General features: G+C 35.7%; 51 protein-coding genes and 2 pseudogenes (1 of these 53 only partly in view). 14 read left to right on the top strand and 39 right to left on the bottom strand.

Going from position 1 to position 57,671, the window contains the following annotated elements:
- Positions 1–42: 42 nt before the first annotated feature.
- The 3 genes from BAU23_RS28075 to BAU23_RS28065 form a co-directional block, all read right to left on the bottom strand.
- Positions 43–516, bottom strand: coding sequence for a DUF2178 domain-containing protein (locus BAU23_RS28075; RefSeq protein WP_001079698.1), 474 nt, complete (start codon positions 514–516; stop codon positions 43–45).
- Entirely contained in the window at positions 509–727 is a 219-nt protein-coding gene (locus BAU23_RS28070; protein ID WP_000020515.1) for a helix-turn-helix transcriptional regulator, read from the bottom strand. Before BAU23_RS28070 ends, BAU23_RS28075 begins: the two co-directional genes overlap by 8 nt.
- A gap of 112 nt (positions 728–839) precedes the next feature.
- Complete coding sequence (locus tag BAU23_RS28065; RefSeq protein WP_001105807.1) at positions 840–2,090, bottom strand: 3D domain-containing protein; 1,251 nt, start codon at positions 2,088–2,090, stop codon at positions 840–842.
- A gap of 647 nt (positions 2,091–2,737) precedes the next feature.
- Here BAU23_RS28065 and BAU23_RS31075 point away from each other — a divergent pair.
- The 4 genes and pseudogenes from BAU23_RS31075 to BAU23_RS28045 all read left to right on the top strand — a co-directional run.
- Positions 2,738–3,241 (top strand): annotated as a pseudogene (locus BAU23_RS31075) (methyl-accepting chemotaxis protein); the annotation flags it as partial.
- 146 nt (positions 3,242–3,387) lie between these two features.
- Complete coding sequence (locus BAU23_RS28055; protein ID WP_000434777.1) at positions 3,388–4,200, top strand: undecaprenyl-diphosphate phosphatase; 813 nt, start codon at positions 3,388–3,390, stop codon at positions 4,198–4,200.
- Positions 4,201–4,459: 259 nt separating this feature from the next.
- Complete coding sequence (locus BAU23_RS28050; RefSeq protein ID WP_000471233.1) at positions 4,460–4,747, top strand: antibiotic biosynthesis monooxygenase family protein; 288 nt, start codon at positions 4,460–4,462, stop codon at positions 4,745–4,747.
- Positions 4,748–5,106: 359 nt separating this feature from the next.
- Positions 5,107–6,258 (top strand): VanZ family protein, encoded by a 1,152-nt coding sequence (locus BAU23_RS28045; RefSeq protein ID WP_000128007.1) that lies wholly within the window; start codon positions 5,107–5,109, stop codon positions 6,256–6,258.
- 7 nt (positions 6,259–6,265) lie between these two features.
- Here BAU23_RS28045 and BAU23_RS28040 read toward each other — a convergent pair whose 3' ends face one another.
- From BAU23_RS28040 to bdhA, 6 genes are all read right to left on the bottom strand, one after another.
- Complete coding sequence (locus BAU23_RS28040; RefSeq protein ID WP_071735672.1) at positions 6,266–7,579, bottom strand: D-arabinono-1,4-lactone oxidase; 1,314 nt, start codon at positions 7,577–7,579, stop codon at positions 6,266–6,268.
- Positions 7,567–8,739 carry an amino acid deaminase/aldolase gene (locus BAU23_RS28035; protein WP_071735670.1) on the bottom strand — a complete coding sequence of 391 codons (1,173 nt, stop codon included), beginning with the start codon at positions 8,737–8,739 and terminating at the stop codon, positions 7,567–7,569. The genes BAU23_RS28040 and BAU23_RS28035 overlap by 13 nt, the downstream gene beginning before the upstream one ends.
- 108 nt (positions 8,740–8,847) lie before the next feature.
- Positions 8,848–9,849, bottom strand: a complete 1,002-nt coding sequence (gene sph / locus BAU23_RS28030) for a sphingomyelinase C (protein WP_071735665.1) — start codon at positions 9,847–9,849, stop codon at positions 8,848–8,850.
- A 76-nt stretch (positions 9,850–9,925) separates the two neighbouring features.
- Positions 9,926–10,777 (bottom strand): phospholipase CerA, encoded by an 852-nt coding sequence (cerA, locus tag BAU23_RS28025; RefSeq protein WP_000730988.1) that lies wholly within the window; start codon positions 10,775–10,777, stop codon positions 9,926–9,928.
- Positions 10,778–11,041: 264 nt separating this feature from the next.
- Entirely contained in the window at positions 11,042–11,386 is a 345-nt protein-coding gene (locus BAU23_RS28020; protein WP_000948237.1) for a potassium channel family protein, read from the bottom strand.
- A gap of 118 nt (positions 11,387–11,504) precedes the next feature.
- Positions 11,505–12,557, bottom strand: a complete 1,053-nt coding sequence (bdhA, locus tag BAU23_RS28015; RefSeq protein WP_000645832.1) for a (R,R)-butanediol dehydrogenase — start codon at positions 12,555–12,557, stop codon at positions 11,505–11,507.
- A gap of 226 nt (positions 12,558–12,783) precedes the next feature.
- Between bdhA and BAU23_RS28010 the strand changes: the two genes are divergently transcribed.
- Complete coding sequence (locus tag BAU23_RS28010) at positions 12,784–13,962, top strand: MFS transporter (protein WP_071735663.1); 1,179 nt, start codon at positions 12,784–12,786, stop codon at positions 13,960–13,962.
- A 21-nt stretch (positions 13,963–13,983) separates the two neighbouring features.
- Here BAU23_RS28010 and BAU23_RS28005 read toward each other — a convergent pair.
- The 12 genes and pseudogenes from BAU23_RS28005 to BAU23_RS27950 all read right to left on the bottom strand — a co-directional run.
- Positions 13,984–14,310 (bottom strand): annotated as a pseudogene (locus BAU23_RS28005) (hypothetical protein); the annotation flags it as partial.
- Between the two features lie 16 nt (positions 14,311–14,326).
- Positions 14,327–14,668, bottom strand: coding sequence for a hypothetical protein (locus tag BAU23_RS28000; RefSeq protein WP_000658670.1), 342 nt, complete (start codon positions 14,666–14,668; stop codon positions 14,327–14,329).
- A 318-nt stretch (positions 14,669–14,986) separates the two neighbouring features.
- Positions 14,987–17,380, bottom strand: coding sequence for a M6 family metalloprotease immune inhibitor InhA2 (gene inhA2 / locus BAU23_RS27995; RefSeq protein WP_071735659.1), 2,394 nt, complete (start codon positions 17,378–17,380; stop codon positions 14,987–14,989).
- Between the two features lie 299 nt (positions 17,381–17,679).
- A complete protein-coding gene (fsa, locus tag BAU23_RS27990; RefSeq protein WP_000667669.1) occupies positions 17,680–18,327 on the bottom strand; it encodes a fructose-6-phosphate aldolase in 648 nt (215 codons plus the stop codon).
- A 38-nt stretch (positions 18,328–18,365) separates the two neighbouring features.
- Positions 18,366–19,289, bottom strand: coding sequence for a ribose ABC transporter substrate-binding protein RbsB (gene rbsB / locus BAU23_RS27985; RefSeq protein WP_000758991.1), 924 nt, complete (start codon positions 19,287–19,289; stop codon positions 18,366–18,368).
- A gap of 14 nt (positions 19,290–19,303) precedes the next feature.
- Complete coding sequence (locus BAU23_RS27980; RefSeq protein WP_001074645.1) at positions 19,304–20,239, bottom strand: ABC transporter permease subunit; 936 nt, start codon at positions 20,237–20,239, stop codon at positions 19,304–19,306.
- 2 nt (positions 20,240–20,241) lie between these two features.
- Positions 20,242–21,726, bottom strand: a complete 1,485-nt coding sequence (rbsA, locus tag BAU23_RS27975; protein WP_071735658.1) for a ribose ABC transporter ATP-binding protein RbsA — start codon at positions 21,724–21,726, stop codon at positions 20,242–20,244.
- Positions 21,727–21,744: 18 nt separating this feature from the next.
- Complete coding sequence (gene rbsD / locus BAU23_RS27970) at positions 21,745–22,140, bottom strand: D-ribose pyranase (protein WP_000716142.1); 396 nt, start codon at positions 22,138–22,140, stop codon at positions 21,745–21,747.
- On the bottom strand, positions 22,137–23,033 hold the full coding sequence (gene rbsK, locus BAU23_RS27965; protein WP_001132837.1) for a ribokinase: 897 nt from the start codon (positions 23,031–23,033) through the stop codon (positions 22,137–22,139). The genes rbsD and rbsK overlap by 4 nt, the downstream gene beginning before the upstream one ends.
- 13 nt (positions 23,034–23,046) lie before the next feature.
- On the bottom strand, positions 23,047–24,018 hold the full coding sequence (rbsR, locus tag BAU23_RS27960) for a ribose operon transcriptional repressor RbsR (RefSeq protein ID WP_016128688.1): 972 nt from the start codon (positions 24,016–24,018) through the stop codon (positions 23,047–23,049).
- A 137-nt stretch (positions 24,019–24,155) separates the two neighbouring features.
- Positions 24,156–25,769: an MDR family MFS transporter gene (locus BAU23_RS27955; protein ID WP_000437651.1), complete on the bottom strand. Its 1,614-nt coding sequence runs from the start codon at positions 25,767–25,769 to the stop codon at positions 24,156–24,158.
- Between the two features lie 19 nt (positions 25,770–25,788).
- Complete coding sequence (locus tag BAU23_RS27950) at positions 25,789–26,247, bottom strand: MarR family winged helix-turn-helix transcriptional regulator (RefSeq protein WP_001132371.1); 459 nt, start codon at positions 26,245–26,247, stop codon at positions 25,789–25,791.
- Between the two features lie 272 nt (positions 26,248–26,519).
- Here BAU23_RS27950 and glpT point away from each other — a divergent pair, with 272 nt between their 5' ends.
- The 6 genes from glpT (at position 26,520) to opp4A (ending at position 33,779) form a co-directional block, all read left to right on the top strand.
- Positions 26,520–27,869 (top strand): glycerol-3-phosphate transporter, encoded by a 1,350-nt coding sequence (gene glpT, locus BAU23_RS27945; protein ID WP_000466394.1) that lies wholly within the window; start codon positions 26,520–26,522, stop codon positions 27,867–27,869.
- 274 nt (positions 27,870–28,143) lie between these two features.
- On the top strand, positions 28,144–29,163 hold the full coding sequence (locus BAU23_RS27940; RefSeq protein ID WP_000795386.1) for an ABC transporter ATP-binding protein: 1,020 nt from the start codon (positions 28,144–28,146) through the stop codon (positions 29,161–29,163).
- The gene (locus BAU23_RS27935) at positions 29,150–30,076 is read left to right on the top strand and encodes an ABC transporter ATP-binding protein (protein ID WP_001196379.1); all 927 of its coding nucleotides are present in this window, start codon (positions 29,150–29,152) and stop codon (positions 30,074–30,076) included. The genes BAU23_RS27940 and BAU23_RS27935 overlap by 14 nt, the downstream gene beginning before the upstream one ends.
- Before the next feature lie 14 nt (positions 30,077–30,090).
- On the top strand, positions 30,091–31,059 hold the full coding sequence (gene opp4B, locus BAU23_RS27930) for an oligopeptide ABC transporter permease (RefSeq protein WP_000265451.1): 969 nt from the start codon (positions 30,091–30,093) through the stop codon (positions 31,057–31,059).
- A gap of 18 nt (positions 31,060–31,077) precedes the next feature.
- Positions 31,078–31,983, top strand: a complete 906-nt coding sequence (locus BAU23_RS27925; RefSeq protein ID WP_000880731.1) for an ABC transporter permease — start codon at positions 31,078–31,080, stop codon at positions 31,981–31,983.
- A gap of 14 nt (positions 31,984–31,997) precedes the next feature.
- The gene (gene opp4A, locus BAU23_RS27920; protein WP_001039731.1) at positions 31,998–33,779 is read left to right on the top strand and encodes an oligopeptide ABC transporter substrate-binding protein; all 1,782 of its coding nucleotides are present in this window, start codon (positions 31,998–32,000) and stop codon (positions 33,777–33,779) included.
- Positions 33,780–33,883: 104 nt separating this feature from the next.
- Here opp4A and BAU23_RS27915 read toward each other — a convergent pair whose 3' ends face one another.
- The 4 genes from BAU23_RS27915 to BAU23_RS27900 form a co-directional block, all read right to left on the bottom strand.
- A complete protein-coding gene (locus BAU23_RS27915) occupies positions 33,884–34,009 on the bottom strand; it encodes a DUF4027 family protein (protein WP_000738296.1) in 126 nt (41 codons plus the stop codon).
- 262 nt (positions 34,010–34,271) lie between these two features.
- Entirely contained in the window at positions 34,272–34,694 is a 423-nt protein-coding gene (locus BAU23_RS27910) for a universal stress protein (protein ID WP_000278004.1), read from the bottom strand.
- Positions 34,695–34,759: 65 nt separating this feature from the next.
- Positions 34,760–36,211 (bottom strand): SulP family inorganic anion transporter, encoded by a 1,452-nt coding sequence (locus BAU23_RS27905; protein ID WP_071735656.1) that lies wholly within the window; start codon positions 36,209–36,211, stop codon positions 34,760–34,762.
- Positions 36,212–36,522: 311 nt separating this feature from the next.
- Complete coding sequence (locus BAU23_RS27900; RefSeq protein WP_000738889.1) at positions 36,523–37,770, bottom strand: cell wall-binding repeat-containing protein; 1,248 nt, start codon at positions 37,768–37,770, stop codon at positions 36,523–36,525.
- A 171-nt stretch (positions 37,771–37,941) separates the two neighbouring features.
- Here BAU23_RS27900 and BAU23_RS27895 point away from each other — a divergent pair, with 171 nt between their 5' ends.
- Positions 37,942–38,619, top strand: coding sequence for a response regulator transcription factor (locus BAU23_RS27895; RefSeq protein WP_000565488.1), 678 nt, complete (start codon positions 37,942–37,944; stop codon positions 38,617–38,619).
- A gap of 11 nt (positions 38,620–38,630) precedes the next feature.
- Positions 38,631–40,022 carry a sensor histidine kinase gene (locus tag BAU23_RS27890; protein WP_071735654.1) on the top strand — a complete coding sequence of 464 codons (1,392 nt, stop codon included), beginning with the start codon at positions 38,631–38,633 and terminating at the stop codon, positions 40,020–40,022.
- Between the two features lie 13 nt (positions 40,023–40,035).
- Here the strand turns inward: BAU23_RS27890 and BAU23_RS27885 are convergent, their stop codons facing one another.
- Positions 40,036–40,557, bottom strand: a complete 522-nt coding sequence (locus BAU23_RS27885; protein WP_000085844.1) for a dihydrofolate reductase family protein — start codon at positions 40,555–40,557, stop codon at positions 40,036–40,038.
- 107 nt (positions 40,558–40,664) lie between these two features.
- Between BAU23_RS27885 and BAU23_RS27880 the strand changes: the two genes are divergently transcribed.
- Positions 40,665–41,606, top strand: a complete 942-nt coding sequence (locus BAU23_RS27880; protein WP_071735652.1) for a helix-turn-helix transcriptional regulator — start codon at positions 40,665–40,667, stop codon at positions 41,604–41,606.
- 69 nt (positions 41,607–41,675) lie between these two features.
- Here BAU23_RS27880 and BAU23_RS27875 read toward each other — a convergent pair whose 3' ends face one another.
- The 13 genes from BAU23_RS27875 to BAU23_RS27815 all read right to left on the bottom strand — a co-directional run.
- A complete protein-coding gene (locus BAU23_RS27875) occupies positions 41,676–42,053 on the bottom strand; it encodes an OsmC family protein (RefSeq protein ID WP_000778856.1) in 378 nt (125 codons plus the stop codon).
- On the bottom strand, positions 42,028–43,455 hold the full coding sequence (locus BAU23_RS27870) for an amino acid permease (RefSeq protein WP_001188003.1): 1,428 nt from the start codon (positions 43,453–43,455) through the stop codon (positions 42,028–42,030). Before BAU23_RS27870 ends, BAU23_RS27875 begins: the two co-directional genes overlap by 26 nt.
- Before the next feature lie 202 nt (positions 43,456–43,657).
- Complete coding sequence (locus BAU23_RS27865) at positions 43,658–44,302, bottom strand: amino acid ABC transporter permease (RefSeq protein WP_000345966.1); 645 nt, start codon at positions 44,300–44,302, stop codon at positions 43,658–43,660.
- Positions 44,303–44,959: an amino acid ABC transporter permease gene (locus BAU23_RS27860; protein ID WP_001112678.1), complete on the bottom strand. Its 657-nt coding sequence runs from the start codon at positions 44,957–44,959 to the stop codon at positions 44,303–44,305. It lies immediately after the preceding gene.
- Between the two features lie 97 nt (positions 44,960–45,056).
- Positions 45,057–45,887: a glutamine ABC transporter substrate-binding protein GlnH gene (glnH, locus tag BAU23_RS27855; RefSeq protein WP_000916495.1), complete on the bottom strand. Its 831-nt coding sequence runs from the start codon at positions 45,885–45,887 to the stop codon at positions 45,057–45,059.
- A gap of 12 nt (positions 45,888–45,899) precedes the next feature.
- Positions 45,900–46,820, bottom strand: a complete 921-nt coding sequence (locus tag BAU23_RS27850; protein WP_033656517.1) for an amino acid ABC transporter ATP-binding protein — start codon at positions 46,818–46,820, stop codon at positions 45,900–45,902.
- Positions 46,765–48,225: an alanine/glycine:cation symporter family protein gene (locus BAU23_RS27845; RefSeq protein ID WP_000387488.1), complete on the bottom strand. Its 1,461-nt coding sequence runs from the start codon at positions 48,223–48,225 to the stop codon at positions 46,765–46,767. The genes BAU23_RS27850 and BAU23_RS27845 overlap by 56 nt, the downstream gene beginning before the upstream one ends.
- 159 nt (positions 48,226–48,384) lie before the next feature.
- The gene (locus BAU23_RS27840; protein WP_000401626.1) at positions 48,385–49,356 is read right to left on the bottom strand and encodes a phosphotransferase enzyme family protein; all 972 of its coding nucleotides are present in this window, start codon (positions 49,354–49,356) and stop codon (positions 48,385–48,387) included.
- Between the two features lie 23 nt (positions 49,357–49,379).
- Positions 49,380–50,066 (bottom strand): CPBP family intramembrane glutamic endopeptidase, encoded by a 687-nt coding sequence (locus BAU23_RS27835; RefSeq protein ID WP_071735650.1) that lies wholly within the window; start codon positions 50,064–50,066, stop codon positions 49,380–49,382.
- A 198-nt stretch (positions 50,067–50,264) separates the two neighbouring features.
- A complete protein-coding gene (locus BAU23_RS27830; RefSeq protein WP_000023369.1) occupies positions 50,265–50,864 on the bottom strand; it encodes a TasA family protein in 600 nt (199 codons plus the stop codon).
- A gap of 259 nt (positions 50,865–51,123) precedes the next feature.
- Entirely contained in the window at positions 51,124–55,365 is a 4,242-nt protein-coding gene (locus BAU23_RS27825) for a S8 family serine peptidase (protein ID WP_071735648.1), read from the bottom strand.
- A gap of 370 nt (positions 55,366–55,735) precedes the next feature.
- Positions 55,736–56,377, bottom strand: a complete 642-nt coding sequence (locus BAU23_RS27820; protein WP_000590684.1) for a response regulator — start codon at positions 56,375–56,377, stop codon at positions 55,736–55,738.
- Between the two features lies 1 nt (position 56,378).
- Positions 56,379–57,671, bottom strand: partial view of a GAF domain-containing sensor histidine kinase gene (locus tag BAU23_RS27815; protein WP_033670377.1) — the 3' portion only. Its footprint extends 540 nt past the window's final position; the window shows 1,293 of its 1,833 coding nt (coding positions 541–1,833); its start codon lies off the right edge, out of view; its stop codon occupies positions 56,379–56,381.

The following is a 57,671-nucleotide window of genomic DNA, read 5'->3' as shown; positions in this document are numbered from 1 at the left end:
CTGAAAAAGAACCCTTCTTGCTAATTGCAAGAAGGGTTCTTTTCAAGCCAATTTATTTCTATATAGGGATACGTGGAAGACTGTCATTTGAATAAAGAAAATGGAAAATATAATATACAGCGGGTATCCAGGAAGATATTCATTAATAATAGGCGAAAGAGTTAAAAATCCAACTGCACAAGGTAACACATACCATAACGAAACAAAAGTTGTTCGACAAGCTTTCTCCGTAATCGCTTTTTCACGTTCATCTTCTAGTGGAAATAATAATGGATACATCCAAAAGGATAAATTCTTGTATTTTTTCTTTTGAATTCTATAAAAAATTGTAATTATGATGCCACCAATGAATAATAGCACAATTGGTATACCATTAAACCATATTTCAAATGGCACCCTCTCATTTTTAATTATATCTGCTAGCTCTGTAGTAGCACTATAAAGTTCAACAAATGTCCAGCATGCTAACGCAGTATAAAGTACATTTACGATATAAGAAAAACCAATTCTATTCATTCTCTTCCCCCTCCTTATTTAAAACAAACACATCTTCCATCTTTAACTCGAATACATCACAAATCATCAATGCTAGTAACAATGAAGGAACGTAATCTCCTTTTTCAATTGCCGCGATTGTTTGCCTCGTCACTCCAACCTTTTCTGCTAGTACACTTTGCGAAAAATTAAAGCGAGCTCTTAATTCTTTTACCTTATTGCAAATGGACAAATTTACCACCTCTTACCATCATTGTATGCTAACCTTAACAAAATGTAAATCCAACTTAACATTATTTTGACAAAAAAATCCAACTTTACGTATTGTAAAGTTGGATTTCGTTTTAGTTTAAAATTGTAACTTTAACACTTCTTCTGCCCCAATTATTAGCTGTAGCTGAATCCGGCATTAATAAATCAATTATATGACCTTTAATGGCACTACCAGTATCTCCAGCAATCGCTGTTCCATAATTTTCTACATACACAGTAGAACCTAATGGAATCACAGCTGGATCTACAGCAATTAGTTTCATGTTTGGATTTGCAGTCAAATTATGTCCTAACTTAGATTTTACAGTTTCACCCGGTTTATAGCCATTTTCAGATGGATCAGCTGTATAAGCAGTTGCTGTTACATAAAATTCTTTTCCACCTTGAGCTGGTTTTGGATCCGGCTTAGCTGGTGCTGTATCTTTAGCTACAGGCTCTGCCGGCTTAGCTGCCTGTTCTTCTTTTTGCTTAGCTGCTGCTGCCTTCGCTTTTGCTAACTCTTCTTGCTCAGCCTTTGCAGCTGCTTCAGCTTTTGCGCGCTCTTCTGCTGCAATTCTTGCTGCTTCTTGTTCACGAGCAATTGTTTCTTGTACTGCTTTCATATTTGCTTCAACTTTTGCTTTTTCTTCTGCTGCCAAATTAATTTGGTTTGCAATCGCATTATATTTAGCTTGAACCGTTTGTAAGTTATCTTGACGTTTTTTCAAGTTATCTTGCAAATCAGCTTGTGCTTTTGCTAATTTTTGCTTATCTACTACTAAAGATGCTTCTTTTTCGTCAATCGCTTTTTTATCTTCTTCAATTTGACGAAGATCTTGTTCTTGTAGACGTAAAATTTCTTTATCTGCATCTAAAATTGTAGATACCGCGTTCATACGTTGTATGAAATCAGCAAAGTTTTTTGATTCTACAACAACTTCTACTACTAAACTCGTATTTGAGCTATTTTGAACAGAAACCATACGTTTTTTCATAATATCCTTACGAGCAAGGACTTTATCTTCTAAAACGATAATATCTGCTTTTTTTTGTTCAATCTGCTTATGTGTTTCATCGATTTTTCGTTGAATAGCAGCTTGATCCTCTTTATTTTTTGCAATTGTATTATTTAAATTATGTAGTTCGTTTTCGATACCTTTAATTTCTTTACTAACAGCTTGCTTCTCTTGCTCTTTCTTCTGCATTTCTGCATCGTTTTGTTGCAATTGCTGTTGCATGTTGTTAAGTTTCTCGTCGTTTGACTCTGCTTTTACAGCGACTGTACTAGAAAGACCGATAATTCCTGCTAATACTAGACTACTGATTCGCTTAAAATAGTTCATAATCCGACTCCCTTCTTATACAGTTATACATGATTTATTTTACAGTTTGTTTACAAAACCATTAAATACAGTTTATTTTTCATGACAAAAAAATGAGAATTATGAATAAAATGTAATAGATTCTTAAATATTTAAAAATTACTATATTTAAAAATTATAAAAAATGCTAAAATCCAAATATAGAAAAATTAAAAATCCTAAAGGCGGTTGAATTAGATAAAATGTTTACTCAAAAGAAATCACTCCAACATAAAATTGATCAACTAGAAACTCATATACATGAACTAGAAACAGAATTAAAACAAAAAGATGTGGAAAAACAAGAAATTATATCTTCTATCCATAATCGTGTAAAAAACGTTATGCAAGAGCATGAACTTGTAAATAGCCAACATCATACACTCCAAAACTTAATTCAACAATTGAACGCATGCTTTGAAAATGTTTCTATGCGTACTACACATTCCAACGAATTAAATGACGAAATGCTACAAAAAGAGCAAAACTTAATTCAATCTATTGAAGAAATTATCGATTGCTCTAACGAAGGAAAAGAATCCGTTCATCGCTTACTCATTGTAATTAATAAATTAGGCGAACAGTCTCAACGTACTTCTAATAGTATGAATCATTTAAGCGAACGCTCTAAAGAAATTGAACAAATTGTAGAAGTGATTCAAAACATTGCAGCACAAACAAATTTACTAGCGTTAAATGCAAGTATTGAAGCTGCACGTGCTGGAGAACACGGTAAAGGATTCGCTGTTGTTGCTAATGAAGTAAGAAAACTAGCAGAAAGCACAGCTGAAAGCACAAAAAATATCGGGAACTTAACGAAAAAAATTCAAGAAGAAATTGAAAAAGCATATGAAAATACAAAAGATAATTTACATTTAGTTGATGAAGGTGTAGAAATGAGCGCTGATACTAACGCTAGAATTGAAAATATTTTAATGATGATTCAAACATTACAAAGTGGCGCTACAAATGTTATTAAAGCTATCGAAAACCAAAAATCTTGTAACGATGATATATTACGCGAATTTGCAAACACACAACAAATGTTCCAAAATTTAAATACTACTATTATGAATCATATTAATGATGCTGAAAAAGTCGATGTCCAATTATCAAAAGTATTCAAGAAATAGTAGTTTCTCAGTGATGTGAAAAATCCCCTATGACATAATAGGGGATTTTTATTATATTTCGAATATTATTTTCTTCTCAATATTCGCTCTCTCTTTTGTTATAATAGAAAAGTTATTTCTTTCGACTAATACACAAGGAGGATGTTATGGAACAATTTTATTACATTTTGAAATATTTAATTCTTGGTCTATTCCAAGGACTAACAGAACCAATTCCGATTTCTTCAAGCGGTCACCTCGTTTTAGCACAGCATTTGCTAGGACTAAAAATAGAAGGGTTTAGCTTTGAGCTACTTGTTAATTCAGCTTCATTATTAGCTGTATTACTTATTTATAGAAAAGACTTAATTCGTCTAACAAAGAATGGTCTATCTTATATATTTACAAGAGCAGAAGATGCAAAATCAGATTTCTTCTTTATTATTTACCTTGTTATTGCAACGATTCCAGCAGGTGTAATTGGAGTTTTATTTAAAGATTATATCGACCAATATTTAAAAGGTGTTAAAATGGTTGGGATTTCCCTTCTTATTACTGCTATCGGTCTTTGGATTATTCGAAACTTGCGTGGACGTAAAAATGATGGCGATCTTTCTATGAAAGATGCAATCATTGTCGGTCTAGCACAAGCTTGCGCACTAATTCCTGGTATAAGCCGATCAGGTGCTACAATCGTAGCAGCAATGTTACTTGGTATGAAGCAAGAAACAGCTCTTCGCTTCTCATTCTTACTATACATTCCTGTTAGCTTAGGTGGTTTATTATTAAGTATTACAGACATTGCAAACGATCCAAATTTAGATACATTATTTGTACCTTATATTGTTGCTTTCATCGCAACATTCATCATGACATATATTTCATTAAAATGGTTTATGAACATTATGGCAAAAGGAAATTTAAAATATTTCTCTTTCTACTGTATTATCGTAGGTATACTAACTATCATTTTCTTATAAAGTGACCGTTAACATCTTTTAAAGTAAGCCATCCTATTCAAATAGGATGGCTTACTTTTTTACATTTCAATTTCGAATACGTTTTGTTATTTACTTTAAATTTTCTGAATAGTATAATATTAGTTATTCTCGTTACTTTTTCTTACTATAAAGAAAATAAAGTGAAACTTTATTTAGCCCTCACCAATCGAGATTTTACGGGACAAAACTTCTCTCTTCTATCCCATTTCTTTACTACTATCGAATAAGAGGTGTTCGTATGTTTATCGTTACTAAAATTATTCATATTAAATATGGCTATGAAAATGAACTATTTCATTCACTTAAACAGCATTCTCCATCATATGGAACACAAGGCTTTATTAACATAGAATTTTCACAGATGCATCGTATAAATAATAGAGCTGAATATATGGTTCGCATGCTATGGAAAACTCAACAAGATTATCACGAATGGCTTTCTCAAAGAAAGAATGATGAAACGTGGCAACACCAAATACAAAATTATATCCTTTCTTCAAAATCCAATGCTGTCTATATGCAATAAAAAACCTCTTACTGCCCTCGTACAGTAAGAGGTTTTTTATTGCATATACTTTCTTTTCCTGACAATACAAGCGAATAATAATAAAATTTCGTTTTGTATTATCATCATGAACAAAAATCTGTTCTCCCTCCTGAAAACGCCACGCGCTTTCAAAAGTTGTAATATGCCGAAAAAAGCTCATAATGTATACCATGTACCCTCCCTCAACTCATATCATCATAATATAAATATATTAAATTCAGCATAACTTAATATAAGTATAATTTGTATTTTTCCCCATTTAGAAACATTTTAACTTTGTTACAAAATCATTTTAGCGCTATAATGATAGACGTATTTTCACTGAAAGGAGCTTCATTTTGACTGCATATTTATTTCCAATAAAAACAGCATTTATTTTATTTCCTATTTTAGCAATGTTTCTATTAATCCCTTTTTTAATATTTAATTATCGGAAATACGGTTATTTAAATAAATGGCGTTCATTTATTTTATATTCATTATTACTTTACTTATTAAATGCCTATTTTCTTGTGATTTTGCCATTACCACAAACGTATGATACTTGTAGCCTACAACCGGCTAATACACAGCACATGCAACTCTCGCCATTTTATTTCATACAAGAGATTAGTAATCATACCTCGGCAATTTTAACGAAGCCAGCTACCTACTTCTATTTATTAAAGGAATCTGCGTTTTTACAAGTCGCTTTTAACGTTCTACTAACCGTTCCATTTGGTATGTACTTACGTTATTATTTCCGACGTAGCTTCTTACAAACAGTGTGCATTTCTTTTTGCCTTTCACTGTTCTTTGAATTAACACAAGTAACTGGATTATATGGTATTTATAATTGTGCATATCGCTTATTTGATATTGATGACCTATTTTTAAACACATTAGGAGGCGTCATTGGCTTTATTATTGCACCAATATTTACGTATTTCCTTCCGAAAACAAGTGAATTGGATAGTCATATTAATTTGGAAACAAAGCCAGTTGGTTTTGTACGTCGTTTGATTGCTATGCAAATTGATTGGATTTTCTTATCTATCGTTGTACCAGTCATTAAAAATAAAGGGAATTCTATATTTATTTCTAATATCCAATCTTACACAAATATATACGAACTCATTTTCATTACATGTTCGATCTTTATTTACTTTATTATCATTCCATACTTTACGAACGGAAAAACAATTGGGAAAGCATTACTTCGTATTTACGTTAAAGGGAAATCAGAGCGTATTACTATGAAGGAATTATTCATTCGTTACGGTATATTCTACTTTAGTTTAGGTGGAATCAATTATATTCTTTCTAGTAGTTCTATTTTAAATGATACAGAGCCTTTAGTATTACTAGTTATACTGTTATTCCAATTCGTAATTAACGGTCTATTTATCATTCATGTTTTATTACATGTATTTAGCCGTGATAAGTTACTATTTTACGAACACATTAGTCAAACAAGAAATGCGATCATACTAAAAAAAGCTGACAAGTAATACTTTGTCAGCTTTTTTTCATAATCGTAAATAATTTTTCAGTGTAAGGATTTGAAAACATTTCTGTTTCATCCAATGACTTCCTCACCTGTAGAAACGAATGCAATTCTGGATATATGTTTTGTAAATTTTCGTATGTTAATGTATGCATTTTCCCCCAATGTGGACGACCTTCATATTTCAGAAAAATTTTCTCCACTTCACCAAAATAAGCGGCATACTTCATACCTTTATACATATGAACGGCGATATATGCCGAGTCTCTTCCATACGCTGGACTGAGCCATATATCATCACCTCTCACATACCGGCATTCAATCGGGAAGTGCACCTTATACCTTTTCTTTTCAATAAGATTTGAAATTTCTTCTACAGCAGCCCTCATATACTTTGAAGGGACACTATACTCCATTTCATAAAATGGAACCGTACGTGATGTAGCGAACACTTCATAGCTCGGGCCTATTATTTTTGTGTTTGGCACAGCCTTAGCTGATAATCGACTTACTGCTTTACTTATAGAAGGAAACCATTTACACCCTTTAGATAACAAAGAGAACATCCTATTTTCAAGTAACTCCACCTTTAGTTTATGCCATTTCAAATCACTTTCTTTACTCATTGTTTCATTTGTAAATTTCACTTGCACCTCATCTGAATAAGGAAAAACGAAAAATTCAAAATGACGATTCTTCTTATATTCTTCTAGCTTGTTCATTACAGTAGATAATGACTGCTTTTCACTTTCATAAACGAGCGAATACGCTGGGATAACTTTCAATTTTATCTTTACAATGATACCTAGCATTCCAAGCGACAACTGAAATGCTTTCCAATATTCAACGTTTTCGGTTTCTGAACAAACTATACTCTCACCTGTTGATAAAACTGCCGTAATCTCTATAACTTGTGTTGATAAACTCCCAAATGTAACACCCGTCCCATGAGTACCCGTACTAATCGCTCCAGCAATAGATTGTGAATCAATATCTCCTAAATTCTCTTGCGCATAACCTTTTTCCTCAAGTAACTTCCCTAAATCATATAACTTTGTTCCTGCCCATACTTCGGCAACCATCTTCTCTGTATCAATATTTACAATGCCCTTCAATTCATCTAAAGAAACTAAAATTTCTTCCGTTTGCACGAGAGGTGTAAAAGAGTGCCCTGAACCGACAACACGAATTTTCTTTCCCTTTTTTCGTGCAAGCCCTACAACTTCTACTACATCTTGTATACTTTCTGGATACATCGTATAATGCGGCGTTCCTTCTACATTCCCTGTCCAATTTCTCCATTTTTGTCCCTTTATAGAAAGCATTGGCCATCCCCCCGATATGTTAAATACTCTCCAGCAATCTCTCCTTTTTTAACGCGATACAAAACAGGAAAGCGTTCACATAACTCTCCAGCTTTACTATGGCGAAACAAGATAGAATCTCCTATATCCACTCGTTCCTCACCGTTATAAAAAATTGGCGTTTGCACTTCACCAGCACCTTCTAACGCTAATAGTCTTGCACCACCCGGCCTCCAAATCTCAGGCTCTTTATCTTTACCAACTGAGCCTGAAGCAATATATCCACCACCGAGGCAAGTATAAATAAACGGTGCTGGTTTACGCACAACAGGTAAAGCAAATCCGACAGCTGGCTGAAATTGTACTTCTTTATAATAATCAAATAGTTTCGGGGAATAAAAAGCAGAACCTATTGTAATCTCTGAAACTGAGTTATCTTGCTCAGTTGTTTTTATACTTCCTGTTCCTCCCCCATTTACAAATCTTAGTTTAATACCTAGGTTTTGTATTTCTTTTACGATACGTCCTCTTCTTTCTTTAACCTCTAATACTGATTTCTTCTTTAAATACGAAACCACTTTACTTTTCATCCATTGATTAGGTATAAGATCTCCCACCCCAGCAATTTGAGCCTCATATCCCATTACACCATCTAGTATTAAATATGATGAGCCCTTCACCTTTCCTACTATTTTCAAAGCACTCTGCACATCTTTTACCGGTGATCTGTTTACCCCAAAATGAAATTGAAAAAAACGACTACTCATATCAATATCCAAACAAACACGAAAACACCCTTTAGACTTCTCAGCAATTTTTTCTAAATAAACAATATGGTCTTCACAATCCACCATACAAGTTATAATGAACCCTTGCTTTGTTAGCAAACTAATTTCATATAAAGCTCTTTCATCATAAGCAGGATATCCGAGCAATAAATCATTGAATCCTTGTTCAATTAAAAACAAAGCCTCTCTAGGGGAAAAACACATAATACCTTGAAATCGATCATTTGCCGCTAAAATCTTTTTCATAATTGGAACAGAGCGTAATGATTTACTCGCTATACGAATCTTCTTATCTCCACTTAACTCTATAATCGATTGAATATTTCTCTCTAAAGCCAGTTCATCTAAAAATGCACACGGTAATGGAACTTCCTTAAAAATTCCTCTATCCACATTTTTCTCTCCTCTTCTATATATGTCTTATACATATTGGAAAGAAAGTTTAAATTTCCTCTACAAAATAAAAAAGTTTCTTCCTATTTAAGAAGAAACTTTTTAGGACTATTTCATAGAAATAGTTGACTCTACTGGATAATGATCAGAATAATCATCATACGTATATTTTTTGAACCATGATGTAACAGTCCATTGTGGAGATTTCGGCTGTAACACTTTATTTTCTATATGCGATGGGTTCGCATGATCTTTACTTGCAATAATATAATCTAAATACTCGGCAGGGCTATCGGGGAAATTATATTTCGCAATACTGTTTGTCGTCGCATCCCAAGTCGCTGTATGTCCAGTATAAGATGGAATAGAAGCGTGTAATGTTTTAAACATAGATGCATACTCTGAATCACTATTATTCTCAGCGTTTATTTTATTTACGTTCATATCTCCACCAATTAACACATACTCGTTATTTGGTATATTTTTATTTTTAATAAACTCTTGAATTTCTTGTAGCTGTTTTGTACGTACAGATGCTGGCGAAGTGTTTCCACACATACTATCTTCAGCTTGTAAATGAGTCCCAATCACATGTACAAAACGATCATTTTTCTTAACTTTTGTGTATACAAATCCTTTATTTGATAAGTTATCTGGTCCACAGCCTTTTTCGAATACATATTGGATCTTTTCAACAATTGGCCATTTACTCAAAATCGCTACACCTCCATCTTCAGGAGTCGAAGATGAATAGTTTCCTAACGTCTTATCCCACTCGCTTCCACTACTACGACCTAATACTGCCGTTTGATTTGGATATTCTTTCTTCAAATTTCCTAATAAGCGATTTGAAGCACTATTATCAAACACTTCATTTAATATAACAACATCTTGATTCTTTATATAATCTGCCGCTCCAATTAAATCAGCACGCTGACTTTGTCCCCAGTTGGGATATAGGTTTGTTGATAGCATGTACACATTATGCGTCATAACTTTTAACGTATCATTTTGATTTGTGGACATTTCTGCTTGAACGGAAGATCCGCTATATAAAGCTGCTAGACTCATTCCAAAGCTAAGTACAACTTTTAACAATTTACTTTTCACGAGTCATACCCCCATGTATTGTATAGTGATAAAAAGGCCAAATTCTCTATTCTGAGATTTGACCTTTCCCCAATACTTAACGATTGCCGTACGTATCAAACCAAAGCTGAATATATCCAGCTGTTACACGTTGCGCTTCCGTTAATCGCTTACCAGTCATTGGTGTAACTTCAGCACGCCATTTGTCCGCATAACTTTGTGATACAGCAGCTTTTACAAACCAACTTTTCGTATTACTATTTACAATGCCAGGGTAATCTTGTTTCGCAGCCACTGCCGCCCCATGAATCCAATCTTCAGGGTTCGTACCTTTCCAGTTCCAATATCCATTTCCGTCCGTTACCTTGTAATTATCTTTAATTGTATCTACAAAGTTTTCATATTTAGAATGGAATCCTTGTGGATAAGAAATATTCGTAAAGTTTGCTGCATGCATCGGTTGATTTACATCTCCTAAATAATGAAGAGATAACCCTAAATAGAAGAATGCTTGTTTCATATCTTTATTTTTATAAGATTCACCAGCTAATTTAAAATACTTAGCTCCAGTTTCCTTCGCTTGCTTTGCAAGTGGAATGTATGTACTTCCATCGTCTGGATCATAGAAATGCGACGCAAATGTACTATTGTCATAATAAGGATTTTCATAATCAGCAGAATAAATACCATTTTCTAAATCTGTGCGCCATTCATTTAATAGTGCAACTTGATCTTGTTTTACAATTGTCGTATTACGGGACATAATATCAATTGCACGATTCACGATCCATAAATGAGAATTTACACCTTCTGAGTGTTTATCTTCAGCGGACCAATATTGAATAATCTGTACTCTATTCCCTCCATCATTTTCATGTGCAAAAGCTACATTTTGTAACGGAGCTGCTAACGTAATAGCTGCTGCTAAAGCAAGCACTTTCTTTTTCATATGAAATCCTCCATTTTATAGTTGAGTTATTGTAAACATTTTGTTTGGATCCTACGATGTCTTTCGGTTAACCTATGATTAGAATATCCCACCTTCCACCGAATTTCTATTATTTAATTGAAATATGCAAATGTTCATATCACTATAACTTTATACATAGTGAACGTAATGAATGAATGCACTTACATTGTAATAAAGTATTGTTAAGCTACTGCAAATACTTGTCTAAACTAATGTAAAAAAAGAGTAAAGCGATTAACCGCTTTACTCTTTTTTTCTTTTCGATAATATATTTGGCAGTTGCACATTAACTGCCAATTTGTGAATAAATCCAAACACTAATCCAATCCCAATAAATATGTATAAGATTGTAAATACCTTTCCGAAATCAGTTTGCGGACTAAAATTCCCATCACCGACAGTCGTCAACGTGACCACACTAAAATATAAAGCGTCAAGAGGACGTAATCCTTCAACTGTACTATAAAAAATCGTACCAGATGTTAATGTTAAAAATGTTAATACAAATAATACTTGAAATTCTTTATCTTTCCACGCTCGTAAACAAGCTTTTAGCATTCGTTTCAATGTCAACATAAATGAAAGCATTAGACTTCCCCTTCCAAACAAAATACCTGTAGTTAAAGGAAAGTCTATCACCTTTCTGTATAGAAAAAAAGTAGCCCTCTTCTATTTCTAGAAAAGAGCTACTTTTTACTATTCTCTATTATTTAGGTGAAACAAGAATTTTCACTTGTGTTTTATCTTTTACAAGTGCTTCAAATCCTTCTTCAACAACTTGATCCACTGTAATTTTTTTCGTAATTAATTTCTCTGCTTGAATTTGGCCAGAGCTAATTAATTTAATAACAGCTGGGAAGATATGACGGTATCCAAGAATACCGATAACTTCTTTTTCTTTTAATACAAGGTTGTTTGGAGTAATTGTCGCATCTTTTTCCCATACACTAACAATTACAGTTTGTCCTTCAAAGCTTGTACTTTCAATCGCTTGACGAAGTACTACTTCGACACCTGTTACTTCAAAGCTCACATTTACACCTAAACCATTTGTTAAGTTACGAATTTCTGCTAGTACATCTTGAGTTGCTGGGTTCAATACATAATCAGCCCCTGCTAATTTAGCTAACTCTTGACGTTCTTTAGAAAGTTCTACTGCAATAACAGGAGTTGCTCCTGCTGCTTTAGCTGCTTGAATGACAAGAAGTCCAATTGGACCACAACCAAATACTGCTACAGCTTCCCCTTCTTTTAATTTACTTTGACGTACTGCATGAACTGCTACCGCTGCTGGTTCTACAAGTGCACCTTGTTCATACGTCATTTCATCAGGAATATGGTGGACCATATCTTCTGGTACTACTGTATATTCAGAGAAACCGCCGCCGTCTCCGCCAAGACCGTGGAAAACAAGTTGTTCACAAACATTGTAATGTCCGTGTTTACAAGCTTCACATTTACCACAAGAATAAATTGGTTCTACAACGACGCGATCTCCCACTTTATGAGAAGTAACGCCTTCACCGATTTCAACTACCTCACCACTAAATTCATGACCTAAAATAACCGGTGCTTTTACGTGTGTTAATGGGTGCTCTTCTGTTGGAATAAAAATAGGTCCTGCTAAATATTCATGCAAGTCTGTTCCGCAGATACCACACCATTTAACTTTAATCTTAACTGCTCCTGGTCTTACAGTTGGTTCTGGTACTTCTTCTACTCGTACATCACGTTGATTATGCCAAAGTAGTGCTTTCATTTTATACATCCCTCTCTACGTATATACTTAACCTGGTGAAGTTTACAAATCTATTATAATACTTTTATCCATATATTTCAAAAAAACAATCTCATTTCCACTAAATTTTAACAAATAGCGTTCAATATTTTGTCACTTTGTACTTTTTTCCACATCTGTTAATGCTAATTTCATTGCGGTTGAAATTAGCATTATGCCATAATAGCAGAGGAGAGGTGAATATCGCTTGAAATATTTTATTTACTTTATTGTTATCGTAGCGTTTCTAGATACATTTTCACAATTACCTATTATGAGTACGTTCGCTCAAAGTCTTGGAGGATCTCCTCTTATTATTGGGCTAGTTGTCGGTATGTACTCATTCGCTAATATGATCGGTAATATTATTGCTGGCGCTGCTGTCGATAAATTTGGTGCAAAAAAAATACTTTATATAAGCATGGGACTTACGAGTTTCATAGTCTTGTTATACACCGTTGTTCAAAGTGGTGAACAACTATTAGTTGTGCGCTTTATGCACGGCTTTAGTGACGGCTTTTTAATTCCTGCTGCCTTTACGTTTTTATCAAAACAAACAAATTCAGCAAGACAAGGTAAGGCAATGGCTCTATCTGGTGCTGCTGTTGGAACAGCGGCAATTGTAGGACCGGCTTTCAGTGGAATTATGAAAGCAACTGCTGGTATAGAGTGGGTGTTCATTACCATTTCTATTTTAATGGTCCTTGGTACAATCGTATCTCTATTCTTCTTACCAAATAACGTATCAAGAAAAGATACATCAAGAACTCAAATGATGAACAAAGAAGATATGATTGAACTATTGAAATCAGAACCGTTATTACAAGCATATATTGGTGCTTTCACACTAATGTTTTCACAAGGAATTGTCACTTATATGTTACCAGTAAAAGTTGAGGCGTTAGCACTTAAAGCATCTACAACAGGCATGATGTTAAGTGTATTTGGAATTACCGCTATCCTCTTCTTCTTACTGCCAACAAATCGCATTTACGATCGATTTAATCGTTCAAAACTCATGCTAATTGGTATTGCAGTAATGGCATTCGCGTTATCTTTACTTGGATTATTCGCAACAAAAGGTATGCTCTTTATCGTTATGATGATTTATGGCATTGGATTCGCTATCCTTTTCCCATCGATAAATGCATTACTTGTTGAAAATACGACAGATGATAAGCGCGGAAAAGCATTCGGATTGTTTTATGCTTTCTTCTCATTAGGAGTTGTTGCTGGATCCTTTACAGTTGGTGCAATCGGGGCATCCCCTAGCGTCAGCTTCGTTATCGGAACTGTATTCTTATTAACATTCGCTGGAATGATTTATGTAAGAAGCAAAATAAAAAGTAAAGCAAAAAGCAAAGTAAAAAAGACAATGATGGGTTAATACCATCATTGTCTTTTTTTTAAATGCATATTGATATACCCCGTAATATAATGGCAGCGTTGGAATAATACCAATTAATTTGAATATAAAAGGTAACGGGGCATTCTTCTCTTCATATAAACGTAAAACAAAAACGGCACTCCAAGTCCAAATAACGCTAAATACGAAGATGCATTTCCACACGAGTGGGATTAATATCTCTACATCAAAGACAAAACCAAATAGCCCAATCCACGTAATTATAGTCAATACAAAATCAAACTTTTGAATTGGCGTTTGATACATACCTCTTACTAGCGAAGTAATAGTTAATATCGCTACAATGACTAAATAAACTTTCCACAACATAATGATAAACTCCTATTTAACTTTTAACTTTCAATAAGCCGTATTTAATAAACAATATGGCATTATATTTTTCATAGAGATAATACAATGGATAACAAAATAAGAAGAAAATAAGTACAGTTGGTACATCGTCTATAATAGAAAAATATTTTACTAGTAATTCCTTAATACTCTCTCCGATCATAATAAGCACTGGAATGATACAAATTGCCGCTAATATTAAACATGGTGTGATCCGCATTTCTTTTAATTTCACCTTACAGTGTGGACACCTGAATGAAAAAGGATGCGGGAGATCAATAATATGTTGCGTAGTAATATTCCCTTCACACTGTGGACATTCAATTATTTCTTTCATTTAACTCACTCCTTTCTATCCATAAAAAAGAGCCCTATCGAATAGAGCTCTTTTTTTGCCGAATATATTACTTTTGTGTCTAACTAAATAACAATGTAAATAAATTAAACTGTAAAGGCAACACTACATTTCTTCTTTTACAAAAAAAGTGTATAAATACCAACGATACTTCGACAATTTCCTCGGAAATATTTCTTTTCCCCACATAATTTGATACACTACATATGAACAGACACTTGTATTACATAAGCTAAAATAATAACTTACTGTACAAATTGAAAAGCACATTCTTCATATGAAGAATGTGCTTTTATGTTATTAACGTTTAATCCAAACAGCGCCTGCCGATTTATCCTCTGCCTGTCCAACAACTTGGAATTTAAGCCCAAGGTTTGGAACTTTTCTTCCCGCATCTGCAATTTGTTTGTTACTATATACTTTTGAATCATCAAACGTTGTAACACCTTGTAATCCAGTATAATTAAACTGTCCTCGTGTAAATGAATTTACACTCCATGAAGGTGTTTGATCAAATGAAAATGCAGCATCTGCAATTTGAATTCCAGTATTACCGTATGCTGGTTTCTCGCCTAAATTTCCAACAATCGCTTCTGGATGAGAATCTACAACACCAAGGAAGCCTTCACCTGGATGTAACCCAACCCAGTTATCTTTGAAACTATCATCTGCATACCAAACGACAAGACCTGTATTATACACCGGACCTTTTCCCGCTTTTAATCCATTATCTGATCCAGCATAGTTTCTCCACTCTAGATAATAATAATGGGGTTTCTGTTCTGTCCCATCAGAAACAACGAATCCATTTAACTTCATTTTAGACTGTCCTTCTGCGTCATCTGAAAATACTACTTGTCCATCAACTATTACATTTACATTATCCATTGCGAAACCTTTATATGTTAAAGCTGGATCTGTAATATAGTCGAATTGTAGTTTAACTTTCTTCCCTTTAAATTGACTTAAATCGTATGATTTATCAATCCATTTTCCATCTGTTGTATCTTTATCTTCTTGGACTATGTTTTCTCCCAATCTATCAATTAATGTTTTCGTTCCATCTTCAGTTACAGCATGTACTTCGATGAAATCACACTCTGCTTCTAGTTCATAATTCGCTTTATAATCAAATTTTGCATTTGTTCCTTTTGTTAAATCGAAGAATGGTGTTTCTAATGTCGTATGAATATCATCGCCTCTTGTACTATAGTATGCACGCTTTCCAAATCCAGGCTTAATTGTTTCAATACTCTTACCCGGTAAGTTGACACGTACAACACCTGGACGATTTGATTTCGTAACACTTTGATCAATATATGTAGGAACTCCTACACCACTCTTAATTTTATCGTAATCTACTTCTAAAATTTTCGCCCAGTTTCCACCCATATTCTTTTGTAAGAAATCTTTATTCTGTGGTGAAAAACTAGTTGGCTCTGTTCCTGCGATTTTTCCTGTCCAACTACCTCCACTCATTAATGACCAAGCTTCGACAGGTGATCCATTTCCAGTATAATTCGTATCATACTCATCTGGTAAACCAAGGTCATGTCCAAATTCGTGTGCAAACACACCTACTGCACCGTCTTCTGGTTCAATTGTGTAATCATGAGCCGCTACTTTTCCACCAAAGTAATCTACCTTTGATTTTGTACCTTCAATCGCTACTGGATCTCTTGCTAATTTTGAACGATGTGACCAAATCGCATCATCACCTAATTTACCACCACCAGCTTCTTGACCAACACCAGCATGGATTACCATTAAATGATCAATTACACCGTCAGATTCATTTTGATTACCATCACCATTTGTATCATATCTGTCAAATTGATCAAATTGAGATAAATCTAATCCCTTTTCAGCTGCCGCATTTAAAGCTTCCTTCACTAAATCACGTGCGCCTTTTGGTCCTTTATTATCATGACCGCTACTACCATCAGCACCGTAATCAGCAGCTTTACCTGGAACAGTTAACCACTCTGTTACGTATCCGTCTGTCGTATAACTACCACCAGACTGCTCTTCATAATATTGCTTAAATGTTTTTACTTTCGAACCATCAAATAATGTGTAAGGCTCATTACCGAATAACATCTTTTGATAATGTTCTCTACTAAAATCTTTCGAATACATATAACCTGGTGTTTGCTCAATATTATTATGTTTATAATCACTAAACTCAACGAGTAACACTAACACTTTATCATTGCGGACAGGTCCATTATATGGAGCTTGTTTCGCCTTAGAAGTTGGAACTTTCCCATCTAATTGTTTTTTATTTGGCTCTGGCTTTTGATCAGGGCTAACATTTTTTTCAGCTTTCTTTACTTTCTCCTTTTCTTCCATCTTTTTTTCTTTTACCTTTTTTACGAAATCAGATGCTTCTTTAGTTGCATCATCTGGAAGAATTTCTTTATTTGCCTGATCCCCTTGCTTCTTTTCAATATATTGCTCTACAGCCTTTTTCGTCTCTTCTTTAGAAGAGGCTGGATTAATCGTTCCTCTTTCTTTCAGCGCTTCTGCTAAACGATCTTCTTGAATTAAATTGTGATCAATTGGCGTTGTAGACACACTTTCTTTTGCTGGCGTTTCTGCGTATGCTAACGGAGCACTCATTACAGCTGAGCATCCAATGAGTGTTGCGATCGTTAGTGATGACAACACTTTAAATGGCGCTTTTTTTCTCATCTTAATCATCCCCTTGTATCAATCTTAACTCCAGATAAAAATACGTAATCTATCCTCCCTTGTATAATAAAAGACATGATTCTATAAGAAATAAGCTTTCTGTTATAGAATCATGCCCTCCAGTTTTCTGGTCAGACCCTCTATCTTTTTATATCGAAATATAAAAAATAAAGAGTGATTTGTTATATATTAAATAGCTTATATTAAAAATTTAAAAGTCAATATGCACAATTGCATGAAAATTCTTTCAAACCAAAAAAAGAACCCAAGTTAATTAAACTTGGGTTCTCCATTTCATATTATTTCTCTTGTGTTTTTTCCCAATCAGCTAAGAATTTCTCAATTCCTTGATCTGTTAATGGGTGCTTCACTAATGAAGCGATTACGTTTGCTGGGATTGTCGCAATATGTGAACCGTTTAATGCTGCTTCTGTTACGTGAACACTGTGACGTACAGATGCTGCAATGATTTCTGTTTCAATGCCGTGAATTGCAAAGATTTCTGCGATTTGGCGAATTAAGTCCATACCGTTATGACCGATATCATCTAGGCGACCTAAGAATGGTGAAACATATGTCGCACCAGCGCGAGCTGCAAGTAATGCTTGCACTGCTGAGAATACTAATGTAACGTTTGTACGAATTCCTAAATCTGAGAATGCTTTTACTGCTTTTAAGCCTTCTGTTGTCATTGGAACTTTTACAACAACGTTTGGAGCGATTTTTGCTAACTCTTTTCCTTCTTCAATCATTTTATCAGCTTCTAAGCTAATTACTTCTGCGCTTACAGGTCCTTCAATAAAGCTGCAAATTTCACGAATACGCTCATGGAAATCTACGCCTTCTTTTGCTACAAGTGATGGGTTTGTCGTTACTCCAGCTACTACACCTAATGCATTTGCCTCTTTAATTTCGTTAATGTTTGCTGTATCAATAAAAAATTTCATTTGTTATTCTTCCTTCCTAATTTTCATTTTATATTTATTTATTTTTTCTTAATAAGCTCTAATTCGATCGGAATAAATTTGTCCACTTTTTTACCTTGTGTTATCTCTTTCGCTGTTTCCATCGCCTTCTCTCCGATTAATTCCGGTTTTTGAGCGACTGTTGCTGCCATGCGCCCATCTTTAACCGCTTTTACAGCATCGTCTGTTGCATCAAATCCAACAACAACCACATCTGTTTTACCAGCAGATTTCAATGCCTCAAGTGCGCCCAATGCCATTTCATCGTTATGAGCAAACACTGCTTTTATATCGCTATTTGCTTGCAAAATATTTTCCATAACGGATAATCCTTTTGCACGATCGAAATCAGCTGCTTGTTTTGCTACTACTTTTAAAGACTTATCAGCTACGTTATGGAATCCTTTCCCACGCTCACGAGCAGCAGACGATCCAGGGATTCCTTCTAACTCAGCAACATTTGTTCCTTCACCAACTAACTCCCGAATGTAATCACTAGCCATTTGACCACCTTCGACATTGTTAGAAGCAATGTGAGAAACAACTTTACCCGAATTCGCAACTCGGTCTACTGTAATAACAGGAACATTAGCTGCATTAGCTGCACTTACCGCTGAAGCAACGGCATCTGAGTCAGTTGGATTAATAACAACTACATCGACACCTTTTTGAATTAAATCTTCAACATCGTTTGTTTGCTTCGCTGCATCATTTTGTGCATCAACAGCAATCAACTCAATGCCGCTTTCTTTCGCTTTCTTTTCTGCCCCTTTTTTCAAAGTGACGAAAAATGGATTGTTTAAAGTTGAAACAGAGAATCCAACTTTAATAGTTTTATTTCGACCTTTATCGCTAGAATCCTTTGCCCATTCTGGTGGTTCCATTGAACAACCAGCAGTAATGACCATAATACATGCAACGAGTATAAGTAACCATTTCTTCATGAACTGTCCCTCCATTACGCTTCTTTTCGACGATCAATTAATACAGCTAGTAAGATTACAAGTCCTTTTACAACTTGTTGGAAGAAAGAAGATACGCCTAATAAATTTAAACCGTTATTTAGTACACCGATAATAAGTACACCGATGAATGTACCAACAATCCAACCTCTTCCCCCAGAAAGACTTGTTCCACCTAATACAACTGCTGCAATTGCATCTAATTCGTAAGAAGTACCTGCAGTCGGCTGTGCAGAATCTAGTCGTGATGTTAAGACAATACCTGCAAGCGCTGCCAAAATTCCGGAAAGACCATAAATCATTACTTTAATTCTCGTAACATTAATACCTGATAATGCTGCTGCTTCTTCATTTCCACCAATTGCAAATGTACGGCGACCAAATGTCGTTTTCTTCAAAATGAAGTACAGTACTGCGAAAGCGACCATCATTGTAACAGCTGGTACCGGAATACCGAGAAAATAACCGCGGCCAAACATTTGGAACATTAAATGATCACCAAGACCAGTGATCGGACGTCCGTCCATATAAACAAGCGTCAACCCGCGAAAAATAGTCATTGTTGCTAAAGTTGCAATAAATGGGGCTACCTTTCCCTTCGCTATGATGATACCGTTTACAATTCCCATTACAAGACCAGCTAATAATCCAACTGCCATCGCAAGGAACGGGTCCATGCCACTTGCCATCATTCCAGCAACAAGTGCACTTGATAATGCTAAAATAGAACCTACCGATAAGTCAATACCCCCTGTTAAAATTACAAAGGTCATTCCGAATGCAATAAGCGCATTAATCGATACTTGACGCAGTATATTAAATAAATTTGGAATCTCAATAAATGCCGGATTTAAAGCTGTAATTACGACGATAATTAATACTAAACCGATTAAAGAACCGAGTTGTTGTAATACATTCCCCTTCTTAGCCATCCTTACTCTCCCCCTGTAGCTAGTGCCATAATAGACTCTTGTGATGCCTCATCTTTCTCTAAAATGCCGCCGACTTTTCCTTCATGAATAACAAGAACGCGATCACTCATTCCTAAAACTTCTGGAAGCTCAGATGATACCATAATAACGGTATCTCCTTGCTCTGTAAGCTTATTCATAATAGAGTAAATTTCTTTTTTCGCCCCAACATCTACACCCCTTGTTGGCTCATCTAAAATGAGTAACTGCGGATGAATACCTAGCCATTTTGCAATTACAATCTTTTGCTGATTTCCACCAGAAAGAGATTTTACAGCTTGCTCTCCACTAGATGCTTTCACATTAAGTAGCTTCATCATATCCGCTGTAAACTGTTGTTCTAGTTCGTTACTAAGGACACTTCCCTTTGAAAGACTTTCTAAATTCGGTAAAGCTAAATTTTCTCGAATTGAGAAATCTAACACTAACCCTTCAGATTTTCTATCCTCTGTAATGAAAGCTATTCTTTGTCTAATCGCATCTATCGGACTATCAATTTTCACTTCTTGTCCATTCATAAAAATTTGTCCTGAATCGAGCGGTTCATATCCAAATATTGCTTTCATGATATCCGTACGACCGGCTCCCATCAAACCAGCAACACCAAGGATTTCACCTTTTCTAACTTGAAACGAAACATTTTCAAATTTTCCTTTTTTCGTTCCGTTACGCATTTCAAAAATCACTTCGCCAATTTGACTATTTCGCTCTGGGTAACGTTCACCAATACTGCGGCCCACCATCATACTCACTACTTCATCAAATGACGTTTCCGGAATTAATCTTTTCCCTACATATTCTCCATCACGCAAAATTGTAATAGCATCACATATTGAAAAAATTTCTTCCATCCGGTGTGAAATATAAACGAATGAAACGCCCTCTTTACGTAATTTATTAATAACAGTAAACAGCGTTTCAATCTCGCGATCCGTTAATGCTGCTGTAGGTTCGTCCATAATAATAACGCTCGCATTTGTCATTAATGCTTTCGCAATTTCGATAATTTGCTGTTGTCCAACCGATAATTCACCTGCTAGCATAGCGCCTTTTACATGTAACCCTAATTCCGCTAGTTGCTGCTGGGCAATCGCATTCATTTGACGCGAACGTAAAATACCTGTTTTCCCATACATTAACTCTTTACCGAGAAACATATTTTCAGCTACCGTTAAATTTGGTAATATGTTCAACTCTTGATGGATAAATGCAATACCATACTCTTCTGCTTCTTTCGCATTTTTAAAAGTTCGTTCTTGCCCATCAATCGTGACTGTTCCACTGTCTTTTTTATATACACCTGTTAAAATCTTCATGAGCGTCGATTTCCCCGCTCCATTTTCCCCCATCAATGCATGGACTTCTCCTGTTTCAATCGTAAACTGTGCGTTTTTTAGAACAGGATTACCACTGAACGCTTTTGAAATATTTTTCATTTCAATGTGCATTCTCATCACATCCCTTTATTAAAAAATCACGCCTGCATGTAAAATAACATTCGCATAAGGCGTTGCTTCTCCTGTACGAATAATCGCCTTCGCTCTCTTTGTATGCTCTTTAAATTCCTTATGAGACACATATTCAAATGCTGGCTCTATTAATCGCATCTCAACTTCTTTATTTACCACTTCATTATTCATAATAACTTCTTCTGCTAACGTCACTTTTTCAATTGCCATATCATCAGCAACAACTTGTAATACGTCTAAAAAACTAGGTTTTCCGAGTTCAACTGCTAAATCAATTCGTTTTACTCCATCAGGAATAGGTAACCCGCAATCAGCAATTACAATCGTATCTGTATGTCCAAGTGAAGCAAGGACTGCCGCGATTTCACTATTTAATACACCATGCTTTTTCATCCGACAATCACCTGCACTTCACGTACTCTATCTCTCGTCGGCATACCGCCCTGTGCCCCAAGTTTTGTTACAGAAAGACCACCAGCAATATTAGCAAAACGAATAGCCTTTTGAAGTGTTTCTCCTTCAGAAAGCGCAACTGCTAACGCGCCGTTAAATGTATCACCAGCTCCAGTTGTATCTACTACATCTACAGCAATACTTGGAACTTGAACAACTTCCGTTCCGTTATGGAAACGAACACCATTAGACCCTTCTGTCATCAATAGCTTATTTGGATATTTAGCCAATAAATCTTCAATTGGTGATGTGAAATCATCTAATACAATGCGGCACTCATGCTCATTCGGCGTAATATAAGTCGCTTTTTCTAAAATATCTTCTGATAAGATTTGTGCTGGAGCCGGATTCAACATAACTGGAATTTTATGTTCCTCACAAATAGCCAGAACGTATTTTACTGTTTCAAGCGGAATCTCTAGTTGAAGAACAACCATATCTGCTTTTACAAGAAGGTCTTTTGAACGATCTACAATCGACTCATTTACAAGAGCATTTGCTCCTTGTACGACAACAATACTGTTATCCTCTTCTGCTAAAACGATATGAGCGATTCCTGTTGTTCTATCTGTAACCGGTACCACATAGTCGATAAAAACGCGTTCATTCTCTAAATTTCTTCTAACTACTGTCCCGTAATCATCACTTCCTACTGCACCAACCATCGCTACATTTGCTCCTAATCTAGCTGCAGCAACTGCTTGGTTGGCTCCTTTCCCACCTGGGATCGTATGAAACGCTTCACCAATTACTGTTTCTCCTGCTTTCGGCCGTATTTTTGAAACAGCCACTAAGTCCATTGAAATACTACCTACTACTGCAATATTTGGCATCTGTCTCATCTCCTTACTTCGTTGTATTTCGTTCTATAATTTCAATCGGTAAACGATAGTGTTTCTCTTCTAATGGATTTCCTTCCATCTGCTCTAACAACAGCTCTGTTGCAATTTTCCCCATTTCATAAATTGGCTGTGCAACAGTTGTAATAGATGGATACATCATTTCTGTTAAAGAAATCCCATCAAATCCGATAATTTGTAAATCGTCTGGAATAGAAATCCCCTTTTGAAGTGCAGCCTTTACAACGCCGATTGCAATTAAATCATTCCCAGCAACAATTCCATCAATATGCGGATATTCTTCCAATAATTCCACCGCAACCTGTTCACTATTAGCTGGATCGAATGTACTCTCTGCAATCATATAAGAAAGATTATTTTGCGTAATAACGTCTACAAAACCTTCAAAACGTTCATTAGCTGTGCTCACATCACGCGGTCCACGAATATGTGCAATATGTTTACACCCTTTGCTTATTAATAACTTTGTCGCCGCCTGACTCCCTGCATAGTTATCTGCATATACAGTAGGAATTCGCTCATTAAACATACGGTCAATCGCAACAACTGGAATAGACAAATTCATGTAATTAACACTATTTTGTGGATTCGTTGCCACAATAAACCCATCCACATTATTTTGTCTAAGCACATCAATGTATTGTTTCTCTTTTTCTAAATTTTCATCAGAGTTACAAAGGACAACTGTGTAACCTTGTTTATATGCTACATCTTCTACGGCACGTGCAACTTCTGGAAAGAATGGATTCACGATATTTGGAACAACTAAGCCAATTAAACGAGATTTTTTATTGTATAAAGAACGTGCTACTGTACTAGGTTTATAATCTAGCATTTCAATTGCTCGCTCTACTTTTTTTAATGTATCCTCATGAACATATCCATTTTTATTTAACACTCTGGAAACGGTCGCAACAGATACCCCTGCTAATTTTGCAACGTCTTTAATCGTACTCATTCTCTTTTCTCCTCATTTCATGTAACCGTTTACACAAAATAATATAACGCATTTATAAAAATACGTCAATCATTTCTCACTAAAAAGCTTTTAAGGTTATACTCAAAAAAGCATCGCCATAAGGCGATGCTTTTTCATTACGAATATGATACCGTTTGTTCTTTCTCTTCTACAGCAGGCTCTTCAGCACCTTTTTTACGGTCAGACAGTTTAATTTTCTGTAAGAAAATCGTAAAGATAGCACCTACTACGATAAATACCAATCCTGTTAAGAATACAGTATGAAGTGAGTCCACTAAAGAGCTTTTCAAAATTGGTACGATACTATTAGAAAATGCTTCTGGCATTTGTTTTAATGCCTCTGGACTAAATAGCATAGAATATAAACTTTGTGGATCTGTATGAATCATATCTTTAAATTTTGTTACCATTTGTCCCGCTTCTTTTGGGAATGTGTCTAATACAGGTACTAATTTATTTGTTAACGTTGTACCTGAAGTGTTATTCATAATTGATCCTAAAATTGTAATACCGAATGTTCCACCGATTTGACGGAAGAATTGACTTGATGATGTTACAACACCAAGATCTTTTTTCGGGAAGCTTTCTTGCAATGCTAATGTTAATATCGGCATAACAAGACCCATTCCTAAACCGATAACCATCATATAAGAAGTAGCGGTAAGCTTAGTTGTGTGCATATCCATCGTTGTTAATAACCAGAAACCACTAGCCATAATAAGCATCCCTGTAATAATTTGTGGTTTCACACCAATTTTTAATACAAGCTGACCACCGATAATACTCATAACAATCATTGTGATCATCATCGGTGTCATAATCGTTCCTGATTCAGCAGCACTTACGCCTACAATTCCTTGCATAAAGAACGGTACGAACATAATTGCTCCAAACATTCCGATACTCATAAAGAAACCGATCGCATTTAGTAGTGTAAATGTGCGGTTTTTAAAGAAGTGCATCGGTAAAATTGGTTCTTCAGCCTTCGTTTCAACGATAACAAAGCTAACAATACCAATTGCAGCTAGTGCAAATAACCCGATAATTTGCCAAGAACCCCATGCATAATCTTTCCCACCAAACGTTAACGCAAGTAATAAACTTACAACACCGAGAATCATCGTGAAGATTCCAGCGATATCAATTTTAATTGGTCCTGTTTGTTTATGTGCTTTTAATCCCATTGCAATAAAGATTGTCGCTAAAATACCAACTGGCAAGTTAATATAGAATACCCATCTCCAGTTCACTGCGTCTACAATCCAACCACCAACTTGTGGTCCAATTACAGAGGCAAGACCATATAGAGCTCCAAAAATACCTTGCCATTTCGCACGTTCTTTTCCCGTGAACATATCTCCGATAATAATCATAGCCATCGGCATCATAATACCGCCACCAAGACCCTGAATACCACGGAAAATAATTAATTCTGTCATACCGTTTGCCATACCACATAACGCTGAACCAACCATAAAGATAATTAATCCTGCTATATATACGTTACGACGCCCAAGTAAATCCGCTAATTTACCTGCAATCGGTACAACCGTTGTTGATGTTAACATATAAGCTGTTGTTAACCATGTCATTAAACTTAATCCGCCTAGTTCACCGACGATACGGGGCATTGCTGTACCAACGATCGTTCCGTCCAATGCAGCAAATAGCATTGCGATTACTAAACCGATTAACAACAACTTTCTATTCTGATTTTCTTGTTGCTCCATGTAATCTCCTCAATTCCTCTTAGTTTTTCTCTTTTTTCTCTTGTGTCCCGCAAATAATTGTTTCTAGCTTTTCAAAGAGACGTAACAAATCTTCCCTCTCTTGTAATTCTAAGTGTGAGAAGTATTTTGCAATATGCTCATTACGAGCCGCCATCGCTTCTTCTACTGTAGTTTTCCCCTTTTTCGTTAGCTCAATGATAACAACGCGGCGATCATTATCGTCGTGATAGCGCTCTACTAACCCATGATCAATTAAACGATCAATCATTACTGTAATCGCGCTCGGTTTCACGTACATTTTCTCCGCCAATTGTGTCGCTCTTGAAGCTCCATAATGATCTAAAATCTTTAAAATATAAAACTGCGGTGGTGTAAGTCCTGATGCTTGCATTTGTTCCAATAACTCTGTTTGCATTTTCTTTCCTATAGCGAATGTAAGAGCTTGAATCTTATCAATATGAGTCATATCATTTGGCATGTTATCCACCTCTTATTTAAACAATAAAATATTTAACGTATTTAAATATTAATCCCACAAACAAATTACGTCAACAACTTTATTTATAAAAACGTTTACATTTTTGTCACAAAGTTGTATAATTTTCGTCGAAGTTAATATTGACAGTCACGGAGAATCGGAGTATACGGCTATGAATCATAAAAAAGGGGAACTTTTTTATATTTCATGGCCTTTTTGTATTCTCTCTGTCTTAAAACGCTTCCAATTAATTAGGGGAGGATTTTCATTTTATGTTTTTCACACAATTATTTAAACCTGCGCCCCACGCAGAACGCTTACCTACTGACCGTACTGATAGCGAATATCGTAAATTACGTTTACAAGTATTCTTAGGTATCTTCATCGGTTATGCGGGCTACTACTTTGTTCGAAAAAACTTTTCACTCGCAATGCCATACTTAATCGAACAAGGCTTTAGTAAAGGAGAACTTGGGGTTATCCTTTCAGCAGTATCAATCGCTTACGGATTAAGTAAATTTCTTATGGGTATCGTATCCGATCGTTGTAATCCTCGCTACTTTTTAGCAGCTGGGCTATTTTTATCAGGTATCATTAATATTATTTTCGGCTCATTTTCTTTCATTACAACGAGCATTATACTTATGTTTGTCCTTCAGTTTTTAAATGGATGGGTACAAGGTATGGGATGGCCTCCTTGTGGCCGTACGATGGTTCACTGGTTCTCGATTAGTGAACGTGGTACAAAAATGTCTATTTGGAACGTCGCTCATAATGTCGGTGGCGCGCTTATGCCTTCTCTCGTTACATTAGGCTTATATCTCTTTGCAAATGACTGGAAAAGTATATTTTACTTCCCAGGTATTCTTTCAATTTTAGTTGGGATTTATGTATTAATTACGATGAGAGACACACCTCAATCTTGCGGATTACCTTCTATTGAAGAATATACTGGGGAATATCCATCAGATGAAAAAGTAGCGGACCGTGAACGCGAGCTTTCGGTAAAGGAAATTTTATTTACATACGTATTAAACAATAAGTTTTTATGGTACATCGCTATCGCTAACGTTTTTGTTTATTTCGTTCGTTACGGCGTTGTAGACTGGGCTCCTACTTATTTAGTAGAAGAAAAAAGCTTTACTCATAGTAGCTCACGTACAGCTTATGCTCTATATGAATGGGCTGGTATTCCAGGTACACTTCTTTGCGGATGGATGAGTGATAAACTGTTTAAAGGGCGCCGCGCACCTGCTGGTATTCTATTTATGGTCGGTGTATTCATTGCCGTTCTCGTTTACTGGCTAAACCCTGCCGGTCACCCAATCATTGATAGTATCGCACTTGTTTCCATTGGATTTTTAATTTATGGACCTGTTATGTTAATCGGCCTACACGCACTAGACTTAGCACCAAAAAAAGCTGCTGGAACTGCCGCTGGTTTAACCGGGTTCTTCGGTTATCTAGGCGGAGCTACTTTTGCTAGCGCAGCTATGGGCTTTATTGTAGATGGATTCGGATGGGACGGCGGATTCATTTTACTCCTTGCTTCTTGTGTGCTTGCAATGTTCTTCCTTGCTCTTACTTTAAATACAGGATCTGCAAAACCAAAACAAGCTTAAACACTAATATTATACTTACAAAAAAAAGAGAGACAGTTCTTTCCAGAACGCCTCTCTTTTTTCTACATATAGTACTTTTTTTTTACAAATAATTTATCAATCCAATCCATAATTATTAGCGTCTTAAAAGGGTTTTCATCCTTATATTACTGCATCTCATCTCTATATAAAAAGATTTTTGAATATTTACCCTTGTCAAACATTGTCATTTTATATTAAAATAACAACAACATACTAAATATTTAGTCTTTTCAGAAAAGATGGAGGGATAGCCATGAAGAATCCACTTCTTCGCATTGAAAACTTACAGACTTCCTTTCGCATACAAGATCAATACCATGCAGCAGTTGATAACGTTTCGTTAACTGTCCATGAAAATGAAATTGTCGCGATAGTTGGTGAATCAGGTTGCGGAAAAAGTGCACTTGCCCTTTCCATTATGCGACTGCATAATGAAGCAAATACAAAATTACAAGGGCAACTTTACTATAGAGATAAGGATTTACTTACTATGTCGACCGCAGAAATGAATAAAGTACGCGGATCAAACATCGGTATGATTTTCCAGGAACCTCTTACAGCACTCGATCCTCTTATGACAGTTGGAAAACAAATCGAAGAAAACTTAGACTACCACACAGACCTTTCGAAAGCAGAAAAGAAAGAACGCACCTTAGAACTACTCCATCAAGTTGGTATTCCAAAACCAGAACTTACATATAAACAATACCCTCACGAATTATCTGGCGGAATGAGACAAAGAATTGTTATCGCGATTGCGATTGCTTGTAACCCAGCACTCATTATTGCAGATGAGCCAACAACGGCTCTTGACGTAACCATCCAAGCACAAATTTTAGACTTACTAAAATCTATTCAAGAACAAACGAAAATGGGCATCATTTTAATTACACATGATTTAAGCGTTGTTGCCGAAACAGCTGATCGTATTGTCGTTATGTATGCAGGACAAGTTGTAGAAACAGGGACAGTAGAAGAGATTTTTAATAACCCTCTTCACCCATATACTCGTTCTCTATTAAACTCAATTCCATCTGCGTATGCTGAAAAAGAAAAATTGCATGTAATTCAAGGCGTAGTTCCTTCGTTAGCGAAGCTTCCTCGCACAGGTTGCCGATTCCAAGCCCGAATCCCGTGGGTTAGACCTGATCAACATGAGGAAAATCCTGTTTTACATGAAGTAAAACCAGACCATTGGGTACGTTGTACTTGCTATAAGCACTTCAACTTCCAACATAAGAAAGGAGATGACGTAACTCATGGCACTGCTTAAAGTAGAAGATTTAAAAGTACACTTTCCAATTAAAGGTGGTGTTTTCGGTCGTACATTAGATTACGTTCGCGCTGTTGATGGCGTAAGCTTCGAACTACAACCTGGCGAAACATATGGAATCGTTGGGGAATCTGGGAGCGGCAAATCAACAACTGGAAAAGCAATTATGCACTTAACGAAAGCAACAGGCGGTAGCATTCATTTTAATAATAGAGATTTAACAAAATTAAGCCGCTCAGAACTAAGAGAACAACGAAAAGATATTCAGATGATTTTTCAAGATCCTTATTCATCCTTAAACCCGAAGAAACGTGTTATGGATATTATCGCTGAACCACTTCGAAATTTTGAGAAACTCTCACCTGATGAAGAGCGTAGAGCTGTTCAAGATTATCTTGATAAAGTTGGCTTAAATCCAGAGTCTATTTATAAATACCCACATGAATTTTCCGGTGGACAAAGACAGCGGATTGGTATTGCACGCGCACTTACATTAAAACCGAAGCTTATTATCGCAGATGAACCTGTATCTGCACTTGACGTGTCGGTACAAGCTCAAGTTTTAAACTTCTTACAAGATTTACAATCTGAACTCGGATTAACATATTTATTTATTAGTCACGACTTAGGTGTAATTCGCCATATGTGTGACCGTATCGGTGTTATGTATCGCGGACGCATTGTGGAAGAAGCAACTAGTGCTGAAATTTATAATAATCCACAGCACATCTATACGAAGCGTCTAATATCAGCTATTCCTGATATTCGTCCAGAAAACCGCGAGCAACAACGTAAATTGCGTCGTGAGGTAAGCGCTGAGTATGAGAAATCCTACGAAAATTATTTCAATGAAAATGGACGTGCTTACGATTTAAAACCAATCTCGCCAACTCACCGGGTGGCATTACCTTAAGGGAGTGATAAAACATGTGGAAATTTATATTACGCCGGGTTTTAGTTATGATACCGCAATTATTCATATTAAGCGTACTCGTCTTTACACTGGCTAAGGCAATGCCAGGTGATGCATTAAGTGGCGCTGAACTAGCAAATCCAAAAGCCGATCCAAAAGTGATTGAAGAACAACGTGAAAAACTAGGTTTAAACGATCCTATTCCCACTCAATATGTAAGGTGGATTTCAAATGCCGTGCAAGGGGATTTCGGTATTTCTTACGCACATAAAATACAAGTAACAGATATTATTGGGGAACGTCTTGGCAATACAATACTGTTAGCTCTTTTTATTCTTATTCTTACTTACTTAATTGCTATTCCACTTGGAGTTATAAGTGGACGTTGGAATGATACGTGGGCTGATCGATTTATTACGCTATATAACTTTTTAGGATTCGGTACACCACTGTTTATTTTCGGATTAGTAATGTTATTCTTATTCGGCTTTTTATATCCAATTTTCCCTACGAGTGGTAGCGTTGACCCACAAGTTGCAACCGGATCATTTGATTACTATTTAAGTAAATTAAATCATATGATTTTACCAGCTTTATCTGGGGCATTAATTGGAACTGTAGGAACTGTCCAATATTTACGAAGTGAAATTATCGATACGAAACATAAAGATTTTGTACGCACGGTAAAGGCAAAAGGTGTACCAGAATCTAAAGTATATTCCAGACATATTTTACGAAATTCATTTTTACCAATCGCAGCATTTTTAGGATATGAAATTACAGGTTTAGTTGGGGGCTCTATTATTCTAGAAAATATTTTCGGCTACCCAGGAATTGGACAACTATTTTTCCAATCTATCACTCAACGTGATTTCAGTGTCGTAACTGCTCTTGTATTATTTACTGGATTCGCAACGCTACTCGGGACTCTTCTTTCCGATATTATTCTAAGCATCGTTGATCCACGTATTCGTATTGATTAATGGAGGTGAAGAAACGTTATGTTAGCAAATCCTGAAAAACAAACTGAAGTCATTCATTACGAAAAGAGCCCTTCTGGTTTCTCCATTATGTGGCGAGAATTTCGTAAAGATAAACTAGCAATGTTTTCTCTATTCTTTTTAGCTTTAATATTAATAGCCGTTTACGCAACTTCATTTATTATGAAGCAAGAAGATATCGTCCGAGTCGATCTGTTCGCCATTTATGATCCTCCTTCTGCTGAACATTGGTTAGGAACTGATTATGGAGGTCGCGATATTTTCGGACAATTAATTATTGGTACACGTAACTCCTTTACAGTTGGTTTAGCTATCACTCTTTTATCAACCCTTATCGGTCTTACGATGGGACTAATTGCTGGCTATTTTGGAGGAGTTGTCGATAACATCATTATGCGTTTTATCGACTTTATGATGATTTTACCATTCTTAATGATTGTTATCGTGTTTATCTCACTCGTTCCAACTTTCAATATTACGACATTTATTCTCATAATGACCGCTTTCTTATGGGTCGGAAAAGCAAGGCTGATACGTTCTAAAGTATTGACTGAGAAAGAACTTGATTACGTATCTGCATCAAAAACGTTAGGAACACCAAATTGGAAAATAATCTTCCAGCAAATATTACCTAATTTAAGTTCTATTATCATCGTAAATATTACATTAAATCTTGCTGGTAACATCGGAATTGAATCTAGTTTAACTTACTTAGGCTTCGGTCTACCAGAGAGCACACCAAGTCTTGGTACACTTGTAAGTTACGCAACTAACCCAGATGTATTGCAAGAAAAGTGGTGGATTTGGTTACCCGCATCAATCATGATTTTAGTGTTGATGCTGTGTATAAATTTTATTGGTCAAGCGTTAAAGCGTGCGGCTGATGCGAGACAAAGAAAAGGATAAGGGGTGGAGAAGTTATGAACAAACCAAAACTGTACAAAGTATTAAGTACACTTGCTGCTTCAACATTATTACTATCTGCATGTGGGGGTGCTGATAGCGGTAGTAAAAAAGCAAACACAAAAAAAGTAGAAACAAATAAATTTAGTGCTGCTGTAAAAAATGACGGTAAAGAAATTAAAGACGGATCATTAACTTATGGACTCGTTTCAAATTCACCTTTCTCTGGTGTTTTAAGTAGAGTATTGTATGAAGTTGCTCCAGATTCAGAAATTATGGATTTCTTTGATGAACAATTATTAGCTACAGATAAAAACTGGGAAATTACAAATGAAGGTGCTGCAACTTATACAATTTCTGAAGATAAAAAAACAATTACAATTAAAATTAAAGATAATGTAAAATGGCATGATGGTAACCCTTTAACAGCTGAAGATTTAGAATATTCTTACTTAATTATCGGTAATAGTAAATATACAGGTATTCGTTACGATACACAAATGCAAATGATTGAAGGTATGGAAGAATATCACACTGGAAAAGCTGACAAAATTTCTGGTATTAAAGTAGTCGATCCAAAAACAATTTCCATTACTTATAAAGAAGTAAACCCTTCACTGAAAACGGGTATTTGGACATATCCTACACCTAAAAAATATTTAGGTGATGTACCAATTGAAAAACTAGCTGAATCAGATAAAATCCGTCAAAATCCAATTGGATTCGGTCCATTTAAAGTGAAGAAAATCGTTCCTGGTGAATCAGTTGAGTATGAGCGCTTTGATGATTACTGGGGTGGCAAACCTAAGCTAAAAAATGTAACATTAAAAGTTGTAAATCCATCTATTGTTAGTGCATCTCTGAAAAAAGGTGATATTGATATTGCATCAATTACTGCTGATCAATATCCGAACGTAAGTAAATTAAAAAACACACAACTAATTGGTAAAACTGACCTTGCTTACACTTATATCGGATTTAAGTTCGGACATATGGACAAAGCAAAGAATGAAGCTGTAATGGATAACGATAAGTTCAAAGACGTTCGTTTACGTCAAGCGATGGCATATGCAATTGATAGAGAAAAATTAGGAGAAAAAGTATATCACGGACTTCGTGTTCCAGCTAACTCTCCAATTCCACCATCTATGCCAAAGTACCATAATAACAGTGTTGGCGCATATAACTTAGATGTAGATAAAGCGAAAAAACTATTAGATGAAGCTGGCTATAAAGACAAGAATGGTGATGGATTCCGTGAGGATCCAAAAGGTAATGAATTTAAAATTAACTTCCTAGCTAGTAACGGTAGTGAGACAAGTGAACCACTTGCAAAATTCTATATTCAATCTTGGAAAGATATCGGCTTAAAAGTAGAACTTCTTGATGGACGCTTACACGAATTTAATGCTATGCGTGATATGATTAAAAAAGATGATCCGAAGGTTGATATTTTCTCTGGTGCTTGGAATACTGGCTCTGACCCTGACCTTTCTGGCCTATGGGGCAAAAATGCCGGATTCAACTACCAGCGCTGGGTAAATGATGAAAATACGAAGTTATTAGACGCAGGATTATCAGAAAAAGCTACTGATGAAAAATATCGTAAAGAAATATACGATAAATGGCAAAAATTAATTCATGACGAAGCACCGATGATTCCAATTCATTATACATTTGATTTAACAGGTGTTAATAAGCGTGTAAAAAATTATGATGTCAACGCTGAAGTAAATCAAATAACTTCACATTGGAAAGACGTTACTGTAACAAGTGAGAAGCCAGAAGTAGAAAAATAATCATAAAAATAGCTCTTAGCATCTACATACATGCTAAGAGCTATTTTTTATTTACAATCCTTTTCTTACTATTTATAACAACCAATTCCTTCCCTACTATAAAATCAAAAAATTTGATGAATCATCTTTATTAAAACAGCTAACGTAACAGATCCAGCAAATCCCCCTAAACAAACAAGACCCACACCTTGGCTATATGATAAATTTTGGAATGCTTTCATCTTTTTCATCCTCCCTATCTCCCCTTTGATACTCTTATTTTACCAATGGAATAATTTTCATAACATCGATTTCACTGACAACTAACTTACAAAATTGTAAGTTAACAAATTCCCTTTAAACTTATATATCTAGTATGTCCACACTCTCCCCCTTTATGCATCAAAAAAGACCTCGAATTATATCAAGGTCCTGCTTACACTACATAATATCTCACTCAACTTATTTTATCCCGCTATTCGCCGGGCAGTAAGACCCCCACCGATTAAAGTTTCACTTTATAATCATCACCGGGCATTTCACACGCTTTGCTATTTTATGACTTACACTACCAAGTACCATTTCTTGCAGTGTATTTAATCCTCTACTTCCAGCAATAACAAGGTCTATATCTCCTGTATTTACATATTGAACAATCGTATCCCCTGGATCACCATGTAGAATCGTAATTTTGTAGGAAATGTTCTCTTTCTTTAATAAACCCTCAATCTCTTTTAATTTATCTTTTCGACTAGCTGATATTGTTTCTAAATCCGTTTGTCCTTGTATAATATCTGATTTTGCCGTTCTATTATCTACTACGTACACAACTTCAACATGTGTTTCTTCGTTAAATTTCGCAATATATGTTGCATGCTCAGCTGCTCGAAGTGCATGTTCAGAACCGTCACATGCTAATATAATTTGTTTGTACATATGCTGAATCCCCTTTTCGTTATCCTACCCGTATTATATAATAAAGCCCCCTAAAAAGGAGGCTTCTAACTAGCAATTCTCTTATTATAGGTAGCTAAATTTGAAACAATCTTCGAGCTTCGTTCATTTAACCCTGTAATCCTTACCTTCACACCGCTTTGTTCATACTTCATTATAACTTTATCAATTGCTGCTACTGCTGAATCATCCCATACGTGTGCGTGAGTAAAATTCAGTTCAATTTCTTTCGCATCTTCATTATATGAAAAAGCATTTATAAACTCTGCCGTAGATGCGAAGAATAGCTGGCCGTGAATTTCGTATATTTTCTTATTTTCAATATACGAATGTTTCACGTGAATCTTTGCCATATTGAATGCAAATAAAACCGCGCTAATTACTGTTCCGATAATTACACCTAATGCTAAATTATGTGTAATTAGGACAATCACAACTGTTACGATCATAACAAATGCATTTCCTTTTGGTACTTTATGAATCGTTGTTACAGAGTTCCAATCAAATGTTCCAATTGAAACCATAATCATAACTGCAACTAATGCTGCCATTGGAATATGAACGACATAGTCACCTAAAACGAATAGTAATACGATTAAAAATCCGCCCGCTACAAATGTTGATAAACGACCTCGTCCACCTGATTTAATATTAATAACAGATTGTCCAATCATTGCACAGCCTGCCATTCCTCCGAAGAAACCAGTGACAATGTTTGCAATACCTTGACCACGTGCTTCTTTATGTTTATTACTATCCGTATGCGTCATATCATCTAAAACTGAAGCTGTTAATAATGACTCTAGTAAACCGATAATTGCAAGCATAATTGCGTACGGTAAAATAATCCCTAATGTCTCAAGTGTAAACGGTACATTAGGAATGCTAAAGAACGGTAATTCTTTCGGTAAACTTCCCATATCCCCTACTGTTTTCAACTGTAATCCGCTCATAAGTGCAATACTTGTCACAATAACAATAGAAATAAGTGTAGACGGTACAGCCGTCGTAATACGTGGAAATACATATATAATTACAAGTCCTAATGCGACAAGTGCATACATTTGCCAAGTTGCATTTTTAAAATGCGGCAATTGCGCTGTAAAAACTAAAATGCCAAGTGAATTTAAAAAACCACTCATAACAGATTTAGGTACAAATTTCATAAATGAGCTCAGTTTGAACAAGCCAAAAATAATTTGGACAATACCGGTTAATATTGTTGTAGCAAATAAATATTGCAAACCATGATCCTTAACGAGCGTTACCATTAATAATGCCATTGCACCTGTTGCAGCTGAAATCATCCCAGTTCTTCCGCCAACAAATGAAATGGTAACCGCAATACAAAAAGCAGCGTATAACCCAACGGTCGGATCCACGCCTGCAATAACAGAGAAGGCGATTGCTTCAGGAATTAACGCTAAAGCAACGACAATTCCTGATAGCACATCCCCTTTCACGTTGGAGAACCAGTCATTTTTTATCGTTTGAAACAAAATACCACTCCTCTACTCTTTTATCCCGCTATTTGCCAGGCAGTAAGACCCCCACCTCAAAATTCAGCGAAAGCAAAGAAGTTAGGTGGGGATCAACTGCCCATAAAAGCCCGATTGGTGAAGGCTAATAATCAGTGGGGGATGAACAAAACCCCTACTGATTAAAGTTTCACTTTATCATTTGATTTTCTCCATAAGAAAATCTAAGCCGACTGCACGAAGGCTATTATATAACGAGTAGAGATATTTTTGCTATGTAAAAGTTTCCTAAAGAAAAAGACGCTACCTTGGCAGCGCCTTTGCTCATTTTATTAATGTCCACCGTGCCCTTGACCACTTTCTTGCACAATCTCTAACCTCTCATCCAATATACCTTGTGTCTCAAATGAAATATCACTCGTACTTCCTAATAAGAAGCCGTGGTTATACGGTCCAAGTGTCGGGTCATCTTTAAACTTCGGTTGAATACTAGCAAGGAAGTCATACACTGGTTGTGAAGCTTTACCTTCTTCTAACAATACAACAGGTGCGTGTTTACCCATATGTGAAAAAGGTGCTCCCGCAACTGCTAAGTCTGGTGTTTTACTTGAAACAAATGACAAACCGTGCCCTGGTTTTGTGAACCCCCAGCCAAATTTCGTTTTTTCATCTTTAAATTTCGCAAACGCAATCGAATTTTCTGTTGGAGTCTCTCCGCTAATACGGGTCACTTTTCCATATTTATTTAACTCTTTTTCTACTGCTTTTGAAATGATTTTTTCTGGTCCTAACACATATATATTTGCCTTATCTTTTCTCATTTTTAATGCCTCTATCGTCGCTTCTGGCACCGTTTCTTTTTCTGTATATAAAAGCGGTTCTGGCATATGAGAAATCCAATTTACAGCTGGTGTTGTATATAAGCGTCCTTCTTCTTCCGATGAACCAATAATAACGCTATTTGGATAATCCCCTGTTATATCGGCATATTCTTTATCAACATCTTTAGCAAATGTAGCTGGATCCGTTTCTTTTATTTGCTTTACTTTATATTCTTTTAATTGCTCTAGGCTAGATGCCCCTACATCCCCCATCACCATAATTTGCGTTCCATCTTTTGTTCCGAGAGGATTTAATCGTTTTATTTCTTTTAACGTCATTTCGGGTACTTTTTCTTTTTCTATAAATAAAATCGGCCCGTTATTCGGATGATGAATAAGATCCGCACTTGCAATACCTAATTGCCACTCGTTCACTGGCACTAAAATAATAGCGCCTGGCTGATTCTCTTTATGCGTTGCTGGCCATATCGTTTGCGAAGTTAATATTGCCATTTGCAGAGGATCATTTGTATTTAATCTCGTTACATTTTTTAAACTTGTCGTTAATAAATCATTCGATGCACCTTGATTCATTTCTTTCGGCGCAGTTACCTCCTGATTCATTTTCATTTCCTTTTGCTCTGTTTTCTTCTCTTCTGTAGATTCATGGTTTTTATGATCTGTATTCGTTTGTCCGCATGCCGCAAGACCGACTGCTGCAATTATTGTTATCCCCAAAATTCGGGTCATCTTTTTCACTATATCGCCCCCATAATTGTTTTCGAATCAATCTTATTACCTAAAATGGAATTTCAACTTTACGATAACAAGCAATTCTGAAGAAATTATGCAGATGCATGATAATCTGCACCATTTCTTCATGATTTTGACTTACAATTTAAATAATAACTACAAATGCGGAGGTACTCTATGATTGATATACTACTCGTAGACGATGAACCGAGAATGCTTGAATTATTAACACTTTATCTTACTCCAATCGGATATAACTGCGTATGTGCAGTGTCCGGAGAAGAAGCTATTTCACATATAGAAAATCGAAATTTCAAATTTGTTTTACTCGATATTATGATGCCAAAGATGGATGGATGGGAAACGTGCAAAAGAATTCGATCATTTAGTAACGTTCCTATCATTATGGTAACTGCCCGTGATCAAAAGGTAGATGTCATCCAAGGGTTAAAACTTGGAGCAGATGATTACGTGACGAAACCTTTCCATGAAGAGGAGCTTTTCGCAAGAATTGAAGCTGTTTTAAGACGAACGAATCAACGTACGCAAATCCAATATCACGGCATTTTATGGGATGAGGCCAAGCATTTCGTTTCTGTCTATAATGAAGAACTTCTTCTCACTCCAATCGAATTCTCTTTACTCGGATTATTTTTACGTCATGTGAACTACGTATTAAGCCGTGATCAGCTTATTGAACGAATTTGGGGGTTAAATACAAATACAGAAGATAGAACAGTCGATTCACATATTCGTAATTTACGTGACAAATTACGAAAAGTAAATTTCCCCATTGATCACCATTTAAAAACTGTTTACGGAGTAGGATATCGATGGATTGATATTGAAAACTAAGGAGCAAAACGATGAAGCGAATTTCTCTTCAACTCGGATTTTATTTTCTGATTGTTACACTTTTAATCGAAAGTGTTCTATTTGTCTTGCTCTATTATAGCCTTGTAAACAATAGAGTAAATGAAGAAATGACAGCTTTATTAAAGCGCGGAAATAGTCACCGAGATGTCCTTGAAAAGTATTTTGATAGACAAACAATCTCCCATGTTGCTTTAATGGAATCCGAAGCTGAAACAACTGTTATTATTACAAATGCAAATAAGGAAGTGCTAGCAAAATCCAATGAAATAAATACTACTATAAAAAAACATATTGAAAGCATGCAAACACGAACAGGTCATGATGGAGCAATTATAGAGAATCATTGGAAAACATCTAATTATATATGTACAGTTAGTCCAATTGTAGTGGCAGGAAAAACGGAAGGCTATGTATATATGTTTCTCGGGACGGAATCAATCGAAGAAATGGTTAACGGGCTAACAAGACAATTCATTATCGCCGGAGTCATTACTTTCCTATTAACAGCTATCACCATTTTTCTATTGTCACGTTTATTAACAAAACCATTGTTACACATGAAACAAGCGACTGAAAAAATGAGTAAGGGGGATTTATCAGTTTCATTAACGACTACTCGAAATGACGAAATTGGTGAACTAGCAGACTCCATCCAAACTCTCGCAAATGATTTACATTATATGAAAACTGAAAGAAGTGAATTTCTAGCAAGTGTTGCTCATGAATTAAGAACACCTTTAACGTACGTAAGAGGTTATGCTGACATTGCATTAAAAGAAAGTACACCTCCTGAGCAGCGTTTACGATACTTATCCATTATAAAAGACGAATCTGATTATATTACAAACTTAGTTCAAGATTTATTTTCACTTGCTCAAATGGAAAAACATAACTTTTTCATTCACGTACAGGAAGTGCATTTACACCCCTTCCTTACTCGCATGACCGAAAAGGTAAACGCAATGTATAAGGAAAGACACGTTACAGTTTCTTTCACTTGTCCTCCTTCACTGTTAGTAAACTTGGATGAACAGCGATTCGAACAAGTTGTAGTGAACATTTTAAATAACGCTTATAGGCATTCAAAAGAACATTCTCATATCAATATTTCTGTTACAGAAGAAGATAAACATATTTCCATCAAAATTGAGGATGAGGGAGAAGGTATTCCCCCAGAAGACCTCCCTCACATTTTCGACCGCTTTTATCGTGTTGATAAAGCTAGATCACGAGCTACAGGCGGAACCGGTTTAGGGCTATCTATCGTAAAGGAAATTGTGGAGCTACATGGCGGAAATATTACTGTCACAAGTGAAGTTGATCACGGGTCTTGTTTTACCATTTCATTACCATCTATAAAGAAACACGACTATCATCAATAGTCGTGTTTCTTTATCATTTTACTTTATAATATAAATTTACAAATTGCCCAAAACGTTTCGTATCCGTTAAAGTTAAATTAATTTCCGGGTTCTTTTCTTTAAATAGCGGAATACCAGAACCTAATATGTGAGGTGTAATCGTAACAACGTATTCATCAATTAAATTATTCTTAAAGAACTCTCTCAGTAGACTCCCTCCGCCGACCATCCATATTTTAGATCCTTCCTGCGATTTCAACCTTTTTGTAAACTCCACTACATCTTCATTTACAAACTCCACGTTTCCGTTTGAACCTTTTTCTGAACGAGAAAAAACATAACATGCTTTATCTAAGTAAGGGAATGTTTCCGTATGCTCTACTACATAATCGTACGTTCTTTTTCCCATAATTATTGTATCAATCGTTTCATACATTTCTGTGTAACCGTTATCTCCCTCTCCTTCGGTTTCCATTAACCACTCTAAATCATCATTCTCTTTCGCAATATATCCATCCAAACTAGCGGCTATAAATAAAACAACTTCACGTGACATCTCTTTTCCTCCTTGCAACGTATATTGATAAAATTACCTTATACACACTATACTAACCTTAAAACATGACAATTCATGTCATGTTAAAAAAGAAACGAGTGAGATAGTTGTCAAAAGCAAAACGTTTACTAGACATTCTTATATTTGCTTCTGCGAAAAGAGCATTTACAGCTCAAGAAATAGCTGATGAATTTAATATTTCTGTTCGTACTGTTCATAGATATATTTTAGATTTAAGTGATATGGGATTACCCATTTACGCAGAACAAGGTCGTAACGGAGGATATAAAGTATTAACGAATAAAGTCATTCCGCCTATTTTATTCACCGAAGAAGAAGCAGTCTCCATCTTTTTTGCTTTTCAATCTTTAAGTTACTATCGAGACTTACCTTTTAATACAGAAATCAATTCCGTTACGCATAAACTGTATAGCTCTCTACAATATGATGCGAAAGCGAAAGTTGATAAAATACGCTCTTATATTGCTTTTTGGAATCCAAAGAGAACAATTGATACACCTCTTTTAAACGAAGTGCTAACCGCGGCTATTGAAAATAAAGATTTACACTTTCAATACGAATCTAAGTCGGGAATAAAAACAAAACATGTTCATCCTATCGGTGTATATGCTCATGATGGGCTATGGTACTTACCATCCTATGACTTCAGCAGAAAAAAAGTATTACTGTATCGCATTGATCGTATTCTTTCTATATTATCAACAGAAGAAAATGAGGATACGTTCATGAATTTAGAAGAGTGGTTTGCCTCTAGCTCTAACATAGTACACACCCCTACGCAGTTACATGTTTTATTAACGACAGAAGGCGTGCGCCAATGTAAAAGCGTTCCTTATCTTGAAGAATTCGTGGTAATAAACGAAGACGGGACAGGATATATACATTCAACAATTGATAAAGGTGAAATTAACTTTATTACCCCTTTATTTTATAGACTTGGAAAAGATGCACACGTTTTAGAACCGAAAGAATTGATAGATGGTTTACGTATACGTGCGAAAGAAATTTTAAGTATGTATGGTGACTAAAAAGGCATAAGAGAATTCCTCTGCCAAAAACAAAAAAACGTGAGCGCCCTATTCTCACGTTTTTCTGTTTCACTTTACTAATTCAATTGTTTCTGTAACTTTTATACTATCTTTTACAGATTGAACGATCGTACAGTTTTTCACCGCAAGTTGCAACGCCTTGTCTAATTGCTCTTCTGTAATGTTTTGCGCTTTAATTTTATAGTGCAAATGAACACTTTCAACTGGTTTTGATAAAGCTTCACTTCTCCCAATTTCAGTCTCAATTGTAAACGTATCGTATGTAATACGTTTCTTTTCTAAAATTGTTCGGAAAACAATTGCACTACATCCTGCGATAGAAGAAATGAGTAATTGTAACGGTGAATACCCGTTTTCTTTTCCAATCGCTAATTGACCATACGATAAATCTGCTTCCATATCATCGTGTTTGATTGTTAGTTTCATTTGTTTTTTCCATCTCCACTTTCATCGGTTTCTTCCGTTTCTTACTCATATAATAATATATGTAGCAGAAAATGATAAATGGAATACCACAATATAACGCCATTCTTTGTTCTGGAATAAACGCTAAACTAATAACAACGATGCTATTTGTAATTAAAGCTAAAATTGGAACAAGCGGGTATAGTGGTGTTCTATACTTTAAGTCCTCTAATTTTCCTCCGCCTTTTAAATACTGACTTCTAAAGCGAAGTTGCGATAAAGCAATAATGATCCAACTTGAAACAGCAGATAAACCAGCTATAGATAATAAGTACATATATACTGTATCTTCTGCAAGGAAGCTTGTTAATAACGATAATGCCGCAACAGCAATCGTTACGACTAGCGCTGTAATTGGAATACCACGCTTATTTACCTTCTTGAAAGAAGTTGGTGCCATTCCTTCATTTGCAAGTGACCATAGTATACGCGTTGCTGCATATAACCCTGAGTTCGCTACAGATAATAAAGCAGTAATAATAACGAAGTTCATAATATCAGCTGCATATGGAATACCGATTTTATCAAATACAACTACGAATGGACTTTCAATTACCCCTGCTTCTTTCCAAGAAATTAACCCTACTAAAATTGTCATTGTTAAAATGAAGAATAACATAATGCGCCATACTGTATTACGAATTGCGCGTGGAATTGTTTTTTCAGGCTCCTTACTCTCTCCTGCTGCAATCCCGATTAACTCTGTTCCTTGGAAGGAAAAGTTAACTGTAATCATCGTAAGAAGCACTGCAGCTAGTCCATTCGGGAATAGCCCACCATCACTTACAAAGTTAGAGAAAAGAGGAGCTGCTTCTTTTCCGTCGTATGGTAAAAATCCTAGTAATGCACTACCACCAAGTAGAATGAATGCAATAATTGTAACTACTTTAATACTAGAGAACCAAAACTCTAATTCAGCATAACTCTTCGCTGATATTGCATTTGAAGCATATAAAATAACACCGAATACGAGACACCATACCCAAACATCAACATTCGGAAACCATCTTTTCATCATTAAACCGATCGATGTTAATTCTAATCCTACTGTTACTGCCCATCCAATCCAGTATAGCCAACCGATCATAAATCCAGTTCCTGGTCCAATAAACTTCGTCGCATACTTTTGGAAAGATCCTGAAACTGGCATTGCTACCGTTAACTCTCCAAGACAAAGCATTGTTAAATACATAATAAATCCGCCCACTAAATATGAAAGGATGGCTCCCCCTGGTCCAGCCTGATTAATGGTGTAACCTGAACCTAGAAAAAAACCAGTTCCGATTACACCACCTAGTGCGATCATAAATAAATGTCTACTCTTCATCGTACGATGTAATTGCTCATTCGTTGTTTGCTGCATCTTAATCCTCCCCTACAAGTACCCCTATATCTTGTTAAAATTTTCTGATAATAAAAATATACACGAAAGCGGTTACAATTTCTATATAAAATTAAAACTTTTCTGATAAAATAATATAAAAATCCAATTATTAAGAGGTTTCGATGCTAATTTGAGGTAAAAAAGGATTTAAAAGGAAAAACTCTTACATTTATTGTAAGAGTTACCGTATTTCTAATCTTCTAGATAAAATTGATAAACCGTAGTTTACAACGAAATACATACAAGCTACTAGTATAAATGTCGGAATCATATAATTTACATTCTGCCCGCTAATAATTTGAGCATTATGCATAAGCTCTGGCAGTGATATACCAACTGCTAATGATGTATCTTTCAGCAATGAAATAAACTGACTGACAAGCGGCGGGACCATTCTTCTTAATGCTTGTGGTAAAATGATATGCCACAGTGCTTGAACATACGTTAATCCTGAAGATCTTGCGGCCTCAATCTGTCCTTTTTCAATCGATAATAGACCACTTCGAACAATTTCAGATATCATTGCTGCTTCAAATATTGTTAAAGCAACAATTACAGCTGTTATAATCTCTAATTTCAAGCCTACTTCTGGAAGCGCAAAATATGTGAAAAATATAATTAAAAGTAGTGGTAAGTTTCGAATCACTTCAACGATAATTCCTAATACTTGTGAGACGACAGGGATTTTCATGTAGCGCAATATCCCTATTATACTACCAATAATAAAGCTGAGTACAATTGCTACGAGCGCTACCTCTAACGTTATAAGTAAGCCTTTTAATAAAAACAGAATATGATCTCCTGTAATTGCTCCCTTAAAATCCATTTACACCGCCTCCTTTGCTAAGCGTTTTTCTAAATAACGCACTAGCATACTGAGCGGAATTGTTAATATTAAATAAAACATCCCGACAAATATATAAACGTCGAACGTAACAAATGTCTTCGTTGAAATTAAATCTCCTTGATACATCAAATCGGTACCAGCGATAATTCCGAGTATGGAAGAGTTTTTTACTAAATTGAGAAATTGATTTCCTAGAGGAGGGATTACGATTTTCATTGCTTGAGGTAAAACGACATGATACATCGCTTGCGTATAAGTTAATCCTGAAGAACGAGCTGCTTCCATTTGGCCTTTCGCGACTGATAAAATACCAGCACGAATTACTTCTGCAATAAAAGCCGCAGTATAAACTGTAAGCGCAACTGTCCCTGCTACAAAACCGTTGAAAGTAATTCCTATTACAGGTAAAGCGAAATAAAATATAAATGCAATTAATACGAGTGGAATATTTCTTACAAACTCTACAAAAGCCGTTCCCAACCAATTTAAAATACGAATAGGTGCAATGCGCATTACAGCCAAAATTACTCCCAAAATAAAGCTACCTATTAACGCAATTACACTAGACATAACTGTATACTTAAAGCCCTCTAAATACATATCAATGTTATTCGTCAATATAGAAAAATCAGGCACATATTCTCCCCTCTTTCTTTACAAGAAGAGGATGAGCATCCCTCATCCTCTTACTATTTATCAATGAGAATAAAGCTCCATTAATGAAACTATCACTTTACTTCTCTTGTTTTTGCCCAATCCATTTCTCATACAACTTGTCGTACTCCCCGTTCGCCTTCATATCTTTTAGCAAGCTATTAATCTCTTTCGTTAAATCATCTGCACCTTTTTGCACTGCAATTCCGTACGGCTCATCCGTGAAAATTTTCCCTACAACTTCATAATTCGAATCTTGTTTTGCCATGCCGTAAAGAATTGCATTATCTGTCGTTAATACATCGCCTTTCCCTGCTTTTAACGCTGTAAATGCCTCACTGTAATTTTCAAATTCTAATACAGTCGATTCTGGTGATTTTTGACGAATATTATTTGTAGACGTTGAACCTTTTACCGCTAACACTTTCACACCCTTTTTCACATCATCAATACTTTTAATATCGCTTCCTTTTTTCACAAGTAACGATTGCCCTGCTTTAAAATATACATCTGAAAAATCTACTTCTTTTTTACGTTCTTCCGTAATTGTCATTGTCGCGATAATTGCATCAATATCACCATTTTTCAGTAGTGGAATACGCGTTTTAGACGTTACTTCTTTTAATTCTAATTTCTTTTCATCTCCAAGAATTTTTTTCGCAAGCGCCTTTGCGATATCAACATCAAACCCTTCTACCTGTCCTGTCGAAGGATTTTTCAAGCCAAATAAGTTCGTATCATTCTTCACTCCAACTACTAGTTTCCCGCGCTTTTTAATTTGCTCAACAGCCCCGCCTTGTTTCGTATTCGTTTCTTTCGTCTCATCTTTTTTACTTCCGCATCCAGCAACGACAAGTACGAATAAACATGAAAATACGATTAACGTAAACAATTTTTTCATTTTAAGCATAAAACTCCCCCTTTAATGATTTAACACTCTTCTTAAAAATAGACGAGCTCTTTCTTGTTCAGGACTTGCAAAAAATTGCGCCGGTATTGTATCTTCAATAATTTGACCATCATCCATAAACAAAATCCGATCTGCTACTTCTCGCGCGAATCCCATTTCATGCGTGACAACGACCATCGTCATCCCTTCTTTAGCTAGCGTCTTCATAACATCAAGTACTTCCCCGATCATCTCTGGATCAAGAGCAGACGTAGGCTCATCAAATAGCATAATTTCCGGCTGCATTGCGAGCCCCCTAGCAATTGCTACCCTTTGCTGTTGTCCTCCGGATAATTGATGCGGGTATACGCTAGCCTTCTCCGGAATTCCTACTTTCTCTAAATAAAACATCGCTGTTTGCTCAGCTTCCTCTTTTGAAACTTTATTTACTTTAATCGGTGCTAGTGTAATATTTTGAAGAACCGTTTTATGTGGATATAAATAAAAATGTTGAAAGACCATTCCAATATTTCGGCGTAATTCATTCATATCTGTTTTTGCATTGTGTACTTCCTTATCTTGTACAATTAACGCTCCATCTGTAATTGTCTCTAACTGATTTATACACCGTAGCAACGTACTTTTTCCTGATCCGGACGGCCCAACAACTACTACCACTTCACCTTTTTTCACTTGTACATTAATATCTTTTAAAACTTGAAAGGTACCATAATATTTATTTACATTACGAAACTCTATCAACATACTCCCCCCTTCCCTTAACAAAGCATGTACATTCTTTTTATATTCAAAAATAGGCAAAAAAATAACTGCCTGCCTCATTTTGCCCATAAAAAAAAGCAAAGGGATTTCCCTTTGCTCCTTCATTTCTATTCTCTTAAGATACTTCTTCTTTCTTGTCTTTCCCGTATTCATGCTCCCAGAAATCAGCATTTTTAATTCCTAATTTCTGCGGATCGAATACTGGATCTTTTCCTTCTTTTTTCTGCTTTTCATAATCCTTTAATGCAATCAATGCCGGCTTTTGTAATAATAGAATCGCAATAATGTTAACCCATGCCATAATTCCTACACCAATATCTCCTAAAGCCCACGCTGTTGCTGCTGTTTTTACACAACCGTAGAATACAACTCCTAAGAATACAAACTTTAGTACGATAGACATCCAAGGGCGGTCTTTATCACGATTTAAGTAAGCGATATTCGTTTCTGCAATGTAGTAATAAGCCATAATTGTTGTAAATGCGAAGAATAGTAGAGAGATTGCCACGAAACCGTTTCCAAATCCAGGGAAAACAGATTCTACCGCAGCCTGTGTATAACCAGGACCTGGTTGTGCACCATTTAATTTATTGACGATAAAGTTTTTTCCGCTTGCATCAAATACGTTATACATGCCTGTAATAATCATCATAAATGCTGTTGCTGAACAAACAAATAATGTATCAATGTAAACGGAAAATGCTTGTACTAACCCTTGTTTAGCTGGATGCGATACTTCAGCTGCTGCTGCTGCATGGGCCCCAGTTCCTTGCCCTGCTTCGTTTGAATAAATACCACGTTTTACACCCCAAGAAATTGCTAAACCAATAATCCCGCCAAAAGCCGCTTCTAATGCAAATGCACTTTTTAAAATTAACATGAAAGCGTCTGGTAATTTTTCAATATTCATAGCTACAATTACACAGGCTACTAAAATATAGCCAAGCGCCATAAACGGTACTACAACTTGCGCTACGTTAACAATTCGCTTAACTCCACCAAATATAATAAGTGCTAATGCCGCTACTAATACCGCTCCTGATACGGAAGTATTAATACCAAAAGCTGTTTCTAGACTTACAGCAATACTATTCGCCTGAACACCCGGTAACAGCATCCCCGTCGCAAGAATTGTCGCTGCAACGAATACTAAAGCATACCATTTAACACCTAGTCCTTTTTCAATGTAATAAGCAGGACCACCGCGGAATTGCCCTTGATGCTTCGTCTTATATATTTGTGCAAGCGTCGATTCTACATATGCAGAACCAGCTCCTAGAAAGGCTACCGCCCACATCCAAAATACAGCCCCTGGACCACCAAAGGCAACAGCCGTTGCAACACCGGCAATATTTCCTGTTCCAACGCGCCCTGATAACGAAAGTGCTAACGCCTGGAACGAAGAAACACCCGCATCAGACTTTTCTCCCTTAAATGTAAGCTTCACCATTTCTCCTACATGTCTTACTTGTAAAAACCTTGTTCGAATGGAAAAATATAGACCTACTCCTAAACATAAATAGACAAGTGCTGGACTCCAAACAATATTATTTATCCAACTTACGATAGCTTCCAACTTTCCCCCTCCTCCTTTATAAAGAATATTCAGAATATATATAAAATTATAAGTGCATACCGAATCTATAACAATATTATTTTAATAAAACAAACATATTTTTGTATAAAAAAACAAAGTATACATTTATTTTGTATACTTTGTTTCGATATGAATGTATTATATATTCACAATTGCTTCCTTCTTTATAATTCTTTCATAGAGTTGTTCCGCTAATTCTCGGAAATGATCTGGCATATCTTTCCCTTTAAACTTCTTTTGAAGCGTACCGTATAAACCAATATCACGTAGACGTAAAAATAACGGTAACGATTCATACCAACTATCCGCCAGTCTATGCTCATATTCATAACCTTTTCGTAACACTTGTAACTGTTTACAAGCAAATTTTGTCTTCTCTTCCGCAGTCCACGGTGTAAATAGAACAGAGTAATAGAGAACCATTGCTAAATCATGTATAAAGTAATTATAAGCTGCATCATCAAAATCAAAGATTGTTAGCTCTTTGCCATCATAATGAAAGTTACCTGGATGAATATCACCATGCATAAGACCGAATGTTTCTCTTTTAACCGGAAGAGCCTTTATTTCCTCCATTAATGCAGTGGCAATCGCTTTCACCTTCTCATCTTCTAATCCATTAACAATGCTACTTTCATCCTCTTCCCACGTATCACGGTAGTCTGTTTTAGGATAATCCATTGTAAGGCGGTGCAGCTGTCCAATTGATTTTCCCCACGCTTCAAAGTAAGCATCTCCCCAATAAGGCGATTCTTCTCCTTTTACTTGCTCACCTTGTGCATATGTAAATAAAGACGCAAAAAAGCAAGTGCCATCTTCCGCTCCAATTTCTTCTACAAGGTTTTGAGATATTGAATTACGAGGTCCCGCCACTTTTGCCCCATGCTCCGCAACATACCGTAAAAAATCTAGTTCGGCCTCTACCTCTTTTTTAGAACGATGAGAAGAATGGGTTAAGCGTAATACGTAATCCTCATTATTTTTACCCTTCGCCTTAAAAATATAATTTTCAAAATCACCAAGTGGCTTTTCTTCCACCGTTACATGATATGCCTTTGCTGCTCTTGCTAAAATCTCTTTTGTAAAAACTCGTTCTACAGCTATTTCCATATGTATCCCTCCTATATCTCTTCTTAATTCGACATAAATGTGAGAAGTACTGCTATGAAGTTAAATAGTGCATGGGCAATCATAGCCGATAAAATAGAATTTGTTTTCTCATATAACCACGCAAATGCTACTCCGCTTAAAAAATTCACCGGTAATGTGTTATATGTTGGAATATGAACAACGGTAAATATTATGGAACTTATAAGTACGCCGCCCCATATGCCATATCTATCACGAAAAAACGTATAAAAAACACCTCGATATAAAATCTCTTCGTAGATTGGAGATATAACCGCCGCTCCAATTACCGCGATACAAAATGCGTAGATTGATTTATTATTTTGGACCGTCTCTGTTTTACTATTTTCAAAGGAAATACCCATTTTCTCCATTATCATTAATACAGCAGCACTAACTATAATTAAGAAAATAACCACTACAACTGTCCATAAGAAATCCTTCCATGAAAGCTTCCGAATTCCAATATCTTTCCACGACAGGTTATATCTTTTTATGCAAAAAAGATAAACTAAAAATGTAAATATCACTGCCATTATAAGTCCCATTAATACTCCAGCATATAATGAGTTCCCTATTATTTTTAAAGCATAATCATAAAAAAGAGATTCAACCATTACTGGTACAATCAGAAATACGAAAACAAATAAATATAAAATTTCTTTCCATCCCCACATACATTTTAAAGTCATCTATACCATCCCCTATATCCTATTTTTTTTAGTATAAAAGATGACGTAACGTAACTTTCAAGCTACTTTTTTCAAATAATTCAAGCGTAATTTTCTCACAAAATAAAAAAAGGTTGATTCACTCAATCAACCTTTACACTATTAAAAATTCTATTCCTCAATTCTTCATCAATTCATTCTCATTTATAACATTTATCTTTATTTCTCTTCACCTTTTGTCTGCATTGAGTTGAAGGTCCAATTTAACTTCAATGAATCTCCTTGAAATACATTTTGCTCTTCATCGTTATCTACAAATGTGAACATTACGTAGAAAGTATCATCATCACCAGGAGCAAGTCCATTTCCTTCTCGGTCTACAACACCTTTTTGCACAAGATCAGGAATACTTCCATTTTGCGTAGCTACCTTTAATTCTGACAATGTAGTAGACCATATTGGAACCTCATTTTTATCCAAATTCCACAAGAAATCAACACGGATATGATCACCAAAATCAGCATTTCCATTATCTCCTTTAGCGTCGATTACACTGTAATCTGTAAGAAGTTTCACATCTCCTATTGCTAAGGTTCCTTTGTTAACTAATTGAAAACCGCGCTCCATTTCATCACCTGGTTTAATATTGTCGACATTAATAACAACTTCAGGATTAACACTCAAATCTAAAGTACCCGCTGCAAACGTGTTTTGTGATACTTCCTTATCACTAAAATACGCATATGTTCCCCCGCTAATTAAAGATAAGCCAAGCGCTGCAGTTACAACACCCATACCAAGTTTTTTCTTAATACTCATTTCACAAGTCCCCCCTATTTTTAGAGCTCAAACTACAAAGCTTATTCCCATTCCACAAACAATAATAATTGAGTGAATAATTTACCTCATAACGAAACCTAATCAACGTTAAACTATTTACTTCATGTATCCAAATAACTATCACTTTAAGAGTAACCGGTAATGTTACAGTGAATCATTACCGGTCCATTGTTAGTAAATCCTATTTAATTCTATAAGCATTGTTTTATCGCTTAATTTACTCTAGAATTGTGCCCACTTATTTTTTTGGTTCTAATCCAATGGAACGCAAGATTTTATCTAACGTCACTGGACCCACATTTTCTTTTGGTTTTTGATTCTCTTTAGCATCTGAACCCTTTTTCAAGAAGTTCTTCTCAATAAAACGAATATCAGTTTCGTTCACAACACCGTCTTGATTCACGTCACCATCTTTAACAGCCACTTTTCCTTTTTCATATGACAGAGCTGCTATTCTAGCATCTTGAATATCTACCATTTTATCGCCGTTTACATCACCTGCAAGGTTGTCATCCATATCGGCTCTAAAGTTTTGTCCCACTAATTCTCCATCTTGCATTTTCCCTATTTTTGTAGTTAATTTACTATTTAAATGACCCGGCATTTCTACGAAAATATCATATTCTTTATCGCTTACAGGAACACTATGAATTTCAAATTGCCCATTATCATTAATCGTTCCTGTATATTTCTTTCCATCCTTGCCAACTGCGTACACTTTTGCTCCTAGTTTTGTGTAATCATTCTTACCTAAATACCCCTCTTCATTCAAGAAAGCTTCCGGACCAATATATCCTGTAACCGTTGAATGTTTCGAAACAATAGCAAAAGATTTATCTTTAAACACAGGAATCTCAATGCCTTCTGATGCACCAGCTTTTGTATAAGAAAACTTATCTGCTCCAAATGCAGTTAAATCATTAAAATACTCATCGCTCGTCATTTCAAATGTAACATCTAAAAATGGTGTATCTCCATCTAAACCTTTAAATTCTTTTCCTTCCAATGATGCGCCAACTTTCACCTTGTTTTCCCAAGTTCCTTCTTCACTTATCTTCGGATCTTCTAATTTAAGGTTCAGTCCATGTTGTTTTACATATTCCGTAAGTGCTGGATTTGGTTTCACATCTATAAATTTAAATAGCTGCTTGTAATAGGGAATCTCAAATGTACCTGACATAAGTTGTTTCACGTTATTGAGATTCAAAGTTAAAGTAATTTTTTCACCTAATTTTATTTTATCTTTGTCATAACTTGGAACAGCGTATTCTGTCCCTTCTTTTACAAAGACGTAATCTTTATATCCAGTTGCCATATTCCCTGCAGTTGCGAGGTCATATCCAAATAATTTTAAATTTAACGGCTCATTTATTTCTTCTGGAAGTACTCCAAATTTAAAATCACCATTGGCCTGAATTGTATTCAGCCAACCTGATGGAAAGGCTGAGTTTTGATAATATACAATTTGATTAGCTTTTTGATCATACTGCAAGCCTTTTGCTTTTAATGTATCCACTGTAGAATCATAAATATTACCATGTACCCATAATGCTCGCTGACCGTCTTCTTCTTTAAACATGGAATCATTAACTTCGTGTATACCAGGTTGTACATCCTTAAATTTCATTTCAGGTATTACATTATCAATGATAATGCTATCGCCTTTTGTATAAGATTTTCCTTCTTTGTCATATCCAACGAAGTTCAATTCGTAATCTCCATCAGGCAACATAACAGGTTTATCCCCAATTGGATGAGCTGGATCTCCCGTGAATGGAAGTACATACCCTCCCATACCAGAAAACATCATATATTCAACATTCGGTGTTAGACTACTTGCATTAAGTGTACCAACAACTCCTAATGCCTTCCCTGTCTTTCGATCCTTCACAACTGCATCAATGGTTTCAAGAGGACTATTTAATTTAAATGCCAACGGCGAACTTGGTCTTTCCATAAATGGATGGAATTTAGATGCATCTGTTGCCATTGCGTCTCTCAGTAAATCTACAGAAGCAATTCCTTTTTCTGTGAATTTAACTGCAAATGGCACTTGATATACTTCTTTTTCATTGTTTTTATTTGAAATATGAATATATCCCTCATATCTACCGAATTCAGCGTTTTCTGGAATGATAATTTCAGGGCTAATTTCCTCTGATGTACCAGGAGCCACTTTAATAGAATCTTGCACGTTTAGCTTCACACCATTCTTCACTGCATCTTGCACACCTACACTTGTAGGTGAAAACTCTACCTCTAATTTAAACTCTTTCCCATCTGTTTTACTGCTATTCTTAATTAAGACTTTTCGACTATCTTTAATAGGCCCATTTTCAAGTTGATTTTTATACCCAAATGCAATAGAACCTGTTTTTTCTTCAATTTCTACTTCTTCATCATCTACAACGTTTAATGTTTTATCGATAACCTCGATAGCTGTATCTGCATGAACCGCACGATACGCATCAATTCGGCCTGATCCTACTTCAAATACAGAACGCTCTTCTTTTAAGTCAACTGCGGTATTCATAAGTGCTTCTTTTACTTCAAATGGACTATAGTTTGGATGTTCTTGTAAAATGAGTGCCGCTACCCCCGTAGTATGAGGAGTTGCCATAGATGTACCTGACATACGTCCATACGCTACCGGATAATTTTCTCCATCCTTTGGATCATTAATATATTCAGGAACAGTTGAGAAAATAGACACACCTGGTGCTACAATATCTGGCTTAATATCATCTGTTTTAGTTGCAGGACCACGGGAGCTGAAATCAGCTAAGTGATCTCCCTCTGTTTTTGTGTTACTAAGTTCTCCAAACGCTAAAGACACATCTCCTTGTACAGCTTTTGCTTGCAATTTCTCACCATCTACTTTTGTTAAACGGAACGATGGAATAGATGAAGTACTTTCCCCAAGATAACTTGTAATTTCACCATCTACATTGTTGTATACAATTACCGCCTTTGCGCCTGCTTCCTTAGCATTTTTAATTTTTTCATCAAATGTAATCTCACCGCGTTGGATAAGAGCTAACTTCCCTTTAACATCTTTCCCTGTAAAATCACCTGATTTCCCAAGTCCTGCATATACAATGGGTATGGATTGTCCTTTTAAGTCTTCAATTTTATCAGTAAAACTTTTACCTAGTAGCATCATCTTATCCACTTGTAAATCACCTGCACTAGCTGAAAACGTTGGAATGTTCATCGCAGCATCGCTTGCTCCAACTGTAATTGGAAGCGCTGCTGCACTAGGTGATCCAAGAGTCCCTTCTTCTGGACCTGTGTTCCCTGCCGCTACTACTGTAACAACACCAGCTAACATGGCATTGTTCACTGCCACAGAAGTTGGATATAAAGGATCATTAATAGACGCACCTAATGATAAATTGATAACATCCATATCGTCTTTCACTGCTTTATCAATCGCAGCAAGAATACCGCTTGTTTGTCCACTTCCATATGGACCTAATACACGATATGAATATAAATCTACATCTGGAGCGACTCCCTTAACTGCATAATCCACACTATTCTGTTTGTCTGCAGCAATTGTCCCAGCTACATGAGTACCATGGGATGTATAATATGCACTTCCATTATAAATCTCAGGATATCCTCCAGAATTTTGCCAATCCTTATACGTTGTCTCCATTGGATCAGCATCATTATTAACAAAGTCCCATCCTTTTATTGAGTTCGGATCTATTTTGCTTGGATCCTCACCTTGCTTTGCACGATATCCTTTATATGCATCTTTCAAATCCGGGTGGTTGTAATCAATACCTGTGTCCAGTACACCTACCTTAATTCCTTTACCTGTTATTTTTTCATCATGCAGCTTGTCCACACCAATTTGCGGTACACTATCTGCCATTTTGGGTTCGGCAGCAGTCTTAGCTGTTTCTTTCGGCAAATCAATTTTGACCTCACTATCTTCCCATACGCGCTTAACAATACCAGTGCGAACTAAGTCTTCAATCATATTCGCAGGTAACGAAATCGCTACACCATTAAAAGCATTCTTATATTCTCTTGTTATTTTGGCAGATTTAAAATTCGTCCCTTTATCTTTATTCTTTTGAAGCTGCTCAAACTCTGATTTAAATTCTTTATGAGATGCTTCTACCTTTTGTTCCGCAGTTGAAAGGGCTATTTTTTTCCCCTTAGCTGCTTGTTTTAACATCTCGATTTTGCTAGGTGCTTGCTTAAACTCTACAATCACATTCACATTATCAGGACTTGCTGTATTGATGCCTGGTGAAATAACAAAACCTGGTTTTGTATCTAACGTTTTTAAGGCATTACGTTGTTCCTTTGTAAGACCTTTCAATATAGCATTTGCATCATCAATCCCAGTTAAAGTAGTTGTATTTACCTCTTCGGCCAATACGTTATATGGAATTCCTTGAGACATTAACATACCAACAGTTAGCGTTCCGATAAGTATTTTTCCGAATTTCCCCTTCTTCATAGCGCATCTCCTTATTATTAAAATTATTTTTTCTAAAATAAATCCTCTGATCTCCTATTTAGCATTGGCAATTCTATCAACCTTGAATCTATTTAAAATAATCGAGAATCTCCAACACTACTAATCTTCTTTCTATAAAAGCCCCCATAAATTGTTTCCAACTACAACGATTTACAACATGAATTATTAGTAGCGTTAAGCAATAATTCTATTTTTATTATTTCACATTTTGATTTTTCTGAATATTAAACAAAAGGAGTAATTTTTTTCTAATGATTCTATGCCCAAATAGTACAAAAGAACTACCTTGCCCTTTATTCTTTGTAATATAGAATAAAGAAACACGATAGTTCTTTTAAGCATCTCTTATTTAATCCAACGGAACCAATTGATTTCGAACAGCATAAATCACCGCTTGCGATCGACTTTTTACATTTAGTTTTTTAAAAATTTTATTGATGTGAATTTTAACTGTTTTATCACTAATATATAGAGCTTCAGCAATTTCTTTATTACTAAGCCCTTTTACTAATTCAAAGAGAATTTCCTTTTCACGTTCCGTCAGTTCATTTTCATTTGATTCTAATTTCATTTTTTGCTGATGATATGTAATTAATTTTTTCGTCATACGCGGATGAATAACTGAATCGCCTTGATATAACATTCGAATTGCTGCCACTACCTGCTCCGATGATGAATCCTTCAATAAATAACCATCAGCACCAGACTGAAGCGCATCCATTAAGTACTCATCATGCTCATACATTGTAAAAACAAGTACTCGGCAATTAGGATATTTTTTTTTCACTAATCCCGTAGCTTCAATTCCATTTTTCCCTGGAAGATTAATATCCATCAAAATACAGTCTGGTCTACATTCCTCTACTTTTCCCAATACCTCGTCCCCAGAGCTCGCCTCTCCAACCACTTTCATATCAGATTCAACCTCTAGTATGCTCCGAATTGCGTCTCGTAAAAAAGCATGATCATCCACTACTAATATTTTAATCATTTTACGCACCCCTTGTTTGTGAATCTGGAATTAACAGTGTAATTTCTGTCCCTTTACCTAAAGAACTATCAATCTGTAAAGTAGCCCCTAGTTGTTCAGCTTGTTCATTCATATGTAATATACCATAATGTGGCTCATGCTTCGTTTTAACCATAGACTCAAATAGTGAAAAGCCAACTCCATTATCCTTAACCTTTAAAAGCACGTGCTCACTTTGATAACTTAGCAAAACATCAATTTCTTCTGCTTGTGCATGTTTAACAATGTTTTGTAAACTCTCTTGTAATGTATCAAAAATAACTCTTTCTTTTGAAAAGCTGAGCGCACGTGAATGACCTCTTTCATGATATGTAATGTCTAGTTCATATTCTTGTTTTAAAGATTTTATTTTACTTGCTATCGCCTGTTTAAGCCCTAATTGTTGTGTGGGATACGGCTTTAAAGCGTAAATAGAATAGCGAACTTCTCCTAAGCTTTCCCTTAAATCCTTTATACTTTTCTCGACTACTTGCTGCATATCAATAGGTTTATCATGGTATTTTTTCTGAGCGGACTCTAGTTGAAATATCACCCCAGCCAAAGCTTGTGCAATACCATCATGAATCTCGCGTGCAATTCGATTTCTTTCTTCTAAAATCATCCTTTTTTCTTGTTCAGAAATAAGTATTCTTGTTTTAACTATGTTAGCTAATTGGTTGGAAAATGTCGCTAACAACTGCACATCTTCCGGGAAAAAACCAGCACCTCTACTTTTACCTGCAACAAACATCCCGATCAACTCATTATTTACAATAAGAGGGAAATAAACTAAAGAACGTATAACATCCTCAAACACCCCATCTCCTGGTGCTGTACCAACCTTCCAATTATTAAAAACAGTATTTTCAGTTATTTTGCAGAACTCCCCTTTTTCGTCGGAATAATCAGTTATATCATTTTTCAATTTCCCATCCCTCAACTGTATATTCCATTCTCCCTCGTCTTTTGTCCATAATACATATGCCTGTATCCCTAGAAATCCTTTAAGTGATTTTTTTATGTGCTGAAGATTTCCTCCAGATAATCCACGGCTTATTTCTGTCGTAATAAGAAAAAATTCGTACAATCTTTCTTTTTCCATCCGTATTCGTGCAGAAAATGAACTAATGATAGAGATTGCCACAAGTGGGAAGAAAAAGAACAAAACAATAATTCCTTTTAGCTCTAAAGAATATTGGCTATCTAATATGTGTATAAGAACGGCATAGAATAGACAAAAACTTTCACAAAAAAAGACTGATATATTTTTTTGATT

It is taken from the genome of Bacillus nitratireducens, from assembly GCF_001884135.1.
GTDB classification, from domain to species: domain Bacteria; phylum Bacillota; class Bacilli; order Bacillales; family Bacillaceae_G; genus Bacillus_A; species Bacillus_A nitratireducens.
This window is presented reverse-complemented; position numbering and strand designations above follow the sequence as displayed.

What these genes read in the sequence shown, in the direction of transcription:
- BAU23_RS28075 (WP_001079698.1), bottom strand. Translation starts at nt 516, where the DNA reads ATGAATAGAATTGGTTTTTCTTATATCGTAAATGTACTTTATACTGCG.
- BAU23_RS28065 (WP_001105807.1), bottom strand. Translation starts at nt 2,090, where the DNA reads ATGAACTATTTTAAGCGAATCAGTAGTCTAGTATTAGCAGGAATTATC.
- BAU23_RS28055 (WP_000434777.1), top strand. Translation starts at nt 3,388, where the DNA reads ATGGAACAATTTTATTACATTTTGAAATATTTAATTCTTGGTCTATTC.
- BAU23_RS28050 (WP_000471233.1), top strand. Translation starts at nt 4,460, where the DNA reads ATGTTTATCGTTACTAAAATTATTCATATTAAATATGGCTATGAAAAT.
- BAU23_RS28040 (WP_071735672.1), bottom strand. Translation starts at nt 7,579, where the DNA reads ATGCTTTCTATAAAGGGACAAAAATGGAGAAATTGGACAGGGAATGTA.
- cerA (WP_000730988.1), bottom strand. Translation starts at nt 10,777, where the DNA reads ATGAAAAAGAAAGTGCTTGCTTTAGCAGCAGCTATTACGTTAGCAGCT.
- BAU23_RS28020 (WP_000948237.1), bottom strand. Translation starts at nt 11,386, where the DNA reads ATGCTTTCATTTATGTTGACATTGAAACGAATGCTAAAAGCTTGTTTA.
- bdhA (WP_000645832.1), bottom strand. Translation starts at nt 12,557, where the DNA reads ATGAAAGCACTACTTTGGCATAATCAACGTGATGTACGAGTAGAAGAA.
- BAU23_RS28000 (WP_000658670.1), bottom strand. Translation starts at nt 14,668, where the DNA reads ATGAAAGAAATAATTGAATGTCCACAGTGTGAAGGGAATATTACTACG.
- inhA2 (WP_071735659.1), bottom strand. Translation starts at nt 17,380, where the DNA reads ATGAGAAAAAAAGCGCCATTTAAAGTGTTGTCATCACTAACGATCGCA.
- fsa (WP_000667669.1), bottom strand. Translation starts at nt 18,327, where the DNA reads ATGAAATTTTTTATTGATACAGCAAACATTAACGAAATTAAAGAGGCA.
- rbsB (WP_000758991.1), bottom strand. Translation starts at nt 19,289, where the DNA reads ATGAAGAAATGGTTACTTATACTCGTTGCATGTATTATGGTCATTACT.
- BAU23_RS27980 (WP_001074645.1), bottom strand. Translation starts at nt 20,239, where the DNA reads ATGGCTAAGAAGGGGAATGTATTACAACAACTCGGTTCTTTAATCGGT.
- rbsA (WP_071735658.1), bottom strand. Translation starts at nt 21,726, where the DNA reads ATGCACATTGAAATGAAAAATATTTCAAAAGCGTTCAGTGGTAATCCT.
- rbsD (WP_000716142.1), bottom strand. Translation starts at nt 22,140, where the DNA reads ATGAAAAAGCATGGTGTATTAAATAGTGAAATCGCGGCAGTCCTTGCT.
- rbsK (WP_001132837.1), bottom strand. Translation starts at nt 23,033, where the DNA reads ATGCCAAATATTGCAGTAGTAGGTAGTATTTCAATGGACTTAGTGGCT.
- rbsR (WP_016128688.1), bottom strand. Translation starts at nt 24,018, where the DNA reads ATGAGTACGATTAAAGACGTTGCAAAATTAGCAGGGGTATCTGTTGCG.
- BAU23_RS27955 (WP_000437651.1), bottom strand. Translation starts at nt 25,769, where the DNA reads ATGGAGCAACAAGAAAATCAGAATAGAAAGTTGTTGTTAATCGGTTTA.
- BAU23_RS27950 (WP_001132371.1), bottom strand. Translation starts at nt 26,247, where the DNA reads ATGCCAAATGATATGACTCATATTGATAAGATTCAAGCTCTTACATTC.
- glpT (WP_000466394.1), top strand. Translation starts at nt 26,520, where the DNA reads ATGTTTTTCACACAATTATTTAAACCTGCGCCCCACGCAGAACGCTTA.
- BAU23_RS27940 (WP_000795386.1), top strand. Translation starts at nt 28,144, where the DNA reads ATGAAGAATCCACTTCTTCGCATTGAAAACTTACAGACTTCCTTTCGC.
- BAU23_RS27935 (WP_001196379.1), top strand. Translation starts at nt 29,150, where the DNA reads ATGGCACTGCTTAAAGTAGAAGATTTAAAAGTACACTTTCCAATTAAA.
- opp4B (WP_000265451.1), top strand. Translation starts at nt 30,091, where the DNA reads ATGTGGAAATTTATATTACGCCGGGTTTTAGTTATGATACCGCAATTA.
- BAU23_RS27925 (WP_000880731.1), top strand. Translation starts at nt 31,078, where the DNA reads ATGTTAGCAAATCCTGAAAAACAAACTGAAGTCATTCATTACGAAAAG.
- opp4A (WP_001039731.1), top strand. Translation starts at nt 31,998, where the DNA reads ATGAACAAACCAAAACTGTACAAAGTATTAAGTACACTTGCTGCTTCA.
- BAU23_RS27915 (WP_000738296.1), bottom strand. Translation starts at nt 34,009, where the DNA reads ATGAAAAAGATGAAAGCATTCCAAAATTTATCATATAGCCAAGGTGTG.
- BAU23_RS27910 (WP_000278004.1), bottom strand. Translation starts at nt 34,694, where the DNA reads ATGTACAAACAAATTATATTAGCATGTGACGGTTCTGAACATGCACTT.
- BAU23_RS27895 (WP_000565488.1), top strand. Translation starts at nt 37,942, where the DNA reads ATGATTGATATACTACTCGTAGACGATGAACCGAGAATGCTTGAATTA.
- BAU23_RS27890 (WP_071735654.1), top strand. Translation starts at nt 38,631, where the DNA reads ATGAAGCGAATTTCTCTTCAACTCGGATTTTATTTTCTGATTGTTACA.
- BAU23_RS27885 (WP_000085844.1), bottom strand. Translation starts at nt 40,557, where the DNA reads ATGTCACGTGAAGTTGTTTTATTTATAGCCGCTAGTTTGGATGGATAT.
- BAU23_RS27875 (WP_000778856.1), bottom strand. Translation starts at nt 42,053, where the DNA reads ATGAAACTAACAATCAAACACGATGATATGGAAGCAGATTTATCGTAT.
- BAU23_RS27870 (WP_001188003.1), bottom strand. Translation starts at nt 43,455, where the DNA reads ATGCAGCAAACAACGAATGAGCAATTACATCGTACGATGAAGAGTAGA.
- BAU23_RS27865 (WP_000345966.1), bottom strand. Translation starts at nt 44,302, where the DNA reads ATGGATTTTAAGGGAGCAATTACAGGAGATCATATTCTGTTTTTATTA.
- glnH (WP_000916495.1), bottom strand. Translation starts at nt 45,887, where the DNA reads ATGCTTAAAATGAAAAAATTGTTTACGTTAATCGTATTTTCATGTTTA.
- BAU23_RS27850 (WP_033656517.1), bottom strand. Translation starts at nt 46,820, where the DNA reads ATGCTGATTTCTGGGAGCATGAATACGGGAAAGACAAGAAAGAAGAAG.
- BAU23_RS27840 (WP_000401626.1), bottom strand. Translation starts at nt 49,356, where the DNA reads ATGGAAATAGCTGTAGAACGAGTTTTTACAAAAGAGATTTTAGCAAGA.
- BAU23_RS27835 (WP_071735650.1), bottom strand. Translation starts at nt 50,066, where the DNA reads ATGACTTTAAAATGTATGTGGGGATGGAAAGAAATTTTATATTTATTT.
- BAU23_RS27830 (WP_000023369.1), bottom strand. Translation starts at nt 50,864, where the DNA reads ATGAGTATTAAGAAAAAACTTGGTATGGGTGTTGTAACTGCAGCGCTT.
- BAU23_RS27825 (WP_071735648.1), bottom strand. Translation starts at nt 55,365, where the DNA reads ATGAAGAAGGGGAAATTCGGAAAAATACTTATCGGAACGCTAACTGTT.
- BAU23_RS27820 (WP_000590684.1), bottom strand. Translation starts at nt 56,377, where the DNA reads ATGATTAAAATATTAGTAGTGGATGATCATGCTTTTTTACGAGACGCA.